This window comes from Serratia sp. (in: enterobacteria) (genome assembly GCF_051654945.1).
Taxonomy (GTDB): Bacteria; Pseudomonadota; Gammaproteobacteria; order Enterobacterales; family Enterobacteriaceae; genus Chania.
On record NZ_JBOFZA010000092.1, the window covers coordinates 115,343 to 157,696 of the forward strand.

At 54.4% G+C, this 42,354-nt stretch carries 42 protein-coding genes (1 of these 42 running past the window's edge); 15 read left to right on the forward strand and 27 right to left on the reverse strand.

Features of this window, described 5'->3' with window-relative positions; all coding sequences use genetic code 11:
- Together ACRDCA_RS23305 and ACRDCA_RS23310 are read left to right on the forward strand one after the other, a co-directional pair.
- Positions 1 to 459 carry the final stretch of an alpha-amylase gene (locus ACRDCA_RS23305; RefSeq protein ID WP_438691662.1) on the forward strand. It extends 1,608 nt beyond the left edge of the window, so only the last 459 of its 2,067 coding nucleotides appear in the window; its start codon lies beyond the left edge, outside the window; it ends in the stop codon at positions 457 to 459.
- 134 nt (positions 460 to 593) lie between these two features.
- Entirely contained in the window at positions 594 to 1,844 is a 1,251-nt protein-coding gene (locus ACRDCA_RS23310) for a valine--pyruvate transaminase (protein WP_438691663.1), read from the forward strand.
- Between the two features lie 38 nt (positions 1,845 to 1,882).
- Here the strand turns inward: ACRDCA_RS23310 and ACRDCA_RS23315 are convergent, their stop codons facing one another.
- From ACRDCA_RS23315 to ibpA, 3 genes are all read right to left on the reverse strand, one after another.
- Positions 1,883 to 3,541, reverse strand: a complete 1,659-nt coding sequence (locus ACRDCA_RS23315; RefSeq protein ID WP_438691664.1) for a putative transporter — start codon at positions 3,539 to 3,541, stop codon at positions 1,883 to 1,885.
- Positions 3,542 to 3,708: 167 nt separating this feature from the next.
- Complete coding sequence (gene ibpB, locus ACRDCA_RS23320; protein ID WP_438691665.1) at positions 3,709 to 4,143, reverse strand: small heat shock chaperone IbpB; 435 nt, start codon at positions 4,141 to 4,143, stop codon at positions 3,709 to 3,711.
- 73 nt (positions 4,144 to 4,216) lie between these two features.
- The gene (gene ibpA / locus ACRDCA_RS23325; protein WP_025120925.1) at positions 4,217 to 4,630 is read right to left on the reverse strand and encodes a small heat shock chaperone IbpA; all 414 of its coding nucleotides are present in this window, start codon (positions 4,628 to 4,630) and stop codon (positions 4,217 to 4,219) included.
- A 303-nt stretch (positions 4,631 to 4,933) separates the two neighbouring features.
- Here ibpA and ACRDCA_RS23330 point away from each other — a divergent pair, with 303 nt between their 5' ends.
- Positions 4,934 to 5,293 carry a YceK/YidQ family lipoprotein gene (locus tag ACRDCA_RS23330; RefSeq protein WP_438691666.1) on the forward strand — a complete coding sequence of 120 codons (360 nt, stop codon included), beginning with the start codon at positions 4,934 to 4,936 and terminating at the stop codon, positions 5,291 to 5,293.
- A 3-nt stretch (positions 5,294 to 5,296) separates the two neighbouring features.
- Here ACRDCA_RS23330 and ACRDCA_RS23335 read toward each other — a convergent pair whose 3' ends face one another.
- From ACRDCA_RS23335 to dgoR, 6 genes are all read right to left on the reverse strand, one after another.
- Positions 5,297 to 6,577, reverse strand: coding sequence for a DUF3748 domain-containing protein (locus tag ACRDCA_RS23335; RefSeq protein WP_438691667.1), 1,281 nt, complete (start codon positions 6,575 to 6,577; stop codon positions 5,297 to 5,299).
- Positions 6,578 to 6,623: 46 nt separating this feature from the next.
- Positions 6,624 to 7,916, reverse strand: coding sequence for an MFS transporter (locus ACRDCA_RS23340; protein ID WP_438691668.1), 1,293 nt, complete (start codon positions 7,914 to 7,916; stop codon positions 6,624 to 6,626).
- A 223-nt stretch (positions 7,917 to 8,139) separates the two neighbouring features.
- Positions 8,140 to 9,288 (reverse strand): galactonate dehydratase, encoded by a 1,149-nt coding sequence (gene dgoD, locus ACRDCA_RS23345; protein ID WP_438691669.1) that lies wholly within the window; start codon positions 9,286 to 9,288, stop codon positions 8,140 to 8,142.
- Positions 9,285 to 9,902, reverse strand: coding sequence for a 2-dehydro-3-deoxy-6-phosphogalactonate aldolase (locus ACRDCA_RS23350; protein WP_438691670.1), 618 nt, complete (start codon positions 9,900 to 9,902; stop codon positions 9,285 to 9,287). The genes dgoD and ACRDCA_RS23350 overlap by 4 nt, the downstream gene beginning before the upstream one ends.
- The gene (locus ACRDCA_RS23355) at positions 9,886 to 10,779 is read right to left on the reverse strand and encodes a 2-dehydro-3-deoxygalactonokinase (protein WP_438691671.1); all 894 of its coding nucleotides are present in this window, start codon (positions 10,777 to 10,779) and stop codon (positions 9,886 to 9,888) included. The genes ACRDCA_RS23350 and ACRDCA_RS23355 overlap by 17 nt, the downstream gene beginning before the upstream one ends.
- Positions 10,776 to 11,471, reverse strand: coding sequence for a D-galactonate utilization transcriptional regulator DgoR (gene dgoR, locus ACRDCA_RS23360; protein WP_438691672.1), 696 nt, complete (start codon positions 11,469 to 11,471; stop codon positions 10,776 to 10,778). Before dgoR ends, ACRDCA_RS23355 begins: the two co-directional genes overlap by 4 nt.
- 98 nt (positions 11,472 to 11,569) lie before the next feature.
- On the opposite strand from dgoR, the gene ACRDCA_RS23365 reads away from it, so the two are divergent.
- Positions 11,570 to 11,770 (forward strand): hypothetical protein, encoded by a 201-nt coding sequence (locus tag ACRDCA_RS23365; RefSeq protein WP_438691673.1) that lies wholly within the window; start codon positions 11,570 to 11,572, stop codon positions 11,768 to 11,770.
- A 64-nt stretch (positions 11,771 to 11,834) separates the two neighbouring features.
- On the opposite strand, the gene ACRDCA_RS23370 is transcribed toward ACRDCA_RS23365, so the two are convergent.
- The 6 genes from ACRDCA_RS23370 to dnaA form a co-directional block, all read right to left on the reverse strand.
- Positions 11,835 to 12,575 (reverse strand): acid phosphatase, encoded by a 741-nt coding sequence (locus ACRDCA_RS23370; RefSeq protein WP_438691698.1) that lies wholly within the window; start codon positions 12,573 to 12,575, stop codon positions 11,835 to 11,837.
- Positions 12,576 to 12,883: 308 nt separating this feature from the next.
- Positions 12,884 to 13,693 (reverse strand): sugar-phosphatase, encoded by an 810-nt coding sequence (gene yidA / locus ACRDCA_RS23375; protein ID WP_438691674.1) that lies wholly within the window; start codon positions 13,691 to 13,693, stop codon positions 12,884 to 12,886.
- Between the two features lie 126 nt (positions 13,694 to 13,819).
- Positions 13,820 to 16,234 carry a DNA topoisomerase (ATP-hydrolyzing) subunit B gene (gene gyrB, locus ACRDCA_RS23380; RefSeq protein WP_438691675.1) on the reverse strand — a complete coding sequence of 805 codons (2,415 nt, stop codon included), beginning with the start codon at positions 16,232 to 16,234 and terminating at the stop codon, positions 13,820 to 13,822.
- A gap of 18 nt (positions 16,235 to 16,252) precedes the next feature.
- Positions 16,253 to 17,338, reverse strand: coding sequence for a DNA replication/repair protein RecF (recF, locus tag ACRDCA_RS23385; RefSeq protein WP_438691676.1), 1,086 nt, complete (start codon positions 17,336 to 17,338; stop codon positions 16,253 to 16,255).
- Positions 17,339 to 17,493: 155 nt separating this feature from the next.
- Positions 17,494 to 18,594, reverse strand: a complete 1,101-nt coding sequence (gene dnaN, locus ACRDCA_RS23390; RefSeq protein ID WP_438691677.1) for a DNA polymerase III subunit beta — start codon at positions 18,592 to 18,594, stop codon at positions 17,494 to 17,496.
- Positions 18,595 to 18,599: 5 nt separating this feature from the next.
- The gene (dnaA, locus tag ACRDCA_RS23395; protein WP_438691678.1) at positions 18,600 to 20,000 is read right to left on the reverse strand and encodes a chromosomal replication initiator protein DnaA; all 1,401 of its coding nucleotides are present in this window, start codon (positions 19,998 to 20,000) and stop codon (positions 18,600 to 18,602) included.
- A gap of 684 nt (positions 20,001 to 20,684) precedes the next feature.
- Here dnaA and rpmH point away from each other — a divergent pair.
- From rpmH to ACRDCA_RS23435, 8 genes are all read left to right on the forward strand, one after another.
- Positions 20,685 to 20,825 carry a 50S ribosomal protein L34 gene (gene rpmH, locus ACRDCA_RS23400; protein ID WP_004093983.1) on the forward strand — a complete coding sequence of 47 codons (141 nt, stop codon included), beginning with the start codon at positions 20,685 to 20,687 and terminating at the stop codon, positions 20,823 to 20,825.
- Between the two features lie 18 nt (positions 20,826 to 20,843).
- Complete coding sequence (gene rnpA / locus ACRDCA_RS23405; protein WP_004950547.1) at positions 20,844 to 21,203, forward strand: ribonuclease P protein component; 360 nt, start codon at positions 20,844 to 20,846, stop codon at positions 21,201 to 21,203.
- Positions 21,167 to 21,424: a membrane protein insertion efficiency factor YidD gene (gene yidD, locus ACRDCA_RS23410; RefSeq protein ID WP_025120915.1), complete on the forward strand. Its 258-nt coding sequence runs from the start codon at positions 21,167 to 21,169 to the stop codon at positions 21,422 to 21,424. The genes rnpA and yidD overlap by 37 nt, the downstream gene beginning before the upstream one ends.
- Positions 21,425 to 21,426: 2 nt before the next feature.
- The gene (gene yidC / locus ACRDCA_RS23415; RefSeq protein WP_438691679.1) at positions 21,427 to 23,067 is read left to right on the forward strand and encodes a membrane protein insertase YidC; all 1,641 of its coding nucleotides are present in this window, start codon (positions 21,427 to 21,429) and stop codon (positions 23,065 to 23,067) included.
- Positions 23,068 to 23,182: 115 nt separating this feature from the next.
- Positions 23,183 to 24,547 carry a tRNA uridine-5-carboxymethylaminomethyl(34) synthesis GTPase MnmE gene (gene mnmE / locus ACRDCA_RS23420; protein WP_438691680.1) on the forward strand — a complete coding sequence of 455 codons (1,365 nt, stop codon included), beginning with the start codon at positions 23,183 to 23,185 and terminating at the stop codon, positions 24,545 to 24,547.
- 232 nt (positions 24,548 to 24,779) lie between these two features.
- Positions 24,780 to 25,499, forward strand: a complete 720-nt coding sequence (locus ACRDCA_RS23425; RefSeq protein WP_438691681.1) for a 4'-phosphopantetheinyl transferase family protein — start codon at positions 24,780 to 24,782, stop codon at positions 25,497 to 25,499.
- A gap of 188 nt (positions 25,500 to 25,687) precedes the next feature.
- Positions 25,688 to 26,254, forward strand: a complete 567-nt coding sequence (locus ACRDCA_RS23430) for an NADPH-dependent FMN reductase (protein ID WP_438691682.1) — start codon at positions 25,688 to 25,690, stop codon at positions 26,252 to 26,254.
- Positions 26,255 to 26,346: 92 nt separating this feature from the next.
- A complete protein-coding gene (locus tag ACRDCA_RS23435; RefSeq protein WP_438691683.1) occupies positions 26,347 to 27,402 on the forward strand; it encodes a hypothetical protein in 1,056 nt (351 codons plus the stop codon).
- 44 nt (positions 27,403 to 27,446) lie between these two features.
- On the opposite strand, the gene ACRDCA_RS23440 is transcribed toward ACRDCA_RS23435, so the two are convergent.
- Entirely contained in the window at positions 27,447 to 28,784 is a 1,338-nt protein-coding gene (locus ACRDCA_RS23440; RefSeq protein ID WP_025123108.1) for an NCS2 family permease, read from the reverse strand.
- 213 nt (positions 28,785 to 28,997) lie between these two features.
- Between ACRDCA_RS23440 and yieH the strand changes: the two genes are divergently transcribed.
- The gene (gene yieH / locus ACRDCA_RS23445) at positions 28,998 to 29,663 is read left to right on the forward strand and encodes a 6-phosphogluconate phosphatase (protein WP_438691684.1); all 666 of its coding nucleotides are present in this window, start codon (positions 28,998 to 29,000) and stop codon (positions 29,661 to 29,663) included.
- A gap of 33 nt (positions 29,664 to 29,696) precedes the next feature.
- Here yieH and ACRDCA_RS23450 read toward each other — a convergent pair whose 3' ends face one another.
- The 8 genes from ACRDCA_RS23450 to pstS form a co-directional block, all read right to left on the reverse strand.
- Positions 29,697 to 30,437, reverse strand: coding sequence for an amino acid ABC transporter permease (locus tag ACRDCA_RS23450; protein ID WP_438691685.1), 741 nt, complete (start codon positions 30,435 to 30,437; stop codon positions 29,697 to 29,699).
- A gap of 1 nt (position 30,438) precedes the next feature.
- Positions 30,439 to 31,164 carry an amino acid ABC transporter permease gene (locus ACRDCA_RS23455; protein ID WP_025123117.1) on the reverse strand — a complete coding sequence of 242 codons (726 nt, stop codon included), beginning with the start codon at positions 31,162 to 31,164 and terminating at the stop codon, positions 30,439 to 30,441.
- Between the two features lie 67 nt (positions 31,165 to 31,231).
- Positions 31,232 to 32,071 (reverse strand): ABC transporter substrate-binding protein, encoded by an 840-nt coding sequence (locus ACRDCA_RS23460; protein WP_438691686.1) that lies wholly within the window; start codon positions 32,069 to 32,071, stop codon positions 31,232 to 31,234.
- 193 nt (positions 32,072 to 32,264) lie between these two features.
- On the reverse strand, positions 32,265 to 32,996 hold the full coding sequence (gene phoU, locus ACRDCA_RS23465; protein WP_438691687.1) for a phosphate signaling complex protein PhoU: 732 nt from the start codon (positions 32,994 to 32,996) through the stop codon (positions 32,265 to 32,267).
- A gap of 12 nt (positions 32,997 to 33,008) precedes the next feature.
- Positions 33,009 to 33,779, reverse strand: a complete 771-nt coding sequence (pstB, locus tag ACRDCA_RS23470; RefSeq protein ID WP_438691699.1) for a phosphate ABC transporter ATP-binding protein PstB — start codon at positions 33,777 to 33,779, stop codon at positions 33,009 to 33,011.
- Between the two features lie 27 nt (positions 33,780 to 33,806).
- The gene (gene pstA / locus ACRDCA_RS23475; RefSeq protein WP_438691688.1) at positions 33,807 to 34,697 is read right to left on the reverse strand and encodes a phosphate ABC transporter permease PstA; all 891 of its coding nucleotides are present in this window, start codon (positions 34,695 to 34,697) and stop codon (positions 33,807 to 33,809) included.
- A 1-nt stretch (position 34,698) separates the two neighbouring features.
- Positions 34,699 to 35,655 carry a phosphate ABC transporter permease PstC gene (pstC, locus tag ACRDCA_RS23480; RefSeq protein ID WP_438691689.1) on the reverse strand — a complete coding sequence of 319 codons (957 nt, stop codon included), beginning with the start codon at positions 35,653 to 35,655 and terminating at the stop codon, positions 34,699 to 34,701.
- Between the two features lie 90 nt (positions 35,656 to 35,745).
- Complete coding sequence (gene pstS, locus ACRDCA_RS23485; protein WP_411755478.1) at positions 35,746 to 36,786, reverse strand: phosphate ABC transporter substrate-binding protein PstS; 1,041 nt, start codon at positions 36,784 to 36,786, stop codon at positions 35,746 to 35,748.
- Between the two features lie 367 nt (positions 36,787 to 37,153).
- Between pstS and ACRDCA_RS23490 the strand changes: the two genes are divergently transcribed.
- The gene (locus tag ACRDCA_RS23490; RefSeq protein WP_438691690.1) at positions 37,154 to 37,495 is read left to right on the forward strand and encodes a toxin; all 342 of its coding nucleotides are present in this window, start codon (positions 37,154 to 37,156) and stop codon (positions 37,493 to 37,495) included.
- Positions 37,492 to 37,806, forward strand: coding sequence for a helix-turn-helix domain-containing protein (locus tag ACRDCA_RS23495; protein WP_025123125.1), 315 nt, complete (start codon positions 37,492 to 37,494; stop codon positions 37,804 to 37,806). Before ACRDCA_RS23490 ends, ACRDCA_RS23495 begins: the two co-directional genes overlap by 4 nt.
- Positions 37,807 to 37,905: 99 nt before the next feature.
- Here the strand turns inward: ACRDCA_RS23495 and ACRDCA_RS23500 are convergent, their stop codons facing one another.
- The 3 genes from ACRDCA_RS23500 to glmS all read right to left on the reverse strand — a co-directional run bounded on the left by ACRDCA_RS23500 (position 37,906) and on the right by glmS (position 42,054).
- On the reverse strand, positions 37,906 to 38,985 hold the full coding sequence (locus ACRDCA_RS23500; protein WP_438691691.1) for a hypothetical protein: 1,080 nt from the start codon (positions 38,983 to 38,985) through the stop codon (positions 37,906 to 37,908).
- A 1-nt stretch (position 38,986) separates the two neighbouring features.
- Positions 38,987 to 40,102 carry a hypothetical protein gene (locus ACRDCA_RS23505; RefSeq protein WP_438691692.1) on the reverse strand — a complete coding sequence of 372 codons (1,116 nt, stop codon included), beginning with the start codon at positions 40,100 to 40,102 and terminating at the stop codon, positions 38,987 to 38,989.
- Positions 40,103 to 40,224: 122 nt separating this feature from the next.
- Positions 40,225 to 42,054 (reverse strand): glutamine--fructose-6-phosphate transaminase (isomerizing), encoded by a 1,830-nt coding sequence (gene glmS, locus ACRDCA_RS23510; RefSeq protein WP_438691693.1) that lies wholly within the window; start codon positions 42,052 to 42,054, stop codon positions 40,225 to 40,227.
- Between the last annotated feature and the right edge of the window lie 300 nt (positions 42,055 to 42,354).

Consider the following 42,354-nt stretch of genomic DNA (forward strand, 5'->3'; position numbering starts at 1 on the left):
CTGGGATGTTTCTCCAATATCGATAGCACCTATCAACAGATGGCGGACAAGCTACAGGGCTTCAACGTGCTGAGCTATATTTCCTCGCACGATACTCGCCTGTTCTTCGCCAGCGATGCCAAAGGCTCTCTGCATCTACAACAGCGAGCAGCAGACCTGCTGTTGTTGGCACCCGGCGCAGTGCAAATTTACTACGGTGATGAGAGCGGCCGCCCGTTTGGCCCTACCGGTTCCGATCCCCTGCAAGGCACCCGCTCGGATATGAACTGGGGGGAACTGCAAGGCGCCAAAGCACCGTTGCTGGCACACTGGCAACGCTTGGGTCAGTTCCGTGAGCGCCATCCGGCAATCGGTGCCGGTACGCAGCAATCACAGCAAACGTCTCATTACTATGCCTTTAGCCGCCAGCATGAGGGTGACAAGGTGATGGTGGTGTGGGCTGGCGAACGGTCACAATAATTCAGCTAATTATGCTGTTAAATACCCGCCAGGCGACATCTATGCCCGGCGGGTGAAAACTCTAGCGCATTGCACCCGCTTTTATCTGGCGGTATGGTGGGCGCCTACCCGCTCACAACTATATTGCAGCAGCTATGAATTTTTCACTTTTCGGCGACAAATTTACCCGTTATGCGGGCATCACCCGCTTGATGGACGATCTGAACGAAGGCCTGCGCACGCCAGGTGCCATCATGCTCGGCGGCGGTAACCCGGCGCAAATCCCGGAGATGGCCAGCTACTTCAAACAGCTATGTCAGGAGATGCTCGATCAGGGCAAGCTGACCGAGGCACTGTGCAACTACGACGGCCCGCAAGGTAAAGATGCCCTGCTGAAAGCGCTGGCTACCATGCTGCAAGAAGAGCTTGGCTGGCAGATAGAACCACAGAATATTGCACTGACAAATGGCAGCCAGAGCGCGTTTTTCTACTTGTTTAACCTGTTCGCTGGCCGCTACGCCGACGGTAGCCGCCGCCGTGTACTGTTCCCGCTGGCACCAGAATATATTGGCTATGCCGATTCCGGGCTGGATGAGGGGCTGTTCGTCTCCGCCAAGCCTAATATCGAACTGTTGCCAGACGGCCAGTTCAAGTATCACGTCGATTTTGAGCATCTGAACATCGGTGACGATATCGGCATGATCTGCGTGTCACGCCCTACCAACCCGACTGGCAACGTGATCACCGACGAAGAGCTGATGAAACTCGATCTGCTCGCCCAGCAGCGTGATATCCCACTGGTGATCGACAACGCCTACGGCGTGCCGTTCCCCGGCATTATTTTCAGCGAAGCCACGCCGCTGTGGAACCCGAATATCATCCTGTGCATGAGCCTGTCCAAACTGGGCCTGCCAGGCTCACGTTGTGGCATCGTGATTGCCGACGAGAAAGTCATCACCGCACTAACCAATATGAACGGCATTATCAGCCTGTCCCCGGGCAGCATCGGCCCGGCGCTGGCCGCGGAGATGATTGAGCGTGGCGATCTGCTGCGTTTATCCAACGAGGTGATCCGCCCGTTCTACAAGCAGCGGGTCGAACAGACCATCGGCATTATTCGTCGTTACCTGTCGCCGGAGCGCTGCCTGATCCATAAACCGGAAGGGGCCATCTTCCTCTGGCTGTGGTTCAAGGATCTGCCCATCACCACCGAGCTGCTGTATCAACGGCTGAAAAAGCGTGGTGTGCTGATGGTGCCGGGCCACTACTTCTTCCCGGGGCTGGAGCATGAATGGCCACATACGCATCAATGTATGCGCATGAACTATGTACCTAATCCGGAAGATATTGAGCGTGGCGTGATGATCCTGGCAGAAGAGGTGGAACGCGCGCATCAGGAAGGGTAAATCTCCAGGGGCTCCGCAAGCGGAGCCCCTTTTGTTGACTACATAGCCCAGAACAGCACCGCCAACAGCTGCGGTGACATAATGCGCAGGAACATCGCCAACGGATAGACCGTGGCATAAGACAACGCCGCAGCGCCGCTGGTGGGGTGCAGGCCGTTGGCAAAGGCCAGCGCCGGGGGATCGGTCATTGAGCCCGCCAACATGCCGGAGAGCGTCAGGTAGTTCATCTTACCCACCACCCGAGCCAGAATACCCACGCTGATCAGCGGTATCGAGGTGATTAACGCCCCGTAACCGACCCACGCCAGCCCATCCCCATGCAGCAGGGTATCGATAAAGTTGCCACCCGACTTCAGGCCAACCACGGCCAGGAACAGCACGATACCCAGTTCACGCAGCGCCAGGTTGGCACTTGGCGGCATAAACCAGTACAGCTTGCCGATGCTGCCGATACGCCCCAGGATCAACGCCACCACCAGCGGGCCACCGGCCAACCCCAACCGCAATGCTGCCGGGAAGCCGGGAATAAACAGCGGGATAGACCCCAGCAGCACCCCAAGGCCAATACCGATAAATACCGGCAGCATTTGCACCTGTTGTAGCTTCTGCTGGGCGTTACCGACAATCGCGGCCACTGCCTCAATAGATTCTGGCCGCCCCACCAGGTTGAGGATATCCCCGAACTGCAGCGTAACATTGCTGCCCGCCACCAGCTCGACCCCGGCACGGTTGAGGCGCGAGACCACCACGTCATACTTCTGCTTGAGATCCAGCTCGCGGATTTTTTTGCCCAACACCTTTTCGTTGGTGACCACCGCACGGACAACTTGCAGCGAGGTGCCACGGGTGGAGAGTGAAACGTCCACTTCTTCGCCAATCACCAGCCGGGCGTTTTCCAGTTTTTCTCGCTTGCCGACCAGGTGCAGGAAATCCCCCAGTTCGAGCGTCTCGTGCGGGGCGGGTACCATCAGCAAATCACCCCGTTTCAGGCGCGAACAGATGATGTCGTCACTATTGAGCAGTGGCACATTCTTGATGGCCATGCCTTGCAGATTGGGGTTACGCACCGCCACGTTCATGGTCTGCAACAGCTCGCGGTTACTCCCCAGGCTATCTTCAAACTCCTGCGCTTCCTTATCGATATTAATGCGGAAGAACAGGCGGATCAGCCACATCACCAGCAGAATGCCGCAGATACCAAATGGGTAGGCCATGGCATAGCCCATGCCCATGCGGTTAACCAGCGCCGGATCGGAGCCCAAATCGGTGAGTATCTGCTGCCCGGCACCAAGCGCCGGTGTATTGGTCACCGCGCCGGAGAACACGCCGAGGATGATCGGCAACGGCACGGCAAACAGCTTATGGACAATCGCCGCCACCACGCCACCCACCAGCACCAGCAGAATGGCGAAACCATTGAGCTTGAGGCCGGAAACGCGCAGGGACGAGAAGAAACCAGGGCCAACCTGAATACCGATGGTGTAAACAAACAGGATCAGACCGAACTCCTGAATAAAGTGCAGCATGTCGCCGTTGAGAGTGATCTGGTAAGTCTGTGCAAAGTGCCCGACGATGATGCCGCCGAACAAGACGCCGCCTATCCCTAAACCCACGCCATACACTTTCCAGTTGCCGATCCATAACCCGAGAATAGCCACCAACGCCAACATGCTGACGGTCAGGGCGATATCACTCATACGTCACATCCTTACCCAAAGTTTAACAATCTCTATGCGATTAAATACCTGCAATTACTAGGGATTCTGACATAAGGCGCGGGGGGGTAATGTGGGGTACAGCACAGAATGCAACGGGGGAGGCCCGAATGGACCTCCCCCGCAAGTTTTTGTTTTTTTTCAGCCGGTTATTTGGCTTCCAGCTCCGCAGCTGCCGTGCTGCCGATGCGGATACGCTGTGGCTGCAAGGCTTCCGGTACGTTACGTACCAGATCGATGTGCAGCAAGCCATTTTCAAACTTGGCTTCGTCAACCTGCAGGTGCTCTGCCAGGGTAAAGGTCAGGCTGAACTCTTTGCACACCAACCCCTGATGCAGATACTCCACCTGTTTTTCCGGCGGTGTCGGTTTGCCACGCACGGTCAGGCGCGGGCCTTCCACTTCAATATCCAGTTCGCTTTGTTTGAACCCGGCCAGCGCCAGGGAAATGCGATAGTGGTTGTCGTCGCTTTTCTCAATGTTGTATGGCGGGAACCCTTGTGGCTCCTGGCCTCCCATTGAGCTGGCCAGTTTGTCAAAACCGATCCATTGACGCAGCAGTGGGGATAAATCGTAGTTACGCATAATAGTAATCTCCTTCCAAGAAGCGAGGTTTAAAGTTTGCCCCCTGACGGCAGGCAGAGTGATGAAACAACGATTACTTAATTTCGATCCGACGCGGCTTTAATGTTTCCGGCACCACGCGTTGCATATCGATATACAGCAGGCCGTTTTCCAGTTTGGCGCCTCTGATTTGAATATGTTCGGCCAGCTGGAATTTGCGTTCAAAATTACGCTCGGCAATGCCTTGATATAAGTAGGTTCTTTCCGCCGGTTCATGGGTGTGAGCCCCGCGCACAATCAACAGATTATCTTGCGTCGTGATCTCCAGCTCCTGCTCGGCAAACCCGGCAACCGCGATGGCAATGCGGTAATGATTCTCGTCAACCAGTTCAATATTGTACGGAGGATAACCCCCGTTACCCTGGCTTTGGCCAGACTCAAGGGCGTTGAACAGGCGATCAAAACCGATCGCAGAACGGTACAGCGGGGAAAGATCAAAGTTGCGCATAACACAGCCTCCTAAGGCACTTCAGCGAGGTTGATAATAAAGCCTTCCATTATGGACAGGCTGAGCGACCAGAATTCCCTTACGGCAAATTCTTAATTTGGCCTTATAAAGAAGATGGGGTTTGCTTTCCGCTTTTCAACTGACGATGATCAAATAATTGCCAACGGAAACGGCGAAAATTTGTTTATCACATACACTCAAAGTGAGAGAGCCGCCACAGTGCGGAGCTTTGCAACTTTCATTGCTTTGGCTGGATGTTATAACTCAGCAAATTTCAGGGGATGGCCCCCTCAGGATGGATGAATGAAACCACTCAAAAAAATGATAGCAACCGGCTGCCTGCTGCTGAGCGCCAATGGCTGCTCGAGCGTAGCCAGCCACACCGGGGCCGATCAGGGTTACTACTCAGGAACGCGTGCCAATGTCGGCATGATGAAAAGCGAAGATACCAGTTGGGCCATGATGCCCCTGCTGGCGATCGATCTGCCCCTGTCGGCGGCGATGGACACCATTTTGCTGCCTTACGACTACCTGCGTTCAGGCAGCGATAAAACGGCAGCCTCACCGAAAGCGCGTATCCAACACGAAGAAGATCAAAATCTGGCTGCCAGCGGTAACCCAGGCCAGGGCATGGCGACTTCGTCAGCACCGGCCGGGTTGTAGTAGTTAAACTACCACCACAAAAATCTGGCTGAACCCAGCCACTTCGCGCATAAAGGCCACCTGTTTGCCGTCCGGTGAGAACACCACCGCGTCCCCCAATGGTGGCTGCGCAGTCCGTTTCGTCAGGCGCTGCATATTGCCGTTGACGATATCGCACAGCATTACGCTGTTATCACACACGAGAGCAAGCTTGCCCCCTTGCGGATGCCAACTGAACGCTGACTGAATACCGTGTTCCGCCTGCGTGATCTGGAGCGCTTCCCCACCGTTGGGGGAAATGGTCCACAGTTGCACAATGCCTCGCTCGTCCTTCATCAGAAAAGCAATGGCGCTGCCGTCTGGCGAACTACGTAACCAGTGGCGTGGCGTCGTGGCAACCCCTGGATAGCGGCGCTGGCTGGTATGGGTCAGCCTCCGTTGTTCAACCCCCAGCGGTGGGGCCGGTAAGGTAGTTGCCGTGCCCTGCAAGGGAGCCTTCCCGGCTTTGGCATAGTCAGCATCGTTTTCCGGCAAATCCACCACAAACACTTCAGGCAGTTTTTCCCCCTGCGGCGAGAGGGTATCACCGATAAACGCCAACGCCCAACGCTGGCGGCTGCCATCGGGTTTGCTGTAGCCTTGCTGGCCAATCCAACCCTCTTCGTAAGCCCGATTGATTTGATCGCTGCCCGGCTGCGGGGTGGGCGTCGTGGTGCTGACCAGAACGCAGAAGTGACTGCCGTCATATTCACGCGGGTGCTGCTTAGGTGGATTCACGCCCTGTAACGGCACCGCGACACCGACATTACGTAAATCCAGTGCCGGATCGAGTTCGTGCATCACATGGTCGTTATAGGTGAAGCTCAGGCGGCTGGCATCCGGGCTGAAGACATGTACGTGGGTACCACCACGCAGCGCACCAGGGGTATACGGAGCGGTAATGTCCAATGCATCGAGGGTGATCGCCAGTTCACGATCCGGTTCGCTGACGATTACGCCACGGCGATGGTGAAAATCATAATGCCAGTGGCTGTCAGGATGTTCCGGTCCATGGATAAACACATAACGCGCTGGCGCATCTGGGCTCACCGTCACTACGCCGACGTGCGCCCCCTGCTGCGCCCGATAAACCACTTCTACCTGACCGTTGGCAACGTTCACCCGCTCAATACTCAAGCCGGTGAAGGATGCGCCGCTTGGCCGTACATCATACGCCAGCCATTGGCTGCACGGCGTCCAGACGTTAATGTTGGTGAGTTGATGACCTCGCGGATCAAAAGTCAGCTGTCGTTCCTGATGGCTCATGGCGGCTCCTGCATACCGGCTGGCATAGAACCGCCATAGTAACCCATCAGCCTACCCGTTTCACATCACCCACCAGCAGCAGGTAGGACAACGCGCCTAACAGAGCCACTACCGATATATAAATAAGCGAAGGAGCAAACCCGTAATCCTGTGCCAGATAACCTACCACCAGCGGTACGGTAATGCCCCCCAAGCCCCCCACAAAGTTAAACACCCCACCAGTCAGGCCAATCAGGCGCACCGGAGCCAGCGAAGACACCAGCGACCAGGTGATGGAAGCAAAACCGTTGCCGAAGAAGGCCAACGCCATCAGCACCATAATCCACAGCGGATCGTCGGTGTAGTTGGCACCCATGATGCAGGTGGAAAGCAGCAGCCCACAGATAATTGGCGTTTTACGCGCAAAGCCGATGGATTTGCCACTGCGTAACAAACGATCAGCGACAAAGCCGGACAGTAATACGCCGCAAAATGCCGCCAGGAAAGGCACCGTAGTCATAAAACCAGCGGTCAGTGCGGTAATATGTTTTTCCTGCGTCAGGTAGTTCGGGAACCAGGTCAGGAAGAACCACAGCGTGGAGGCAATGGCGAACTGGCCAAGATAAACCCCGACCAGTTTGCGGTGGAATACCAGCTTCCAATCTGCGGCAGTCATGGCGACGCGAGCTTTCTTCTCTGTCACGACATCGCCATCGATCATTCCGCCGCCGGCCTGAATGTACTCAATCTCAGCGCTGTTGACGCCTTTACTTTTACGCGGCGGTTGATAGACAAAGTGCCAGATCAGCGCCCAGACCATGCCGACAGCCCCGGTGATGATGAATACCCAATGCCAACTCAGGATTTCCTGCACCCAAATCAGTAACGGGGTAAGAAACGCCAAGCCGACAAACTGGCCTGAAGTATAGAATCCTACGGCCGAAGCACGTTCCTGCTCAGGGAACCAATTGGTGACGATGCGGTTATTGGTTGGAAACGCCGGGGCTTCAAACAATCCGGTAATGGCACGCAACCCCATCAACGATCCTAGACCCGTGGCAAACCCTTGCAGTAAGGTCGCTATCGACCATCCCATAATCGCGATGAAATAGGTCATTTTTGACCCCACGCGATCGAGGAACCATCCACCAGGGATTTGGCAAAGGGTATAAGTCCAGGCAAAGGCCGAGAAAATATAGCCCATTTGCGTTTTGCTGATGCCAAACTCTGCTTGAATATGGGCGGATGCCACCGCCAGGTTGGCACGGTCAACATAGCAAATTACTACCGTGACAAATATCATAAATAATGTCAGATAGCGGCGCTTGCTTCTTGGCGCTGAGGTTAATGTCATGTCCATAATAATTATTCCGTTACTTGCGAATTTAATAGTGGCAAGTAGATGTAGGATACCTGCCCGAGGATATCTAAGTCTCACTGGTAAATAATAATTAATGCCGTCAGTCAGGTTACTTATTAATAATCAAGGTATTGTTTTGGGGGTGCGCACCCGGCTAAAAGGCGAGACAACGCCGCGCACCCTTGCGTGATAAATAGTTAAAACAAGATAAATTAAATCAGACTTACCACTCAGCGACGGCACCGTCAGGATAACGCCACACCGGGTTACGCCAATCCGTTGCCTGTTTACTACGTTCGATCACCAGTTCTTCATTAATCTCTACCCCTAATCCCGGCTTGGTTAGCGGATAGAAGTGGCCATCGCTCATTTTGAAATCGTCTTTATTCAACACGTAATCCAACAGCTCGGCACCCTGATTGTAATGAATGCCCATGCTTTGTTCCTGGAACACCGCGTTGCGAGCAACAAAATCGAGATGCAGGCAAGAGGCCAGCGCAATCGGCCCCAGCGGACAATGCGGTGCCAGCGCCACGTCGTAAGCTTCTGCCATCGCCGCAATCTTGAAACATTCGGTGATACCACCAGCGTGGGAAAGATCGGGCTGGATAATCGCCAATCCCCCGTCTGCCAGCACACGTTTAAAATCAAAACGCGAATACATGCGCTCACCGGCAGCAATCGGAATATGCGTTTGTGCCGCGAGGCGAGGATAATATTCGGCCTGCTCCGCCAACACCGGCTCTTCAATAAACAGCGGGCGATAAGGCTCCAGCTCTTTGATCAGCACTTTCGCCATCGGCGCAGCAACCCGGCCATGGAAGTCCAAACCAAACTCAATGCTGTTACCAAAGGCTTCACGGATTTGTGCCACCACCGCCACTGCCGCATCCACCTTGCGGGCATTGTCGATGATCCCCATCTCTTCACAGCCGTTGAGCTTGAAGGTATCAAAACCGATATGCGTCAATTTTCTGATACCGTCGATCACATCAGCAGGGCGATCGCCCCCAACCCAGCTATAGGCCTTGATTTTATCGCGCACCAAGCCGCCCAGCAGCTGATAAACCGGCACACCAAGCGCTTTGCCTTTAATATCCCACAGGGCCTGGTCGATACCGGCAATGGCACTCATCAAAATAGGCCCGCCGCGATAGAAACCACCCCGGTATAACGTTTGCCAGATATCATTAATCCGGGCCGGATCCTGGCCAATCACATATTCCGCCAGCTCTTGCACCGCGGCTTCGACGCTGCGGGCCCGGCCTTCAATGACCGGCTCTCCCCAGCCAACGATGCCTTCATCGGTTTCTATTTTCAGGAACATCCAGCGCGGCGGCAGCCGGTAGGTGGTCATTTTGGTTATTTTCAACGTGTAGCTTCCTTATAGGCTCGAACAAAAGCGGCGGCCTGCTGCGCAGTGCGTTCTACCGATTGACCAGCACGATACAAATCGCTACCCAATCCTGCGCCAACACAGCCGGCGGCCAAATAAAGATGCAGGTTTTCTGGCGTGACACCGCCAACGGCGAAAACGGGCACCTGCGGCGGCAATACCGCCTTTAACGCTTTGATATAGTCCGGGCCGAAAGCAGACGACGGGAAGATTTTGAGCGCCTGTGCCCCGGCCTCCAATGCGTTAAACGCTTCAGATGCCGTGGCACAACCGGCACAGACCGTCATCCCATGTTGTACTGCACGGCTAATCACCGCCGGTTGCGTATTCGGCGTGACCACCAGTTTGCTTCCCAGCCCGGCCAACTCATCCACCTGCTGCGGTTGTAGCACGGTGCCAGCCCCAATCAATGCCCGGTCACCAAAGGTTTGCACCATATCGCCGATGCTCTGTTGCCATTGCGGCGAGTTCAGCGGAATTTCAATAGCGTCAAACCCGGCATCCAGCAATGCCTGTACGTGGGCATGCACTTCCTGCGGAGTGATGCCACGCAAAATGGCAATCAGCGGCAACTCAGTTTTCCAGCTCATTCACAATACTCCTTATTCCGGATTGAAAAGCCCGATCGCCGTCCAGCATGCGGTGGCGGATCCCCGCCAGATCCAGCGCTTGCGCGTAACGTTCCCCTAATGTTGGGTTACCAATCACCGTAAGTGCAGCCTCCGCAGGCAGAGGATAACGGCGCTGCATTTGTGTCACTTCGTTGCCGATTAGCAGGCCGGATAACCAATCACTGACGGCGCTTTTTTCCATTTTGCCCAGTACGTGTGCCGCCCGGGTTTCAAATAGACGGCTTACCAGATGCTCCTCGTTAAGCCCGGTTTCCAACCCACGTTTAAAAGCCTGCGGATCGGGTTGCTGTTCAGTCAGCCCCACACCAATCAGAGAATGATTGAGTAACAGATGATGCAGTTCCCCCGTCATGACGGTACGGAAATCCACCAGCGTATCGCCATCCATCTGTACCCATTTGCTGTGGGTGCCGGGCATCACATAAAGTGCCGCAGGCTGCTCCGCATAAGCACCGATCAACTGCGTCTCCTCACCACGCATAACATTGCAGTTATCCGCACGTTCAACACACATTCCCGGGATGATCCAGGCTTTTATTGGCAATGCCTGCTTTACCACGGTTAACAGCCCGGCAACCTCAGTCAGACGGGTCGGGCAAGGCAAATAGGGCACTTGCAACCAGCCCGCATTGCTGCCGATCATCCCCGCCATCACTACCGGCAACGGTTCCGGCCAGCGGGCCATCAGTTCAGTGAACACCTGCTGGGGAGAGCGCCCCCCCAAACGGGTCACACCGGCCTGTGACTGCACTCTGTCTACACACTCCCCACGCTCGTACCGCCAGGCGCGCAGGTTAGTGGAACCCCAGTCAATCGCGATAAAGCTGTCACTCATGTAATTTCCTTTAGGCGTTTGGTCGAGCTGGCGATCATCGTCAGCGCTGCCCGTTCTGCAGCATCGGCATCCTGATGACGAATGGCGTCATACAGATCCTGATGCTCACGCAAAGTACGCGGCATATTGTCTTCATCCGACATATAAGTACGTTCAAATACCGCTCGCTGTAGTGAACTGATCGCAACACTGAGCTGCTGCAATACCGGATTATGTACCGCTGCCAGCACCGCCTCGTGATAGCGGATATCGGCTTCGTTAAACAATTCCCGCTGCTGATGGTGGGCAACCATGTCGTTCAGCGCCGCTTCAATCACCGCCAACTCACTGGATGTGGCACGTTCAGCTGCCCAGCGGGCAATGGTGGGCTCCACCAGATTACGCACCTCACTCATAGCGGCGATTAACCGTGGGTCGTAGTCCTGCGCCAACACCCAGTTCAAGACTTCGGTATCCAGGTAATTCCACTGATTACGAAGGGTGACGAACGCGCCACGATAACGTTTCACTTCCACCAACCGCTTTGCCATCAAGGCACGCAGCACTTCGCGGATAATGTTGCGCGAAGTCTGAAACTCTTCGCACAGCTCGGTCTCTGCGGGCAGAGCCGAGCCAGGGACGTATTTGCCGCCGACTATCTGCTGGCCAATCTCAATGATGATGCGGTCGGTTTTACTGATCTGCTGCTTCATTGCCTCTCCGTAATGCTCGCCATGTTGGGGTTACGGCTCCACTTTACCTCGCGTTATACCGTGGCGTCCTTTGGTTGCAGCACAATCTTGGTTTGTTGATGTTTAAATTCATCATGATTGTAGTACTAAATATCATTATTGTACTACAATCTAGATCACAAAACAGGCAGGCCGTCATTTTTATCGACTTTGATTGGCAGATTGGCGTGATGAGGGAGGTTTTAGTGCGCAAGGGAGACGAAGAGGAGGGAAAATACCGTGCTGGGGAATACCTGCAGACTATCGCAGATAAGGGTTAGAGGGGCGCAGCAATGCAGCGCCCCGTGGTAAGGTTTGTGGCACTGTTTGTGGCACTTTTTCCTATCACCCAGCTTTGGCCAACCGTTGGTATTCGGCTTTCGCCTTTTGCAGTTGTTCGATAAAAGCCGGCTCGGCGTGTAAACGTGCCACGATAGCGGAAGCCACTACACGCGCAGCCGTAACGTCACTCTGCCAGTGGTAACCACAGATCACCCGGCTTTGCCCCATCTCATAGCCCCGCTTGAGGATCTCACCCTGGCGGGCGGGATTGATTTCCGTCAGCACCAGCGCGGTAGCCCAGCCGATGGTGGTGTGGCCGGAAGGATAGGAGCCATTTTTTGACAGCGTACTTTGTTCATCTGGGCGGCAGGTATCCTCTTGGTAAAAAGCAAAAGGCCGAATGCGCATATAATGTTCTTTGGCACTGCGGGTCGCCAAATCACCGGCATCCTCACGCATTTTGGTAACCAGCCGATATATTTCCGGGGTTTTATCCAGGGTGATTTCCATACCAAATGCGCCAGAAAACGCCATTGGCACACCGTCACCACTCACATGGGCATCATTATAAGCCTGTTTGCCCCGCTCGGTATTTCTGAGTAATTTACCGGCATCATATTGTGCTTTGTCATTGAGAAAATCGATGCTGTCAACGGCAGGAGGTGGCGGAAGTAGTGTAAGGCTATCAATGGATTGTGATTCTTGCAGGAAATAAAGATCGGGCTGTGTGGTCACGTCTTTGGCGGCAAAAGATAATTGTGTGCAGGCAATAAAGGTCAATGAGGCTAATAAGGCTTTTTTCATCTTCATTTTACATCCATATAATTGCTGTGGATTAATTAATCATCCCTTGAATAACCGCTTAACAAGCAGGGGGCTGAAAATCACTATAATAGGGTTATCAATAACAGGCAAAAATACAGATCACAAAAATCATATTACACAAAATAACTAATACCCCCTCACCCCGGCCCTCTCCCATAGGGAGAGGGCGCTAGTTCAGCGTCGTTGGCAGGTAATGTGGCCTACGGTGTTAAGGTCAGCTCAGGGGTCAATAGGTAGCACATTTGGTCCCCTCTCCCTGTGGGAGAGGAGTTAGGGTTAGGGGCGGTTTACAATACAAATTTCTCAATCGCGCGCGCTACGCCGTCTTCGGTATTAGTGCTGGTCACATGCTGAGCGACTTCCTTTAATTCAGGGATCGCATTGCCCATCGCCACACCCAATCCGGCATATTCGATCATCGCGGTATCATTAGCCTGATCGCCTAACGCCATCACGTTTTCCTGCTTGATGCCCAAATGCTCGGCCAGCATTCTGACCCCGGCTCCTTTATCCACCCGCTGGTGCAGGATCTCCAGGAAGTAAGGCGCGCTTTTCATGATGGTGTAACGTTCCCAGGCCTCTGCCGGTAAGCGGGCAATGGCGCGATCCAGCAATTCTGGCTCATCAATCATCATCACCTTCGGGAAACGAATGGAGCGATCCATCTCTTCCACGCTGCGGTATTTCAAGGGAATACCGGTCATGTGGGATTCATGGATGGTATATCTACCAATGTCCTTGTTCGGCGTGTACAGGGTATCAAAATCAAACGCCTGAAAATGAACGCCAAAATCGCGTGCCAACTGCTCAAAATAGAGGTAATCGTCAAAACCGAGCGTTTCTTGCAGCACGCAGGCCCCGTCCACCGCTTTCAGCACCAATGCCCCGTTATAGGTGATGCAAAAATCACCTTCACCCTGAATATCCAACTGACGCAGATAGTCCTGCACGCCAACATAAGGCCGCCCGGTAGCCAGCACCACATGCACGCCTTTGGCGCGTGCGGCAGTCAGCGCCTGCTTTACCGCTGGCGTAATCTGGTGCTGCGGATTGAGCAGCGTGCCATCCATATCAATTGCAATCAGTTCAATAGCCATTCGAGCGTGTCTCCCAGTGGTTTTTTCTCATGCTAACCCGTTTCAGCTTGTCATGTTAGTGGAAAAAACGCATAAAAAAATCCGCGCGGGCGAACCGGCGCGGATTGTTAATCACCCGATGAGGCGTTAGATATCGATGTTCGCCGCTTTCAGGGCGTTTTCTTCGATAAAGGCACGGCGTGGTTCCACCGCATCGCCCATCAGGGTAGTGAACAGCTGATCGGCTGCAATCGCGTCTTTCACCGCTACGCGCAGCATACGACGCTGATCGGGATCCATGGTGGTTTCCCACAGCTGATCCGGGTTCATTTCACCCAGCCCTTTATAACGCTGGATCGACAGACCACGGCGCGACTCTTTCACCAGCCACTCCAACGCCTGTTCGAAGCTTTCTACCGGCAGGCGGCGTTCGCCACGTTCGATATAAGCATCTTCTTCCAGCAGGCCGCGCAGTTTCTCACCCAAGGTGCAGAGCCTGCGGTATTCGCCACCGCGGATAAACTCAAAGTCCAACGGATAGTCGGTATCGACCCCGTGGGTACGGATACGCAGCACCGGTTCGAACATCTGGCGCTCACGGTTTTCAATCAACACCGAGCTGTAGCTGCTGCCGTGTTGTTCGTTATCGTTGAGCAATTTCACCAGCGATTCAATCCAGTTTTCCACCTTGGCGCGGTCGCCCAGATCCTCTTCGTTCAAGGTTGGCTGGTAGATCAGGTTGTTCAGCAACGCGCGCGGGTAGCGGCGCTCCATCCGGCCAATCTGTTTCTGTACGGCGTAATGCTCGGCCACCAGCTTCTCTAACGGCTCACCCGCCAAGGCAGGTGCAGAACCGTTGGTGTGCAGGGTCGCGCCGTCGAGGGCGATGGAGATCTGATACTGATCCATCGCTTCGTCGTCTTTGATGTACTGCTCCTGCTTGCCTTTCTTCACTTTGTACAGCGGCGGCTGGGCAATATAGACGTGGCCACGTTCGATGATTTCCGGCATCTGACGATAGAAGAAGGTCAACAGCAGCGTACGGATGTGCGAGCCGTCAACGTCGGCATCGGTCATGATGATGATGCTGTGGTAACGCAGTTTGTCCGGGTTGTATTCGTCACGGCCAATGCCGCAGCCCAGCGCGGTGATCAGCGTGGCAACTTCCTGTGAAGACAGCATCTTGTCGAAGCGGGCTTTCTCAACGTTGAGGATTTTCCCTTTCAACGGCAAGATCGCCTGGTTCTTACGGTTACGGCCCTGTTTGGCTGAGCCGCCCGCGGAGTCCCCTTCCACCAGGTACAGTTCGGACAACGCCGGGTCGCGTTCCTGGCAGTCTGCCAGTTTGCCTGGCAAGCCAGCCAAATCCAACGCGCCTTTACGGCGGGTCATTTCACGTGCTTTACGCGCCGCTTCACGGGCACGGGCCGCATCGATGATTTTGCCGACCACGATTTTGGCGTCCGATGGGTTTTCCATCAGGTAATCCACCAGCTTCTCGTTCATCAGCGATTCGACCGCCGTTTTCACTTCTGAAGACACCAGCTTGTCTTTGGTCTGGGAAGAGAATTTAGGGTCTGGCACTTTCACCGACACCACGGCAATCAGACCTTCACGCGCATCGTCACCGGTGGCGCTGATCTTGGACTTTTTGCTGTAGCCTTCTTTATCCATGTAGGTGTTCAGGGTACGGGTCATCGCGGCACGGAAGCCGGCCAGGTGGGTACCCCCATCACGCTGCGGGATGTTGTTGGTGAAGCAGTAGATATTTTCCTGGAAACCATCGTTCCACTGCAGCGCCACTTCCACACCGATATCGTCTTTCACGGTTGAGAAGTAGAACACCGTTGGGTGGATCGGGGTCTTGTTCTTGTTCAGGTATTCCACAAACGCCCGGATACCGCCTTCATAATGGAAGTGGTCTTCTCTGTCATTGCGTTTGTCTTTCAGGCGAATAGAAACGCCAGAGTTGAGGAACGACAGTTCACGCAGGCGCTTGGCCAGGACGTCGTACTCAAACTCGATGTTATTGGTAAAGGTCTGGTAACTAGGCCAGAAGCGCAGGGTGGTCCCGGTCTGGTCGGTTTCACCGACGACTTTCAGCGGAGCCTGCGGCTCGCCATGCTTGTAGGTTTGCTCGTGAACCTTGCCTTCACGGCGGATCACCAGTTCCAGCTTCTCTGACAGGGCGTTAACAACCGAAACGCCTACGCCGTGCAGACCGCCCGAAACCTTATAGGAGTTGTCGTCAAACTTACCGCCGGCGTGCAGTACGGTCATGATGACCTGTGCCGCAGACACCCCTTCCTCTTCGTGGATACCGGTTGGGATACCACGGCCATCATCCTGCACCGAGACGGAGTTGTCGGCGTGGATTGTCACCTGAATGTCGCTACAGTGGCCAGCGAGTGCTTCGTCGATAGCGTTGTCCACGACCTCGAATACCATGTGGTGCAGACCGGTGCCGTCATCAGTATCACCGATATACATGCCCGGACGCTTACGCACCGCATCCAGCCCTTTTAATACCTTGATACTTGAGGAGTCATAAGAATTCGACATCAACGTTTCTCGCTCATTTTAGTCCTGTGGTTGAACCTCTATTTTACCTTGTTCCACGCGGAACATCTTGCCCTTTTCACCCATCATGTCGGTTACTTGTTCAGCGCTTACCGCGCTGACAAAAACCTGTGCCTGGGTGGCTTTCAGGCGATCGGCCAGCAACCGGCGACGGCCGGTGTCCAGCTCGGAGGCAAAATCATCAATCAGATACAGGCAACGCCGCCCGCTCTGGCGGGTGAGAAACTCACCCTGCGCCAAGCGCAATGCGCACATCAGCAGTTTAAGCTGACCGCGCGATAACAAATCCTCTACCGGCGTACCTTCGGCACGAATGCGGAAATCCGCTTTATGCGGCCCCACCGCGGTATAGGTTAACGCCCTGTCGCGCTCAAACTGGCGCTCCAGCAGCTCTCCGTAGTCGCTCTCTTTGTCCCAGCCGCGCTGGAAAGAGAAACTCAGGGCAAATTCGGGCAGGAACTGCGCGCAGGTCGCGGTGATATCCGCGGCAATTGCATCGCTGTAGGCTGCCCGCCACTCGCTGATGCGCTCGGCCAACGGGATCAGTTCCTGATCCCAGGCGCGGATCTGCGCATAGCGATTGACCTGGCGCAGCGCGGCATTGCGCTGCTTCAGTAACCTTTTCAGGTTGCTCCAGGCGGTGAAAAAACCGGGTTCATTGTGAAAACAACCCCAGTCCAGGAAAGCACGCCGATACTTCGGCCCGCCATTAAGCAGGGTAAATCCTTCGGGGGTGATCAACTGCATGGGCAATAGCTGTGCCAGCTCGGCCACCTTATGGCCATCGCTGCCATCAATACGCACTTTGCTGTCACCCTGACGGCTTTTACTCAATCCTACCGATAATTCGCGCCCGGGGCCTTCAATCCGCCCATGCAGCACAAACTCCGGCTGGTCGTGACGGATCACTCGCCCGGCCTGCAGGCTGCGAAACGCGCGCCCATGACCAAGGGTATACACCGCCTCCAGCACGCTGGTCTTGCCGCTGCCGTTGGCCCCAACCAGGAAGTTAAATCCCGGCGCAGGTGCCAGATCGGCAGCTTCGATATTGCGGAAATCTTTAATCAGTAAGCGCGTCAGAGCCATACTGTAGTTGTCTTAATCATCTAACAATCCAGGGCGTTATCGTCGCAGGTCATTTGCGTGCGGCCAGCGCACAGCAACCGCAGCGTACTTAAAGTACGTGAGGATTGCGAGCACTGCCCAATCGCAAAGGGGCAAGTAAGATAGCCCGATAATTTCTACAGTCGCATTGGCATGACGACGTAGGCGGCAGACTTACTGGCACCGTCCTCGATCTGCACGCTGGAGACGGAATCGGTCAGCAGCAGGCGCACATCTTCACACTTGAGTGCGTTCAGCACGTCCAGCACATAGCTGACGTTAAAACCAATCTCCATCTCGGTGCCATCATAGCTGACATCGAGGATCTCTTCCGCCTCTTCCTGTTCCGGGTTATTGGCAGTGATCTTGAGCTGGTTCTGGCTAACGTACAGGCGCACGCCGCGGAACTTTTCGTTCGACAGAATGGCCGCACGGGCAAACGCCTGCTTGAGCAGGTCGCAGCCCGCTTCCAGCGTTTTGTCCGGATTCTTCGGTAATACGCGGCGATAATCAGGGAAACGGCCGTCAACCAGCTTGGAGGTGAAGATAAAGTCACCCACGTGAGCACGGATATTGTTGCTGCCGATCTGCACGCGCAACGGCGTATCGCCACCGTCCAGCAGACGAACCAGCTCCATGACCCCTTTACGCGGCACGATCACCGAATGGGTCGGTAACTGCTGACCAATCGGCATCGAACACACCGCCAGGCGGTGACCGTCGGTGGCCACGGTGCGCAGTTCTTCCCCTTCGGTTTCAAACAGCATACCGTTCAGGTAATAACGCACATCCTGATGAGCCATCGAGAACTGAGTGGCTTCGATCAGGCGCTTTAGCGTCGCCTGCGGCAAAGTGAACTCCACCTCGCTCTGCCAATCATCCAGATTCGGGAAGTCTATTGCCGGCAACGTGGACAGCGAGAAGCGACTGCGGCCAGAACGCACCAGCAAGCGATCACCCTCGAGAATGATGGTGATCTCCGCGCCTTCCGGCAGGCCACGGCAGATATCAAAGAATTTACGTGCGGGGACGGTCGTCGCGCCCGCCTCATGGGGCTGAGACAGGGCAACGCGCGCCACCATCTCCATCTCCAGGTCGGTTCCTGTCAGCAGCAGGGAACCTTCCGTCACCTGCAGCAGCAGGTTACCCAGAATTGGCAGCGTCGGGCGGCCACCCAGTGGGCTGCTCACCTGTTGCAGCGGTTTTAGCAGTTGCTCACGTTCAACGATAAATTTCATATGGGCTATGACGACAATGTTCTGATTAAATTGGAGAAATCTTCTTTGATGTCGTGACTTTCCTCACGCAGCTGCTCAATCTTCCGGCAGGCGTGCAACACCGTAGTATGGTCGCGGCCACCAAACGCATCGCCGATTTCTGGCAGGCTGTGGTTGGTGAGCTCTTTTGCCAATGCCATCGCCATCTGGCGCGGGCGGGCAACCGAGCGCGAACGCCGTTTAGACAGCAGGTCCGCGATTTTGATTTTGTAGTACTCGGCCACCGTCTTCTGGATATTGTCGATGGTGACCAGCTTTTCCTGCAATGCCAACAGATCCCGCAGCGCTTCGCGCACGAAATCGATGGTGATGGCACGGCCAGTAAAGTTGGCGTTGGCGATCACGCGGTTCAGCGCCCCTTCGAGCTCACGCACGTTGGAACGCAGGCGTTTGGCGATAAAGAACGCCACTTCGCCCGGCAGACGGATATCGTTCTCGTCGGCCTTTTTCATCAGGATCGCGACGCGGGTTTCCAGCTCCGGCGGCTCGATCGCCACCGTCAGGCCCCAGCCGAAGCGGGATTTCAAACGATCCTCAACCCCGTTGATCTCTTTTGGATAGCGATCCGAGGTCAGGATGATCTGTTGATTGCCTTCCAGCAGGGCGTTAAAGGTATGGAAGAACTCTTCCTGTGAACGCTCTTTGTTGGCAAAGAATTGAATATCATCGATCAGCAACGCATCCACCGAGCGGTAGTAGCGTTTGAATTCTTCAATGGCGTTATTTTGCAGTGCCTTGACCATGTCCTGCACAAAGCGTTCCGAGTGCATATAGACCACTTTGGCATTGGCCTTACGCGCCATGATGCCGTTGCCTACCGCATGCAACAGGTGCGTTTTACCCAGGCCGGTACCGCCATACAGGAACAGTGGGTTATAAGCGCCCCCCGGATTGTCTGCCACCTGCCGCGCCGCAGCACGAGCCAACTGGTTAGACTTACCCTCAACGAAGTTATCGAAGGTGTGCTTGGGGTTGACGTTGGAACGATAGGAAAGCTCAGGCGGCGGTGCCGCGTTATCCCAGCTTGGGCGGGACGGTGCAGCCGTGCGCACCACCGGGGCGACCGGAGCGCTGTGATTGTTGACGCTGGCCATCACGGGCTGGCTGAGGGTTGGTGTCAGTGGCTTGCTGCCCACTTCAAAACGCAACAGCGGCGCATCCGTACCGCAGAAATCATTCAACAGGCCATTGATATTGTTTAAGTACTTATCGCGAACCCAATCCAGCACAAAACGATTGGGCGCATACAGCGCCAGGGTATTGTCACTCAGTTCCGCCTGCAATGGGCGTATCCACATACTAAATTCTGTGGCAGGTAACTCATCCTGCAATCGGGCAAGACACTGCTGCCAAAGCGAAAGTGACACGGCGGACTCCACTCGAACAAGATCAATAAAAAGAAAAGAATCAGGCTACTTTTTTATAACTCATGATTTTTGACACACGCCCGGTATCGGCTGAAAAACCTGTAGGGTATGCGAACCGCCTTTCACGGTTTATGCCCTTAACGATCCTGATTTGGGATCGCGATCGGAATGACGGATCATAGCGCAATCCGCGCAAGAGATCCTCCTCTTCATCACAGATTAGATCCATTTTATCCACAGCCCTTGAAGAGTGGCTAGTTTTTAATCATGCCGGGATCGGCACCGATGAGATCTGCACCTGTCGAGCCAGGTTTTACCGCCTTTCACAGGTTATACCTGGTTATCCACGCGGATCCTCGCAGAAATCACGCAGGATCGTGCGGAGATCCTTGTGATTTACCCCCGAGTCCGTATAATCTTCGCCCACGTGTGATACCTGGTTCCTTAATGGTGAGTCATTTAGCCAAGACAGGATTCTGCGGTGACCACGGGCCAACACCGGATTTTACTCCGAATTGGCAGACAACCAGGTAGGCTAGCGCGATGTGAATTGACTCAGGACTGTACAATTATTACAATCCCGCCTCTTTATGTATTGCGATTGAGGCGTCGGTCATCTTCACGCCGAGTAGCCAAACGCATTTGACTTATCAGTATTTCATTTAAGTTTAGGTAGAAATCGCTATGAAACGCACTTTCCAACCGTCCGTACTGAAGCGTAACCGTAGCCACGGTTTCCGTGCTCGTATGGCCACCAAGAATGGTCGTCAAGTTCTGGCCCGCCGTCGTGCGAAAGGCCGTACTCGTCTGACTGTTTCTAAGTAATAAAAGCTAACCCGCTGAGTGGTTAAGCTCGCTTTTCCTAGGGAGTTACGTTTGTTAACTCCCACTCATTTCACTTTCGTCTTCCAGCAGCCACAACGGGCTGGCACGCCGCAAATCACCATCCTCGGCCGCCTGAACCAGCTGGGGCATCCCCGCATCGGTCTTACCGTCGCCAAAAAACACGTCAAACGCGCGCATGAACGCAACCGGATCAAACGCCTAACCCGCGAAAGCTTCCGTTTACGTCAGCACGAATTACCGGCGATGGATTTTGTGGTGGTGGCCAAAAAAGGGATAGCGGATTTGGATAATCGTGCACTGACGGAAGCTTTGGAAAAATTATGGCGTCGCCACTGTCGCCAGGCTCCCGCATCCTGATCGGGCTGGTTCGGGCGTATCAGCTCGTACTCAGTCCGCTGCTTGGGCCACGTTGTCGCTTCCAGCCGACATGTTCTCATTACGCAATTGAGGCATTACGCAGGTTTGGCATGTTAAAAGGCAGTTGGTTAACACTGAAACGCGTATTAAAATGCCACCCTTTGAACCCAGGTGGCGATGATCCCGTGCCGCCGAAAACCGACGATAACAGAGAACACTAACGATGGATTCGCAACGCAATCTTCTCCTCATCGCTCTGCTGTTCGTGTCTTTCATGATCTGGCAGGCCTGGCAAGTGGACAACGCTCCGCAGCCCGCAGCCACCCAGACCACGCAACAGACCGCGAACACAGCTACCGGTGATGCCGCAAGTTCGGCCGTACCAGGCAGTGGCCAGGGTAAACTGATCACCGTTAACACTGACGTGCTGTCGCTGACCATCAACACCCGTGGTGGCGATATCGAGCAGGCTAAACTGTTGGCCTACCCGGATACCCTGGGTTCATCGACTCCATTTACGCTGCTGGAATCTACCCCGTCATTCGTCTACCAGGCACAAAGCGGCCTGACTGGCAGAGACGGCCCGGATAACCCGGCAAACGGCGAGCGTCCTCTGTTTGAGGCGGCGCAGGATACCTTCACGCTGGCCGATGGCCAGGATGAACTGCGTATTCCGCTGACCTTTACCGGCAAAGACGGTTCGGTCTTCACCAAGACCTTTGTGCTCAAACGTAACCATTATGCCGTTGGCGTGGACTACTCCATCGTCAACAAGAGCGCGACTCCGCTGGAACTGACCCTGTTTGGCCAGTTGAAGCAGACCACCGAATTGCCCAAGCATCGTGACACCGGCAGCAACAACTTTGCGCTGCACACCTTCCGTGGTGCGGCTTACTCTTCCAGCGAAGACAAATACCAAAAGTATGCGTTCGACAAGGATGAGAACCTGAATGTCACCACCCAAGGCGGCTGGATTGCGATGTTGCAACAGTACTTCGCCACCGCGTGGGTACCAGAGACTCAGGGCAACAACACCTTCTATACCTCCAAGCCAGGCACTAACCTGTCTGCTATCGGCTTTAAAGCCGAGCCGGTGATTGTCCAGCCAGGCGCTGAGAAACAGCTGAATGCCACCCTGTGGGTTGGCCCGGAGCTGCAGGATCAGATGGCTCAACTGGCACCGCACCTGGATCTGACCGTTGATTACGGTTGGCTGTGGTTCATCTCCCAACCGCTGTTCAAACTGCTGAAGTTCATTCACAGTTTCATCGGCAACTGGGGTTTCTCAATCATCATCATCACCTTCATCGTGCGCGGCATCATGTACCCGCTGACCAAAGCGCAGTACACCTCGATGGCCAAGATGCGTATGCTGCAGCCAAAACTGCAGGCGATGCGTGAGCGTATCGGTGATGACAAGCAGCGTATGAGCCAGGAAATGATGGCGTTGTACAAAGCTGAGAAAGTGAACCCGCTGGGGGGTTGTTTGCCGCTGGTTATCCAGATGCCAATCTTCCTGGCCTTGTACTACATGCTGATGGGCTCGGTTGAACTGCGCCATGCGCCATTCATCTGGTGGATCCATGACCTGTCTGCGCAAGACCCGTACTACATCTTGCCGGTACTGATGGGTGTGACTATGTTCTTCATCCAGAAGATGTCACCAACCACCGTCACTGACCCGATGCAGCAGAAAATCATGACCTTTATGCCGGTGATCTTCACAGTGTTCTTCCTGTGGTTCCCGTCTGGTCTGGTGCTGTACTATATCGTCAGTAACCTGGTGACCATCGTCCAGCAGCAGTTGATTTACCGCGGGCTGGAAAAACGTGGTCTGCACAGCCGCGACAAGAAAAAAGTCTGATACGGAGCGGGCGCAGCATGCTGCGCCCCTACGATTGTGAACTTTGCCAGCAATATCAGGCGGTCATCATGACCGCCTTTTTGCATTTTGCATCTAGTCAGAGAGATAATCCGTTATGAACACCACCGATACCATCGCTGCTCTTGCTACTCCGCCCGGACGCGGCGGTGTCGGCATCCTGCGTATTTCAGGCCGCGGAGCCAAAGACGTCGCTCTGGCGGTGCTCGGCAAGCTGCCAAAGCCACGCTATGCCGATTATCTGCCGTTCCGTGATGCCGAAGGCAGCACGCTGGATCAGGGGATCGCGCTATGGTTCCCCGGCCCCAATTCCTTTACCGGTGAGGACGTGCTGGAACTCCAGGGCCACGGTGGGCCGGTGATCCTCGATCTGCTGCTCAAACGCGTATTGGCACTGCCAGACGTGCGGATTGCCCGCCCAGGGGAGTTCTCGGAGCGGGCCTTCCTCAATGACAAGCTGGATTTGGCCCAGGCCGAAGCCATCGCCGATCTGATCGATGCCAGTTCCGAGCAGGCGGCACGTTCGGCGATGAATTCGCTGCAAGGCGCTTTTTCCATCCGTATCCATCAGCTTGTGGAAGCACTCACTCACCTGCGCATCTATGTGGAAGCCGCGATCGACTTCCCGGATGAGGAGATCGACTTCCTTTCCGACGGTAAAATCGAAGCCCAGCTGAATGGCGTTATGGCCGATCTGGACGGCGTTCGGGCCGAGGCGCGTCAGGGCAGCCTGCTGCGTGAAGGGATGAAAGTCGTGATCGCCGGGCGGCCTAATGCCGGAAAATCCAGCCTGCTCAACGAGCTGGCAGGGCGCGAAGCAGCCATCGTCACCGATATTGCGGGCACTACGCGCGATGTATTACGCGAACATATTCATATCGATGGCATGCCACTGCACATTATCGATACCGCCGGGCTGCGGGAAGCCAGCGACGAAGTTGAGCGCATCGGCATCGAACGTGCCTGGAACGAGATCGAACAGGCCGATCGCGTGCTGTTTATGGTAGATGGCACCACCACCGCCGCCACCGAACCTGCCGAGATCTGGCCGGAGTTTATGGCACGCCTGCCAAGTACCTTGCCGATCACCGTGGTGCGCAACAAAGCCGATATTACCGGTGAGGCATTGGGCCTGAGCGAAGTAAATGGTCACTCACTTATTCGCCTGTCGGCGCGTACCGGTGAGGGTATCGACCTGTTACGCGACCATCTGAAGCAGAGCATGGGCTTTACCAGCAATATGGAAGGTGGCTTCCTGGCCCGTCGCCGTCACTTGCAGGCTCTGGAGCAGGCGGCACAGCATCTGGTGCAGGGCAAAGAACAGTTAGTGAGCGCTTACGCGGGTGAACTACTGGCCGAGGAGCTGCGCCTGGCACAACAGGCATTGAGCGAAATCACCGGCGAGTTTACTTCCGATGACCTGCTAGGACGCATTTTCTCCAGCTTCTGCATCGGAAAATAACGTCACACTCAGAAAATCCCAGAATTAACTTAATGTTAATGCTGGGATTTATTTTCTCACCCAACAAGGTTAACGCCCCTGGCCACCGCACTACACTGCTGATACGCTGCCATTTTTCATTCAAGAGAAGAATAATTAAGAAAAAGATCATGCGAATTCTTAATGAAAATTCTTATCGTTATGCTTACTCTAACACTCCAGTTTTTTATAAGCCTCGGTCATGGAGTGAACAATGGCTTGTCATTTTATCCGATGGGATGCGGTTGCAGAGCGCTTAGATACCCATCGGCTACCCAAAGACCTGATCGAAAGAACTGCCAATTTCTCCGTTAAGCGCCGCCGGCGTTTTTTACAAGGCCGGATCCTGTTGGCCGAAATGATATTTTATTTGTATGGTATCCCCCTGCTTCCGCCGATTGCTACGGCACCGACCGGGCGCCCGTGCTTTGCCGATCACCACTTACCTGACTTCAGCCTCGCCTATGCCGGCAATACCATCGGCGTGCTATTGAGCCTGGAAGGCAAGGTTGGGTTGGACATCGAGGTGATGCGCGCGCGGAGTCACAACTTGCTCCATCAATACTGTTCCAGCACGGAGAGCGCCTGGATTGCAGCGCAGCACGATCGTTTGGAAGCCGAAACCCAGCTGTGGAGCATCCGTCAATGTGTACTGAAGCTGTGCGGCTTGGGTAATAGTGGCCATAATCTGCTGAATTTGCATCCGTTTTCCGGCCAATTACGCTGTAGCATTCTGCCTGACGTGCACGTCATGAGTGATGCTGGTGAATATCTTAGCTGGGCCTGTGCCCATCAACCAGGCTTGGGTCGGCTCATCTGCTGGCAATATGACGATAGCCAGGGGTTACAGAAATGCGACGAAATTTCCTCGCGCAACCCACCCCCCTCCACGCACTTTTTGAAGATGACCAGCCTGACCTCTGTTACACGCTGAAAGCACCGATTTTACGTCTGTCTTTAGGGGAATACACAAAACAAAACTTTCCTTAACGCATGATTTACTGCTTTGAATTGTAAAAACAGTTAAATGTTTAGCATCTACCTAGGATAGGTGGCTTATTTGCCCTATTATCTGCTGGTTGTTCTAAGCTGAGTCTGTTCATCAGAAAAGGGAGAATCAAAATGTCAGAGCAAGCACTAAAGATCGTTACGCTACTGGGGAGCCTGCGTAAAGGCTCTTATAACGCCATAGTCGCACGCGCTTTACCCCAGTTAGCTCCTCAGGGTGTCACCATTGAAGCCCTTCCCTCTATCCGCGATATCCCACTTTATGATGCAGACCTTCAGCAAGAAGAGGGTTTCCCCGCCACGGTAGAAGCCATTGCCGAACAGATCCGCCAGGCCGATGGCGTGATCATCGTAACGCCAGAATATAACTACTCTGTCCCTGGTGGTTTGAAAAACGCCATCGACTGGCTGTCCCGTTTACCTAACCAGCCGCTGGCTGGTAAACCTGTCGCGATCCAGACCAGTTCAATGGGGCCGATCGGTGGCGCACGTTGCCAATATCACCTGCGCCAGATCCTGGTGTTCCTGGATGCCATGGTGATCAACAAGCCTGAGTTTATGGGGGGAGTGATCCAGAATAAGGTTGATGAGCAAGCAGGTGAACTGGTGGAACAGGGCACGCGGGATTTTCTGACAGGCCAGCTGTCCGCATTCAGTGACTATATCCGTCGTGTAAAATAAGCCGCCAGGCGGCGCCCCAAGATCAGCGTATCAAAGGCGCCGTATCTACTCGTTTGCTGATTAATATTATTTGAAAACAAAGTTATAACATTATGCCTTTTTTTCTTTTAGCCATGTTTTTGGCTTTTGCCACCGGTCCATTGTTTGCTGCACCCATGCTTTATCCTGAGGGAGAAGAGCCGCTAGAACTGCCCATCCATAGTCCACTGAGTAAGCCATTGCCCCGCTCAGCCTACAATCAGGAGGATAAAAAAGCCGGAGCCACCTCGTTATATCTGACGCTGATGCGTGAAGATGGTCGTAACATCTGGGCCCCTTTTCAACTGGCCGCCTCATCGGCCGAACAAGGCCAGACCGAGCTAGCCGAACGTTATCTGCAACTTAGCGCCAAGCGAGGGTTGTGGTATTACTACAACCTGCTGGAAGACAACGCCTTCAGCAGTATTCAGCAAGGTGATACCTACCGTTCAATACTGGCAACCACCAAAGCGCGCTATCAGCAGCACGCCGCAAAGTTTGAAGGCAAACCGCACTATGTCGTGCCAAGCGGCGATCCCCCGAGCGGAGGCTGGCCAACCATCGTCTACCTCCATGCCTACGGACAAGCTGCCACGATCATTCCAGAGGATCGGTTACTGTTTACCGAAGCCGGGGTGGCCTATATTGAGATCAACGGCACGCAGATGCTGGCAGAAGGGAGCTTTCGCTGGTCGAACTACAGTGCAACCAGTACCCAGAACGCCATTCAACGCACCCTGGATAAACTGGGCCCCACGCTGAAGCTGAATCTTCAACAGGTTTACCTGACCGCTCGTGGTCAGGGCGCATTACACGCTGCCAACCTGATGGCCAATTATCCGCAGTTTTATGCCGGAGCCATGTTGATTGCCCCGAAGGGTCGCCTGCCACCGGCGAAGCTCTCGCTGGCAGAAAACAAACGCATCATGATCGCCTATTACGATCGGCAGAACTTCAGCGAGCGGGCACTGGCCCTCAATTTTGCCGACTTGTTCAGAGACAAGAATCAGGTCGAAATCGCCAATTTCCCCGAGGGAGAGTCGGCGAGCAACGGCAGTTGGCAGACAAGATACAACCGGCCTTTACTCTGGGTAATGGGTAGAGAACAGGATGCCTCACCGGGCGCTTGAAATAAAAAAGGGGCTGAGCGCCCCTTTTTTATTACTGAAGATGATTAGTGCCCATCAACAAACGCGATTTTCAGCACAAACAGCAGTGCCACTACGATCACGCAGGGGCTGATTTCACGCCAGCGGCCAGTGCCTAGCTTCATGATGCAGTAAGAGATAAAGCCCAGGGCGATCCCTTCGGTGATCGAGAAGCTGAAAGGCATCATGGCGGCGGTCACAAAGGCCGGAACCGCTTCGGTCATATCTTCCCACTTCACTCGCGCCAGGCTGGAGGTCATCAGCACCCCAACATAAATCAGCGCGCCCGCAGCGGCATAGGTTGGCACCATCCCCGCCAGCGGTGACAGGAAAATCACCAGCAGGAACAGAATGCCCACCACCACGGCGGTCAGGCCGGTACGCCCACCCACGGCCACGCCGGAGGAGCTTTCAATATAAGCGGTAACCGAAGAGGTGCCCGCAAAAGCGCCGGCTACCGAAGTGATGCTATCCACGTACAGCGCCTGCTTCATACGCGGGAATTTGCCGCTTTCATCCGTCAGGCCAGCTTTGTCAGTCACCCCGATCAAGGTACCCGAGGAGTCAAACAGGTTAACCAGCATAAAGGAGAAGATCACGCCTGCCAGACCAATATTCAGCGCCCCGGCGATATCGACCTGACCGACCACGGAGGTCACGTCCGGCGGCAGGGAAAACACGCCGCCATATTTCACGTCGCCCAATGCCCAGCCAATCAGCGTGGTCACCACGATAGAAACCAGCACCGCAGCATGGATATTACGCGAAGCCAGCACGGCAATAATAAAGAAGCCCAATGCACCCAGCAGCACGCTGTGAGAGGTCAGATTGCCGACTGCCACCAGCGTATCTGGATTGGCGACCACGATACCGGCATTTTTCAGCCCCATCATGGCGATAAACAGGCCGATACCGCTGGTGATGCCCACGCGTAGACTCAGCGGGATATTGGCAATCATCCAGTAGCGAATACGGAAAATGGTCAATAACAGGAAACCGATTGCGCCCCAGAAAATAGCGCCCATGCCGACCTGCCATGAAATACCCATCGCGCCGACCACCACAAACGCGAAGAAGGCGTTCAGGCCCATTGCCGGAGCCAATGCCACCGGCAGGTTAGCCAGCAAACCCATCAGGATACTGCCAAAAGCGGCAATCAGGCAGGTAGTGACAAACACCGCCTGAGTGTCCATGCCCGCCGCACCCAGGATCTGCGGGTTAACGAACACGATATACACCATGGTTAAAAAGGTGGTGATGCCGGCAATCGTTTCCGTACGTACCGTAGTGCCATGCTGCTTGAGTTTAAACACGCGCTCAAGCAAGCCCTGATTGGCATCAAGGCTGATGTCTTGTTTGCTCATTATAGAATTCCGAAGAGGGGTTTTGGACTGTCGCTGGCTATCCTATAACAAAAAGCCCGGGTTTTGACCTCGCTCACAGGTTTTTTTCGCCATCTTTACGGCTAAAACGGGCAACAAGTTGTATTTATTAGGATTGATCGCCAAAGAGGGACAATCCTGCACGATCCGGTTAAAGTAACAGCAATGATGACTTAACCGAGGCCACTTACCCCGATGAACCAGGTTGAATGTGTTTTATTTGATTGCGACGGCACGTTGGTCGACAGCGAAGTGCTGTGCAGCAAAGCCTATGTGCATATGTTTGCCCACTACGGCATCGAGCTGGCGCTGGAAGAGGTGTTTAAAAAGTATAAAGGGATCAAGCTCTACGAGATCATTGAGCGGGTTAACGCCGAACAGGGGGTAAACTTGCCCGCCAGCGATCTGGAGCCGATATTCCGCCAGGAAGTGGCCCGTTTGTTTGATGCCGAGCTCCAGCCAATTGCCGGCGCGCGCGAACTGCTGGCGCAGATGAACGCGCCGATGTGCACCGTTTCTAACGGCCCGGTGAGCAAAATGCAGCATTCGCTGGGGCTGACCGACATGTTGTCCTATTTTGATGACCGGTTGTTCAGCGGCTACGATATTCAGCGCTGGAAACCCGATCCAGCCATCGTATTCCATGCCGCGCAGCAAATGCAGGTTCCCGTTGAGCGCTGTATTTTGGTGGATGATTCCGTTGCGGGTGCCCAGGCGGGGATCGCGGCTGGCATTCCGGTATTCTACTTCTGTGCCGATCCTCATAATCAGCCGATCGAGCATCCGCTGGTGACAACGTTTGACGATCTGGCGCAGTTGCCCATGCTATGGCAGCAACGCGGCTGGCAGCTTACCTGCTAATATCCCGCTGAAATGAGGCAGATCCGTATCCCCTTAACTGGCCGGTAACGGTGGCCGGTTACGCCACCAGCGCCTACTGCGTTTTAGCGCTTTAGTCTGCGGGCTAAAGCGCTTGTTCAGGCCGTTGGCCAGCACGTCCAGCGTCAGGCAGAAAATGAAATAAACCAACGCCACAAACAGGAATACCTCCATCGGGTAAACCATGCTGCGGTTATTGACCTGCGTGGCCAGGAAGGTCAACTCACCCACGCCGACGATATACGCCAGTGACGTGTCTTTAATCAGCGAGATCCACTGATTGATAAACGAAGGCACCATCATGCGCAGCGCCTGCGGCAAGACGATCATCCGCAGCACCTGCCAGCGGTTTAATCCAAGGGAAAGTCCCGCCTGCCACTGCCCGGCACCAATAGCCACGATCCCCGCCTTTACCGCATGGGCCAAATAGGCCGAAGCGATCAGCGCCAGCGCGCACACCACGGTGGTAATTTCCGGGATATCGACGCCAAACACCATCGGCAGCAGGAAGTAAGTCCAGAAAATCAGCATGATCACCGGAATAGCGCGGAAGAACCCCAACACCATCGCCAATAATCCGGCCAGCACGCCGCGTGACATCGCCAGCGCTACGCCCAGCAACGTGCCCAAAATAGCAGAAGCCAGCCCGGCCATCAGGCTGATCGCCAGCGTCAACGCAGCGCCGCCCAAAGGCCCATCCGGGAAGGTGCCCCATAACAGATAACCCAGGTTTTCCTGAATAACGGTAAAATCCATCTTAGTGCCCTCCCAGCGGTTTGCGCTGCTGGCGCCACATTCCCCAGCCTTCCAACAGGGCAATAATGGCGATATACAACACCGTTGCCACACCAAACGCCTGGAAGGTGCGCAGGGTTTCAGTTTCCACCTGGCGCGAAGCATAAGACAACTCAGCCAGGCCGATAGCCATGGTCAGCGATGAGTTCTTGATAATGTTCATGTACTGGCCCAGCAGCGGCGGGAAGGCGATTTTCAGCGCCTGCGGCAAGACCACGTAGCGCATCGCTTGCCAGCCAGTCAGCCCGAGCGCATTGGCCGCGTACTTTTGACCGCTGGCCACGCCACGGATACCGGAGCGGATCTCTTCGGCAATAAACGCGGTGGAATAGAGCGTCAGGCCGAAAAAACCTGCCAGGAATTCAAATGAAGGCCAGTCGAGAAAGCCTAACTGGTGAGGGGTATTCAGCCATTGCATGGCAAAGGTTGGCAGGATTTGCCCGGCGGCGAAATACCAGAAGAACAGCTGCACCAGTAAGGGAGTATTGCGAAATAACGCACTGTAGGCCACTGCCAGCCAGCTTAATGGGCGCAGGCTGCTGTCCCGCATCGCCGCCAGGCCAAAACCCAGCAGCGTAGCCGCCAGCCCGGCACAGGCCGACAGCCATAAGGTCATTAAAAAGCCATTCCATAGCCAGCTCAGATACTGCGGCGCCAGCAGCCAGTCTGAGAGTTGTTGCAGATTCATGCGAGGCGTTTCCCCTCATCCCAACCCTCTCCGCCACTGTAAAAACCGCGAAGAGGGGGAAGGAAGATTAGGCTTTAGGTTGCTGATCCAACGGGCCGATCTTAAAATCGCCACGCGGTTGGGCGGTTTTGGTTTCCGGGCCGAACCAGCGATCGTAAATCTTCACCGCATCACCCTCTTGCTCCAGCTTGATCAAGGTATCGTTGATGGTCGCCGTCAGGCGATCTTCGCCTTTCGGCACGCCAACGCCCTGGTACTCTTTAGTGATACTGAACGGCGATATTTCAAAATCGGCTTTTTGTGCGGCAGGCAGGTTGCCCAGCAGGCCAACCAATTTGGCGTCATCCTGGGTGATGGCCTGAACGTTGCCGTTACGCAGGGCAACAAACGCCAATGGGGTATCGTCGTAAGAGATCACTTTAGCCGTTGGATAGTGCTCACGCAGGGTAATTTCCTGCACGGTGCCTTTATCTGCGCCGATGCGCAGCTTCTTGATATCTTCTGGGGTCTTCAGCACGCCTTTATGGGCAATGAATTTCTGGCCGGTAGCAAAATACGGTACGCTAAAGTTCACCTCTTTGGCGCGTTCGTCGGTGATGGTGAAGTTGGCCGCGATCAGATCAACCTTTTTGGACACCAGCAATGGAATGCGGTTAGCCGGGTTGGTGGCACGCAATTCAACCTTGACGCCCAGCGCTTTACCAATAGCTTCGGCCACGTCCACGTCGTAACCCACCAGCTTTTTGCTCTGCGGATCGACATAACCAAACGGTGGGTTGCTATCGAATACTGCGATACGCACTACGCCGGCTTGTTTGATATCGTCGAGTTTATCGGCATGGGCCACGCCGGTGGCAAGGCTGGTCAGGCTGGCTAACAGAGTTAAGGCTAAAACGCGCTGTTTCATGAAAGGCTCCCAAGTGATTGATGTCCCGCTGGCTGATAAGCTAGCAAGCCTCACTTAGGTCAGGAAATAATATAAAACGCTATAGTTATAACCTTTTTAATTTTAGGGCCTTTAAACGGCATAAGGGTTAAACGGGCGCAGCCTGCAGCGCCCTACGTTGTGAGTCCGATGGGATTTTTCAGTAGCGAAGAAATCAGTCTTTTTTATCGTCTTTACCGTCTGACAACAGCTTGTCTAGCGCATCGCCACCGATATGACGGAAATCCTGGCCTTTGACGAAATAGAAGATAAATTCGCAGATATTCTGGCAGCGATCGCCGATACGCTCGATAGAGCGGGCACAGAACAGCGCCGTTAACACGCTCGGAATGGTGCGCGTATCTTCCATCATGTAGGTCATCAGCTGACGCACGATGCCCTCATATTCCTGATCGACCTTCTTGTCTTCGCGGTAAATCCGGATCGCCTCATCCAGATCCATACGCGCAAACGCATCCAGCACGTCATGCAGCATCTGCACGGTATGGCGGCCCAGCGATTCCAGGCTGACCAGCAATGGCTGATGCTGATGCGAGAACTTCTCCAGCGCGGTACGACAGATCTTGTCCGCTACGTCGCCGATGCGTTCCAGCTCGGAGATGGTCTTGATGATCGCCATCACCAGGCGCAGATCGCTGGCGGTCGGCTGACGTTTGGCAATAATGCGCACGCAGGCTTCATCGATCGCCACTTCCATCATATTGACCTTGGCATCGCCTTCGATCACCTGCTTGGCCAGTTCGCCGTCCTGGTTGTGCATCGCGGTAATGGCGTCGGTCAGTTGCTGCTCCACCAGGCCGCCCATGGTCAGCACCTGGGTGCGGATATGCTCGAGTTCAGCATTGAACTGGCCGGAAATGTGTTTGTTTAAATTCAGGTTATCCATGATGCATCCTAATCAACCATAGCGGCCAGTAATGTAGTCTTCGGTCTGCTTCTTCTGTGGCGCGGTAAACAGAGTGTCAGTATCGCTGAACTCGATCAACTCACCCAGATACATAAATGCGGTGGAGTCGGAACAACGCGCCGCCTGCTGCATGTTGTGGGTCACAATCACCACGGTGTAGTCAGACTTCAGCTCGCTGATCAACTCTTCAATTTTGCCGGTGGAAATCGGATCCAGCGCCGAACAAGGCTCATCCAGCAACAGTACCTCTGGACGGATGGCAATGCCGCGTGCAATGCACAGGCGTTGCTGCTGGCCGCCGGACAGGCTGTAACCACTTTGGTGCAGCTTGTCCTTGGTTTCGTTCCACAGTGCTGCCTTGGTCAGCGCCCACTGAACGCGCTCGTCCATATCCGCACGGGACAGCTTCTCAAACAGGCGCACGCCGAAGGCAATGTTGTCGTAAATCGACATCGGGAACGGCGTTGGCTTTTGGAACACCATGCCCACCTTGGCACGCAGCAGCGCAATATCCGAGTTATCCGTCAGGATGTTTTGCCCATCCAGCAGGATATCGCCTTCGGCACGCTGCTCGGGGTAGAGCTGGTACATCTTGTTGAAGGTCCGCAGCAGCGTCGATTTGCCGCAGCCAGACGGGCCGATAAACGCGGTCACCTTGTTCTTGGCGATATCCAGCGTGATGTTTTTCAGCGCATGGAATTTGCCATAGTAAAAGTTCAGATCGCGTACCTGAATTTTGCTGCTGGAAGTGGAGTCAACCATACTCATCAAGACTTCTCTCTTAAATTTTTATGAATGCTTTTTCTTGGCGAAAACCACACGCGCCAGGATATTCAGTAACAGTACGCACAGGGTGATTAACAGCACCCCGGCCCAGGCCAGCTGTTGCCATTCGGCAAACGGGCTCATGGCAAACTTGAAAATGGTGACCGGCAGGTTGGCGATCGGCTGCATCAGATCGGTGCTCCAGAACTGATTCGACAGCGAGGTAAACAGCAACGGAGCGGTTTCCCCGGCGATACGCGCAATCGCCAGCAATACGCCGGTGATGATACCGGACACCGACGCTTTCAGCGTAATGGCGGAAATCATGCGCCACTTCGGCGTACCCAGCGCATAGGCCGCTTCACGCAGCGTGTCCGGTACCAGTTTGAGCATGTTCTCGGTGGTGCGGATCACAATCGGGATCTGCAACAGGGCCAGCGCAATAATCCCCGCCCAACCGGAGAAGTGTTCCATCTTCGCCACCACCACGGTGTAGACGAACAGGCCCACGACGATCGATGGCGCGGATAACAGAATATCGTTGATAAAGCGGATCACTTCCGCCAGCCAGGATTTACGGCCATATTCCGCCAGGTAAATCCCCGCCATGATGCCCAACGGAGTACCGAAGATGGTCGCCCACAGGATCAACAAGCCACTACCCGCGATGGCGTTAGCCAAGCCGCCACCCGCCGTATTCGGCGGCGGTGTCATCTCGGTAAACAGCGCCAGCGACATGCCGTCGATGCCCTTGGTGATGGTCGAGAACAGGATCCACACCAGCCAGAACAGACCAAATACCATGGTCGCCATCGACAGCAACAACGCCAGACGGTTTTTCTGCCGACGCCAGGCCTGCATTTTGCGGCGGCTTTCCGCCAGTGCCAGCGGGTTTTGCATATCCATCGTTGCCATGTTAGCGGCCCTCACGCTTGGCCAGACGCATGACCATCAACTTCGACAGCGCCAGGACGATAAAGGTGATCACAAACAGGATCAGACCCAGTTGCATCAACGCCGAGGTATGCAACCCGGACTCCGCTTCGGCGAACTCGTTGGCCAGTGCCGAGGTGATGCTGTTGCCCGGCATATACAGTGAGAAGCTGTCGAGCTGGTAGGTGTTACCGATAATAAAGGTCACCGCCATGGTTTCCCCCAAGGCACGTCCCAAACCGAGCATCACGCCGCCGATCACGCCGTTTTTGGTGAACGGCAGCACGATGCGCCAGATCACTTCCCAGGTGGTACAGCCAATGCCGTAGGCCGACTCTTTCATCATCACCGGGGTTTGTTCGAACACATCGCGCATCACCGCCGCAATGTAAGGAATAATCATGATGGCCAGGATCACGCCGGCAGCCAGAATGCCGATACCAAACGCCGGGCCGGAGAACAGCTCACCCACGATCGGGATGCCGGACAGCACCTCTCCTACCGGGGTCTGGAAATATTTGGCGAACAGCGGGGCAAACACGAACAGGCCCCACATGCCGTAAACGATACTTGGGATCGCCGCCAACAGTTCTATTGCGATCCCCAATGGGCGCTTGAGCCAGTTAGGGGCCAACTCGGTCAGGAACAGGGCAATACCAAAACTGACCGGCACGGCGATAATCAGTGCAATCAGCGAGGTGACGACCGTGCCGTAGATCGGGACCAGCGCACCAAACTGTTCGGCTGGCGCATCCCACTCTTTGGTCCACAGGAAGGCAAAACCGAACTTCTGCATGCTCGGCCAGGAGGCAATAATCAGCGAGACAATGATGCCACCCAGCAACAATAAGGTAATCAGCGCCGCCAGTCTGACCAGCGCGCTGAAGATGAGATCACCGTTTTTACTCGGTGCTTTAATGGTCGGCTTGTACTCAGCCATAGATTACTCTTCTGTTTAAAGCTTGGAGGGCCCGGCATGCCAGGCCCGACATATCAGGTAGAGGCGCGGTAAACCGCACCCCCTGCGCTGTTAGAACAAAGCCTTACCGGAGCTGTCTTTGATATTGGTCTTCCAGGCAGCACGGATTTGCTCAACCACTTCGGCTGGCAGAGCGGCGTAATCCAGGTCGCTGGCCTGCTTGGCACCGGTTTTGTAAGCCCAGTCAAAGAACTTCAGCACTTCGGCGCCCTGCTCAGGCTTCTTCTGTTCTTTGTGGACCAGGATGAAGGTGGTGGAAGTGATTGGCCAGACGTTGTCGCCTTTCTGGTTGGTCAGGTCCTGAGCGAAGGTTTTGCTCCAATCCACGCCTTTGGCTGCGGCGCTGAAGCTTTCTTCGGTCGGGCTAACCGCTTTGCCATCGGCAGACACTAATTTAGTGTAGGCCAGGTTGTTCTGCTTGGCGTAAGCGTATTCAACATAACCGATAGAGCCTGGCAGACGCTGAACGAACGCGGCGATGCCGTCGTTGCCCTTGCCGCCCAGACCGGTTGGCCAGTTAACGGTGGAACCCGCGCCAATTTTCTCTTTCCACTGCGCGTTAGCCTTGGCCAGATAGCTGGTGAAGACGAAAGAAGTCCCTGAACCATCAGCACGACGCACCACGGCGATAGCCTGATCCGGCAGCTTGACGCCCGGGTTCAGCTTGACGATTGCCGGGTCATTCCATTTTTTGATGTTACCCAGGTAGATATCACCCAGGGTTTGACCATCCAGAGTCAGTTCGCCGGATTTGATGCCCGGAATGTTGACTGCCAGCACCACGCCACCGATGACGGTCGGGAACTGGAACAGGCCGTCCGCAGCCAGTTTTTCGTCGGACAGCGGAGCATCGGAAGCACCAAAGTCAACGGTGTTAGCGATGATCTGCTTCACGCCGCCAGAGGAACCGATCCCCTGATAGTTGACCTTGTTGCCGGTTTCTTTCTGATAAGAATCTGCCCACTTGGCATACACCGGCGCGGGGAATGTCGCACCTGCACCGGTCAGGCTAGCAGCAGCGAAGGCGGAGACAGAGGCCAGAGAGAAAGTCGCTGCCACAATACTGGCGACGGTGGTACGCATCAGTTTCATAATCCACTCCTGGTGGGATATTTAATAAATCGACCTTGGTCGTTTTCATCAGAGTAAGTATTGCTGCAGGAGGGAAAATAGGACAGTTTGGTGACAGTTAAATGTACGAAATATGACAGTTATATTACAGTGTGCATGGATTGATATTTATTAGATTAAAATCAAACAGATAAAGTTATTTACAGGCAAAAAACAATCAGAAAAAATCTGCCTGCCACGGCATTATCTCTCTGAATATGAGCGATTTTTGCTCTTTTTTTATTCGTTTGTCATATTGTCAAAAGCCGTAAAAAAATCAGCATATCACCCTTGAGGTATGCCCAACTTGGGGGTAGAGTGTCCCCAAGTTGCAGGGAGATATCTGGTTATGGATGCTATATTTGTTGAGTTAAGTATTTTTGCAGCAAAGCGTGCTGACTATCTTTCCGATGATGAATTCAAGGCATTCCAGCTGATGCTGCTGAATAACCCGTTCTGCGGTGATGTTATCCAGCACACTGGCGGGTTAAGGAAGGTCAGATTTGCGGATCACCGTCGTGGCAAAGGTAAACGGGGTGGCTTGCGGGTGATCTATTATTGGTGGTTTGAAAAGTCTCATTTTTTGCTCTTTGTCATTTACGATAAAGACAAAAAAGATGACCTTAGCCGCAACGAACGCGAGATGCTGCGTAAGATGTTGGAAATATTGAAACAGGGGGGCACCTTATGAGCAAACTCAGCCTTTTTGAAGAACTGTCCCAGGGGATGAAAGATTGGAGTGATTACAATGAGGGTAAAATTACGCTTAAAACCCACGCCGTATCACTGAAAAAAAACATCTCTATGTCACCAGACGAGCTAAAAGCAATACGTGAAAAACTGCGTCTTTCGCAAGCCGTTTTTGCGGATTACTTGCACACCGGCGTTACTACTTATCAAAACTGGGAACAGGGCAGAGCCAAACCTAACAAACAGGCACTTCTTTTGATCCGTATGGTTGAAAAAGACCCAATGACGTTGGATACGTTAGCTGCCTTGTAATGACCGTCAAACAGAGGCTAACCCTTGCTCCGATCCAGTCATAAAAAATCCGGTGTGCTTTTTGAACGGCATCACCGGATTTTTCAAGCGGATTAACCTTCATAACTGATAGCGCTTCAGCAACGGCTGATACAGCTTGCGGGAAAGCCAGGAAATCACCGCCCAGATCCCACGCTGATACCGATTCAGATGCCGCACATAAACCATGCTGTATTCAATCACCGGCTGGCAACCGCGTACCCGCTTAAAATCTGGCGCGCCAGAGCTCAAATTAAGCAACAGCTTGCGGTCCATACTGTAGCGCAAAGCAAAGGCAATCAGACGGCGATACAAGGCCAGTGATGCGGGTAACTCTGTTCGATAACCTACGATAGGCACCGTTACCGTCTGTTCCAACTGCACCATTCCCACCACGCCCATAATTTGCTGCTGGTGGAACAAGCCGTACAATTGCAGCAAACCAAGCTGTGAAGCCTGAGCAAAATAACCGGCGGTAAACTGCACATTCTGACGACTGTATTTTTCCAGATAGAGCTGGTTATACAGGCGTTCGGCACACTGCATCTGCTCGGGAGCATCGGCTGATAACCGTTTGAACTGCCATTCCTTCTGATGCAGCAGTTTGTCATCTCGCCGGGCGTTGATTTTCCCCCACCAGCGTAAAGGATCGTCCTGGCAGTAAACCTGACGGCTGACGACAGGTAGCCAGCCTTGGCGGGAGAGCTTTGCCAACAGCTCTGGGTTCTGCCGATCGTTTAGCGAGCGGATCATCAACGTATGCTGAGGATAACGCCGCAATGCCTGTTGCCGCAACGCGTCGGTATCCAGGGATTGCCAGTGGCTGCTGGTCAAATTGGTGGAAAGGCACTGATTATTCAGCACCTGGAGCCGATCGACGTGCGCCAGCAATAAGGGCCATTTCAGTACCAGCGTCAGTCCGTTGCACAGCGCCCGCAGCACGCCGTTATCGATTTTGATCATTTCATCCCGGGCGTAATCGACGATCAGCGCCAGCGGGGAAACCACGTAACAATTACCGGGCACGTAATCATTGACCGTCGCCGGTATGCAGAGACCATCCTGTTGATACCCGGTCATCGAGGTCTGCAGGTTGGCGATCATGCCTGGCTGTTGCAACAGAGCCAGTTGCCGTCTCTGCCAATGATTAACTTGCTCCATGCTAGCCGTCCCATTCGATGTCAAAAGTGCTGGCATCGGTAAGAGGCCGCCGATAGCGCAAGCTACGGTACCCCATCTCCAACAGTGCACACCACTGTGCTCCGACACGGATCGGCCAACGTTGATCGCTGAGCAGATTGGGCGCTTGGCGAAAATCCTGCCATAGCGTCGCTAACTGCTTTTCGCGCCAAGCCTGCCCGGCAAAGAATAACAGCACGATCACGCCCATATGTCCCGCCTTGGTCGGTGCTGGCTGGTAATGCAAGTGGCCATCAGCAGCGATGGACAACTGAGCGCCCAACAAATGCAGGCCGCTGGTGGCTCTGGGATTGCACTCGATCACAAAAATCACCCCATCCTGTTCGATAAAATCAAACGCCGCCTGGCCGTGAAAACCGGTTCTTTCCCCAAACTGATGAACAAAATCATCCAGTCGACGATCCTGATAGGGAACAAAGTAACTGCCAGCGGCCTGATTAAAGCAGTATTTGGGTTGATAGGCTTGATGCGCGATTAATCTGCCATGGTCAAACACCGCATAATTACATAAGGCCGTTCCGGTTAACTTTTGCTGTTGTACCCAGGGAATGCGTTCATTGAGTTGCCGATCGTTTAAAGACCCAGGTTTTGGCGTGCGGATCACTTTACGGCCGAAGCGCGAATACACCGGCTTCAAAATGGTCTGGGGATCGTCAACAATTTGCCCGCAGGAGGTCAGGAGCCGGGTCGCAGGAGTCTGCACCTCACCCAATCCCGTTAACAGGCCCAGGCTTTGGGACTTATGATGCAGTTCAAACAGCAACTGTCGTTCAGGCAACAGCCACTCGGTAGGCCCGATATACGCGGCAAACGCTTGAGACAGGTAGAAGATCTCTTCGCAGGTCGGGATCAGCAGCTTGATATCATGATCGTTGAGATAGCCTTGCAGCGTCTGCTGGTAGCCTGCAATGTCTTTACGTGGGGAAGGAAGCCGAAGATAGCCTTCAATCCCTTGTAAAAATCGGCCAAGCGGCCAGGACAGGCTGTCGGCCAACCAGACGCGGTGTCCACTGCGCAACGCAATGCGCGCCCACTCAACCGCTACCGGAGCTCGTGCTCCGGTGATCAAAATATTCATTGCGAACGCGTTTCCTTCCCTGCGGCATCTTTAGCCAATCATAGCGTTATTGGTGAAAATGAAGCTAAAAAAATACCGTGTTTTGCAGCAAAACACGGTATTCACCACAGGGGAGTTAGCGATTACTCAACGGTAACGGATTTCGCCAGGTTACGCGGCTGATCCACGTCGGTGCCTTTAATCAGCGCCACGTAATAGGACAACAGCTGCAACGGCACGGTATAGAAGATAGGTGCAACGATTTCTTCCACGTGCGGCAGTGGGATGATGGTCATCCCTTCGCTGCTGACGAAACCGGCATCCTGATCGGCAAACACATACAGCTGGCCGCCACGGGCACGCACCTCTTCGATATTGGATTTCAGCTTCTCCAACAGCTCGTTGTTAGGCGCCACCACGATCACCGGCATGTCGGCATCGATCAGCGCTAGCGGGCCGTGCTTGAGCTCACCGGCGGCGTACGCCTCAGCGTGAATATAGGAGATCTCTTTGAGCTTCAGCGCCCCTTCCATCGCGATCGGGTATTGATCGCCACGGCCAAGGAATAGCGCATGATGCTTATCAGAGAAGCCTTCTGCCAACGCTTCGATACTCTTGTCCAGCGACAGCATCTGCTCGATACGCGCAGGCAGTGCTTGCAGACCGTGCACGATGTCATGCTCTACGCTTTCCGCCATCCCTTTCAGACGGCCCAGACGCGCCACCAGCATCAGCAACACGGCAAGCTGGGTGGTGAAAGCCTTGGTGGAGGCGACACCGATTTCGGTACCGGCCTTGGTCATCAGCGCCAGATCGGATTCACGCACCAGCGAGGAGCCCGCCACGTTACACACCGCCAGAGAGCCTAAATAACCCAGCTCTTTGGACAGGCGCAGTGCCGCCAACGTATCGGCGGTCTCACCGGATTGAGACAGGGTGATGATCAGGCTGCCCGGGCGCACCGCTGACTTGCGGTAACGGAACTCAGAAGCGATCTCAACGTCACAAGGCACACCGGCCAACGACTCAAACCAGTAACGAGCCACCATCCCGGAGTGGTAAGACGTCCCACAGGCGATGATCTGCACATGCTGCACCTTTGCCAGCAGTTCATCAGCATGCGGGCCAAGCTCGCTCAGGTCGATCTTGCCATGGCTGAAACGCCCTTCAAGGGTGTTTTTCAGCGCCATTGGCTGTTCAAAAATCTCTTTTTGCATGTAATGACGGTACGCGCCTTTATCGCCAGCGTCGTATTGCACCTGAGATTCAATCTCTGGGCGCTCGATGGCATTACCCTGCTTGTCAAAGATGCTCACTGTACGGCGGGTGACTTCCACCACATCGCCTTCTTCCAGGAAGATAAAGCGGCGGGTGACCGGTAGCAGCGCCAGTTGGTCGGAGGCAATAAAGTTCTCGCCCACGCCACGGCCAATTACCAGCGGACTACCGGAACGGGCTGCAACCAATACGCTCGGATCGCGGCTATCCATCACCACGGTGCCATAAGCGCCACGCAGTTGCGGGATCACACGCTGAACAACTTCCAGCAGAGTACCGCCCTGCTGCTGTTCCCAATGCACCAGGTGAGCAATCACCTCGGTATCGGTTTCAGAGCTGAAGCGATAACCACGCTCAATCAGCTGTTCACGCAGTGGTTCGTAGTTTTCGATAATGCCGTTATGCACTACAGCAATGTAATCTGAAACATGAGGATGCGCATTTGCCTCTGAAGGCTCACCGTGCGTCGCCCAGCGAGTGTGGGCAATCCCGGTTCCGCCATGTAAATCTTGTTGTTCCGCTGCCTCAGCCAGTTTTTGTACCTTGCCGACACGACGTAAACGGCTGACGTTGCCCTCGCTGTCCACCACGGCCAGACCGGCCGAGTCGTAGCCCCGGTATTCCAGACGACGTAAACCTTCCAACAGGATCTCGGCGATATCACGTTGCGCTACTGCACCTACAATTCCACACATCTGTTGTATTCCTAATTAAACGCCTTGCGGGCGCTTTCGATGTCTCGACCTGATTTTTGCCGGTTTTACCGTGCTTCCCCGAGCCTGTAGAGAATGGGGATTATTATGTTTTGCTCTGTGCTCTTGGCGAAAACACAGAGCAAAACAGTGGCCCCCTCACCCTAACCCTCTCCCACAGGGCTGAGGTATCCCCAGAAAAAAGTGAAAGGCACGATAAAGTGTGATCTACTGGTTGCGCTAACAAAACAGAAGAGACCTCATCGTGCCTTTACAAACAGTTTGCCAGAAATTTTTCTCCGA

Coding starts and splice junctions, on each gene's coding strand:
- ACRDCA_RS23310 (WP_438691663.1), top strand. CDS start 594: ATGAATTTTTCACTTTTCGGCGACAAATTTACCCGTTATGCGGGCATC.
- ACRDCA_RS23315 (WP_438691664.1), bottom strand. CDS start 3,541: ATGAGTGATATCGCCCTGACCGTCAGCATGTTGGCGTTGGTGGCTATT.
- ibpB (WP_438691665.1), bottom strand. CDS start 4,143: ATGCGTAACTACGATTTATCCCCACTGCTGCGTCAATGGATCGGTTTT.
- ibpA (WP_025120925.1), bottom strand. CDS start 4,630: ATGCGCAACTTTGATCTTTCCCCGCTGTACCGTTCTGCGATCGGTTTT.
- ACRDCA_RS23330 (WP_438691666.1), top strand. CDS start 4,934: ATGAAACCACTCAAAAAAATGATAGCAACCGGCTGCCTGCTGCTGAGC.
- ACRDCA_RS23335 (WP_438691667.1), bottom strand. CDS start 6,577: ATGAGCCATCAGGAACGACAGCTGACTTTTGATCCGCGAGGTCATCAA.
- ACRDCA_RS23340 (WP_438691668.1), bottom strand. CDS start 7,916: ATGGACATGACATTAACCTCAGCGCCAAGAAGCAAGCGCCGCTATCTG.
- ACRDCA_RS23350 (WP_438691670.1), bottom strand. CDS start 9,902: ATGAGCTGGAAAACTGAGTTGCCGCTGATTGCCATTTTGCGTGGCATC.
- ACRDCA_RS23355 (WP_438691671.1), bottom strand. CDS start 10,779: ATGAGTGACAGCTTTATCGCGATTGACTGGGGTTCCACTAACCTGCGC.
- dgoR (WP_438691672.1), bottom strand. CDS start 11,471: ATGAAGCAGCAGATCAGTAAAACCGACCGCATCATCATTGAGATTGGC.
- ACRDCA_RS23365 (WP_438691673.1), top strand. CDS start 11,570: ATGTTTAAATTCATCATGATTGTAGTACTAAATATCATTATTGTACTA.
- ACRDCA_RS23370 (WP_438691698.1), bottom strand. CDS start 12,575: ATGAAAAAAGCCTTATTAGCCTCATTGACCTTTATTGCCTGCACACAA.
- yidA (WP_438691674.1), bottom strand. CDS start 13,693: ATGGCTATTGAACTGATTGCAATTGATATGGATGGCACGCTGCTCAAT.
- gyrB (WP_438691675.1), bottom strand. CDS start 16,234: ATGTCGAATTCTTATGACTCCTCAAGTATCAAGGTATTAAAAGGGCTG.
- recF (WP_438691676.1), bottom strand. CDS start 17,338: ATGGCTCTGACGCGCTTACTGATTAAAGATTTCCGCAATATCGAAGCT.
- dnaN (WP_438691677.1), bottom strand. CDS start 18,594: ATGAAATTTATCGTTGAACGTGAGCAACTGCTAAAACCGCTGCAACAG.
- rpmH (WP_004093983.1), top strand. CDS start 20,685: ATGAAACGCACTTTCCAACCGTCCGTACTGAAGCGTAACCGTAGCCAC.
- yidD (WP_025120915.1), top strand. CDS start 21,167: ATGGCGTCGCCACTGTCGCCAGGCTCCCGCATCCTGATCGGGCTGGTT.
- yidC (WP_438691679.1), top strand. CDS start 21,427: ATGGATTCGCAACGCAATCTTCTCCTCATCGCTCTGCTGTTCGTGTCT.
- mnmE (WP_438691680.1), top strand. CDS start 23,183: ATGAACACCACCGATACCATCGCTGCTCTTGCTACTCCGCCCGGACGC.
- ACRDCA_RS23425 (WP_438691681.1), top strand. CDS start 24,780: ATGGCTTGTCATTTTATCCGATGGGATGCGGTTGCAGAGCGCTTAGAT.
- ACRDCA_RS23430 (WP_438691682.1), top strand. CDS start 25,688: ATGTCAGAGCAAGCACTAAAGATCGTTACGCTACTGGGGAGCCTGCGT.
- ACRDCA_RS23435 (WP_438691683.1), top strand. CDS start 26,347: ATGCCTTTTTTTCTTTTAGCCATGTTTTTGGCTTTTGCCACCGGTCCA.
- ACRDCA_RS23440 (WP_025123108.1), bottom strand. CDS start 28,784: ATGAGCAAACAAGACATCAGCCTTGATGCCAATCAGGGCTTGCTTGAG.
- yieH (WP_438691684.1), top strand. CDS start 28,998: ATGAACCAGGTTGAATGTGTTTTATTTGATTGCGACGGCACGTTGGTC.
- ACRDCA_RS23450 (WP_438691685.1), bottom strand. CDS start 30,437: ATGGATTTTACCGTTATTCAGGAAAACCTGGGTTATCTGTTATGGGGC.
- ACRDCA_RS23455 (WP_025123117.1), bottom strand. CDS start 31,164: ATGAATCTGCAACAACTCTCAGACTGGCTGCTGGCGCCGCAGTATCTG.
- ACRDCA_RS23460 (WP_438691686.1), bottom strand. CDS start 32,071: ATGAAACAGCGCGTTTTAGCCTTAACTCTGTTAGCCAGCCTGACCAGC.
- phoU (WP_438691687.1), bottom strand. CDS start 32,996: ATGGATAACCTGAATTTAAACAAACACATTTCCGGCCAGTTCAATGCT.
- pstB (WP_438691699.1), bottom strand. CDS start 33,779: ATGGTTGACTCCACTTCCAGCAGCAAAATTCAGGTACGCGATCTGAAC.
- pstA (WP_438691688.1), bottom strand. CDS start 34,697: ATGGCAACGATGGATATGCAAAACCCGCTGGCACTGGCGGAAAGCCGC.
- pstC (WP_438691689.1), bottom strand. CDS start 35,655: ATGGCTGAGTACAAGCCGACCATTAAAGCACCGAGTAAAAACGGTGAT.
- pstS (WP_411755478.1), bottom strand. CDS start 36,786: ATGAAACTGATGCGTACCACCGTCGCCAGTATTGTGGCAGCGACTTTC.
- ACRDCA_RS23490 (WP_438691690.1), top strand. CDS start 37,154: ATGGATGCTATATTTGTTGAGTTAAGTATTTTTGCAGCAAAGCGTGCT.
- ACRDCA_RS23495 (WP_025123125.1), top strand. CDS start 37,492: ATGAGCAAACTCAGCCTTTTTGAAGAACTGTCCCAGGGGATGAAAGAT.
- ACRDCA_RS23500 (WP_438691691.1), bottom strand. CDS start 38,985: ATGGAGCAAGTTAATCATTGGCAGAGACGGCAACTGGCTCTGTTGCAA.
- ACRDCA_RS23505 (WP_438691692.1), bottom strand. CDS start 40,102: ATGAATATTTTGATCACCGGAGCACGAGCTCCGGTAGCGGTTGAGTGG.
- glmS (WP_438691693.1), bottom strand. CDS start 42,054: ATGTGTGGAATTGTAGGTGCAGTAGCGCAACGTGATATCGCCGAGATC.